This is a genomic window from Rhizobium sp. WSM409 (genome assembly GCF_057653825.1).
Window position 1 is genome coordinate 282,409 of record NZ_JBYGKP010000002.1, and the last position, 57,522, is coordinate 339,930.

The following is a 57,522-nucleotide window of genomic DNA, read 5'->3' on the forward strand; positions in this document are numbered from 1 at the left end:
GACCGGCGTCAAGTTTGTAGCGATGATCGAAATCGGCCGAACGCCGAGGCACGACAGCGCCGCACGTCTTTTCTCACCGATTGGATATCATTCCCCTATCTATGACCGTGAGGTGCAAGGCATTGAGTATGGGGCCGAGCGCGGACAAGCGGATGAGATCCCATGCGGGGCTGTCGGCCTCAATGCTGGCCGTAGCGCGATCTCATAGACGGCAACGCACTGCTTGTTGGTGATCCGGGACATGTAGAGAATGCCGTCGACATTGGTGCGATCGTAGATTTCCTGACTGAGCCGGCGTCCGCTGGCCTGTGCCCTGGCTCGAACGGCATCTGTCGAGACCCCGAGCAGGTTTGCGCCTTCGTAGCGCAGGTCGAGCAGGAAAAGCGGCTTGGGGTTTCGAATAACGGCGATCGAATAGCGGTCGAACTCTTCCCGCAGTATCAATCGCTCGGCCTTGCCTTGAAACCGGTCACGAACGATCGTCTCCGCGATCGCCGTCGCGGGATCCTGAGCGAGATAGAGCAACCGGAACTTATCCCTCGGGCTCGAAAACCGCGTCTTGCCGAAGCCCATACCGAGAGGCGTCGCGGCGTGAGCGCGCGAGATGATTCTGACATAGTCGGTGACGTCGGCGCGAACGGCGAGGCGCTGCAGGACGGCCTTGTCGAGCGTCATTGCGCGGCGAAATAGGTCTGGGCCGCATCGACGACCTCATCCGCATGATCCTGTTTCAAGAGGTTTACGGGCCGGCGCCCGCCCAGCATGGGATTCGGCTGGCTGAGCCACAGCCATGCCACCCGCTGATTGGAAACGAGAGCGGCAATCGTTCCTATGCCCTTCGCCGGACGCCCGTCGATGAATTGTTCGATCGGATAGACGTGCTTCCTCGTTCCTTTCAGCAGCGCGATAACCTCGCCGGCATGCTGCCAGCGATTGAGGGTGGAGCGCGCAATTCCGAATTCGCGCTGGAGTTCGTTTGCGCCGGCAACCGGCCCCGCCCAATCCTCGAGCTTGCGGGCAACCGCAAGCTCGCCCAGCAGTCGCTCGCCTTCCTCCGCCGTGGCGATCTTCCCAAGCCCTTCGCCCCTGGAGGGTTCCACGGCCTTCGGAATTTCAAGCGCGATCTTGCCGCCATCAGGTGCATCGCTGAAGGTCTCCACCAGACCACGAATGCGGCGGGCAAGTTCGCCCTGTCGCTTGCTGAGTTCGCGTCGTACGCTAATGGGAAGATCGACAATGGCCGCCGCCGCCGCTCCCGCAATTCTGGCGGACAGGGCAACCGAGCCGGACTCGAATGTAGCGTCGGCTTTCAGCACATCGGCGACTTTGGCGGCAACACGATCGGCGACCTGCGCCTGACGAGCACGATCCAGCTGCACATGGGAACCAGCCATTAAACTATCTCCGTTCTTACAGGAGCTGATATAGTCTCAAATGACCCATTTGTCCAGATTGTCCCACCAAGTGGGTTTTGCTCTATGGTGAGACCCGCAACGCCTCCCGGCATCGAAGCGGCGAGGCGGGATCTCCCGGGAAAGGAACATCAGCCATTCTGCAGCTTCCAGGTCCTGACTTCGAACGGCATGATGTCGGCAGGTCCCTTCCGCTCCATCGGCTCTTCGAGAATGTTCAGCGGCTGCGATGCCTTCCATCCGGAAGGCAGGTCGAGGGCGAGGCTGCCGCGCCGGCCGGCCGGTTCGTAAAGGCGTAGGATAAGCCCATCGCCCTCTTCCGCCGGCTTCAGGCCTGAGAAAGCGACGGGGATGCCGGTGATCGCAAGCGGCGCGAAAGTGCCGGCGGAGAGGCCGCTCGCTTCAGCCGCGACGAGCGGTTGGTTGAGATCGATCGCCTCGTCGAGGACGCCGCCTTCATGCCAGGCGCCCTCATGCGGCATCAGCGCATAGGTGAAGCTCTGCTCGCCTTCGTCGGCCAGCGGATCCGGATAGATCGGCCCGCGCACGAGGCTCATGCCGATCACGTTGCCGCGGGCGCTATGGCCGTATTTGGCATTGTTGAGCAGCGCGACCCCGAAGTCCGGCTCGCTGATATCGGCGAAGCGATGCGCGACGGCCTCGAACATCGCCTGCTCCCAGGACGTATTCGTGTGCGTTGCCCTCTCGACGATGCCGAAGGCGCATTCGAAGGTCGCCTTGCGGGCCTGCGCAGCGACCGGGTTCAGGGTTCGCAGCAGGGTGCGGCGGTCATGCCAGTCGATCGTCGTTTCGATGTCGAGCCGCCTGGCGTTGGCCGTCAGCACATAGGTCTGCGTGACGCTCGAATTCCGGTAGCGGTAAACGACGCGGATCGCCGCGCGGTGCGGCCCTTCTTCCACGAGGGTGATACTGTCAGGCGCATCGAGGCGGACGGCCTTTTCGGCATAATCCGCATCGATGTCCCAGGCGTCCCAGTTGCGCGGCTTGTCGGCCGGATAGACCCAGAGCTGGTTTGCCGAGCCGTCGACCGCTTCCCGGCCCGTGGCCTTGTGAAGGAGGCTCGAAACCGCCCCGTCCTTGCCGATGCCAACGACGAGGTAGTCGTTTTCGAGACGGTCGGGGCCTGCCTTCAGCCCACCCGCCGGTTTGAGCGAGCCCTTGTCAAAGACCGCGACGGACAAGGGCGCGACGAGATCGGCGGCCGCGACGACCGTGCCGTCGGAGAGTGTCGCGCTGAACGGCCTCGGCGAAAGCGACGGATTGACGACGACGAGGGCATCGCCGATCCCGCCCATCGGCAGCTTGGCCGACAGCGCTTGCAAGGCATTTGCCTGTTCGGTTCCAGCACGTTCGATGACGCCGCCCAGTTCCTGCTCGGCATCCTGATAAACTTCACGGATGCTCGAGCCCGGCAGAATGTCGTGAAATTCGTTCTTCAGCACCACGCGCCAATCCGCTTCGAGGCTTTTCGGCCTGTCTGCTCCGAGCATATGCGCCAGCGAAGCGATGGTTTCGGCGGTGATCAGCGCCCGTTCGGCCTGGCGATGCTTGCGCTTGACGCCGCTTTGCGATGTCAGCGTGGCGCGGTGCAGTTCGAGATAGATTTCGCCATCCCATACCGGAAGGTTCTTTTCGCCTGCGGTGCGGTGCGCCTGTTCGTAATAGCTTTTGACGGTGCCCCAGCGTGCCTGCGGGATAGCCGGGAAATCGCGTAGCTGCACCTCGCGCTCGACCATCTCGGGCGTGACGCCGCCGCCGCCGTCGCCATAACCGACGGCCAGAAGCGAGGTATCGTGCTGTGTCTTGCCGCGGAAATTCTTCCATGTCGGCACGTAGCAATCGGCTTGCACGAAGCCGTTATAACCCTGCATGGGATTGTCGAACGTATGGGTCAGCACCTGGCTGCCGTCGAGACCCTTCCACCAGAAGAGATCGGATGGAATATGGTTGGTCTCGCTCCAATTGACCTTGATCGTGAAGAAGCTGTCGATGCCGCCCTGCCTCAAGATTTGCGGCAGCGCGCCTGAAAAGCCGAAGCAATCGGGCAGCCAGCAGACCGTATGGCGCGTGCCGAAGGTCTTTTCGAAATAACGCTGGCCATAGAGAACCTGACGGGCGAGGCTTTCGCCGGTCGGCATGTTCGTGTCGGGCTCGACCCACATGCCGCCGACGGTTTCCCACTTTCCTTCCGCGACCTTCTGCTTGATGCGATCGAGGAGCTCCGGGTCTTCCTCTTCCATCTGCGCGTAATAATGGGCGGTCGATTGATTGAAGCGGAAATCGTCGGAGCGCTCCATCAGCGACAGCGCCGTATTGAAGGTGCGCCGCATTTTCCGCCGCGTCTCGCGATAAGGCCAAAGCCAGGCGAGATCGATATGCGCATGGCCCGTCAGCAACAGTTCTCCGTTCGGCGGGAAACGCTTCTGCAACTCCTTCAACCGCGCCGTCAGAGCCTCGAAGGCCGTGGCTGCCGAGCCGCTCTGCTCGTCCGTGAGGCCTGCCGGATTAACCTCAAGCTCCGGCAGCTCCCAGATCTTCTGCTGCATGACGGCGCCGGATGTGCGGGATATATAGGCCGCCGTATCCGACGGCCAGTCGAGGCTGCGCAACGCATGCTCGGCGGCATCCATCAGATGCGGCACGACTTCATGCTCGCCGAGCACCTCGATTGCCTCGGCAACCTGCTTCAGCAGAAGATGCATGCGATGAGCGGGACCATCGAGCCAGATAAATCGGGCCGTGTTGAGCCGTGGAGCGCGATTGGGCTCGCCGAATGGAAACCGGGCGACGGTTTCGGTTGCGATCGAAAAGCGGCGGCCCTTTACCGGGAATTCCTGATGATAAGGATCGAGACCGAATGTTTCGGTCTCGCCGTCGGGGTAGCTCAGCGTAATCAGGCTCTCGCCACCAAGATCGAGTTGCAGGCGAATATCCTCGAGAGGCCACGCCTCCGGCGCTTCAGCGATCACGGCAAAATGCACCACCCCCTGGCGGTGCGGCCAATCCTGGTGATGTTCGATCGGCTCGCCCTCGAAAGTCCAGCCGTCGATCGCAGCACTTTGTCGATCCCGCCAATGAGCCAATTCGGCAATGCGAACTTTAAGACGATCGAGGCGCTGGGCAATGGTCAGAGGCATGGCTTATCCTGTTGAAAATCGACGGCTGACAATCTTATCGTCATGCTTTTGGGGTCGTGGTCATGGTTATGGGGGAGATGAAGATGGCGCGACCGACATCGCGATTGCCCGGCCCCTCCTCCAAGCAGGCTTGCAGAGTCTTAGATTAAGTAACTTTGATTTGGCGTCAAGCCCGGAAGAAGCAAACCGCACCCGGTTTACGGTTGTCACCGTCACGCCATGTCTTTGCAAAAGCTTGCTTGCTCGACCAGACGCTCTCGTGCATGAGGTCAGATTACAGGGAGGACACCGAAAGTCGCTCCACCAAATTGCAGGACATAACTCGACTGCTCGGGCAAGCTTCGCTTCCCGCCACCACGCTATTCAACAATTCCGCCCCTTGCAGACCGAGATCATAGTATGGCAAAGCGGCAGTGGTCAGCTCCGGCCTCAGCGCCAGGGAAACCGTCCGGAAATCGTCAAAGCCGACAATACTGACGTCCTCGGGAATCCGAAGACCCAATGCCATGGCCGCGATGTAGATTTGGATCGCCATTTCGTCGTTGCCGCTCATGATTGCGGTCGGTCGATTCCTTTGTTGAAGCATCTCGGTGGCGGCAGCAAAAACGTAATTCTTCTCTGCTCCTACCGGTCCTTCCATGCCTAGACGGATACTTAGGTCACTCTCCGAAAGGCCAAAGTCTCCGGTGGTCTTGCGGAAAGCATCGAGGCGCAGTTCCGCCCCCAATAAAATGGGATTGAGCCGGATATAGCCGATCTTTCGATGACCCCGCTCAAGCAGATAGCGGGTAAGATCTCGCGCACCCTGATAGTCATCGGGTTCGATCGACGGCAACAGCTCGCTCGTTTTTGGTCGGCAGTTGATCATGACTGTGGGGATGCCGACGTCGCCGATTTCGGGGTCAACGATGCGGTGGTACATCGTTACGTAGAGAACACCGTCAATGCGGTGCGATTGGAACATTTTCCAAATTTTAGTTTCCTGTTCGGACGCACCGCCGGTGTTTGCCATCAGAATGGTCTTGCCGTTGGCATTGGCCCAATCCTGGATCCCGCGAACGATATCCACGGAATAAGGCGTCGTCGACACGTAGTCAGCGATGATACCAAATGTGTTGGAGCGACTTGAGCGTATTTGGCGCGCGGCCATATTGGGCACATATCCGAGGTCTCGAATTGCCCTTTCGACCCTCTCCCTAGTTTCCTCGGTCACATATGGTTCGCCGTTAATGACGCGAGACACAGTTTTGTTGGAAACTCCCGCCACTTTCGCGACGCTGATTATGCTGACCATGTACGCCAATCTCCTTGCCGGATTCGTTTTAAACCAGACGCATGACAACGTCGACATATTTTTATGACAACGTCGTCATTCTGTATTGACAACGTCGTCATACGAAGACTACTTTCGCAGCAAGAAGGAGGGCTCAGTGCAAGTGCAGCGGGCCACATGGGAGGAATCGATGAAGAATTTGCTTGGTGCCAGCGCACTTGCGCTTGTTTTCATAACCGCCACTGCCAATGCCGAAACCATCAACATTCTGGTGGAGGGCGGCGGCGAAATGTTGCAGAAGGCGGTCGCCGAGAAGTTTACTGCCGAAACAGGCATCAAAGTGAACTTCACGACCGTTCCCTATCAGGGTGTCTTTGACAAGTTCTCAGCCGAAATCGCCTCAGGCTCTTCCGCGTTCGATGTCGTGACGATCGACGTCGTGTGGAATGCGAAGTTTGCAAGCCACGTCGAGGATCTCTCGGCTCTTTTCACCGATGCGGTTCGCGCGGATCTGCCGCCTGTCTTGCTTGCCGACGCGAAGGTTGGTGACAAACTGATCGGCATGCCTGCCTGGGCCAATGCCGAGATCGTGTTCTATCGCAAGGACCTGTTTGATAAGGCTGAGGAAAAGGAGGCTTTTCAGGCCAAGTATGGCTATCCTCTCGCGCCGCCCAAAACCTGGCAGCAGTGGCGCGACATTGCGAAATTCTTCACGCGTGACACTGACGGCGATGGAAAGACCGACTTCTGGGGCACCGACACCATCGGCACGTTTTCAGAGGAATGGATGGCGCATGTGCTGCAAGCGGGTTCGCCAGGGGTGATCCTCGATAAGGACGGGCAGGTCATCATCGACAACGAGGCGCACAAAAAGGCACTGGAATTCTACATCGCGCCACACTGCATTGATCATTCCGTTCCTGAAAACGTGAACGAAATCGGCTGGGGCGAGGCGCAGAACCTGTTCTACCAGGGCAAAACAGCCATGATGAAGTTCTGGGCGCACGCCTACAAGATGACGCCTCAGGATTCAAAGGTCAGTGGCAAGGTCGGCGTGGTGCCGATGCTGGCCGGTGACGCCGGGATCGCAGCTGTTCCCGGCCCTTGGTACAACGTCGTTCCCTCGACATCCGAGCACAAGGATGCAGCGAAAAAATTCATCTCGTTTGCTATCGCCAACAATGCCCTGGGTATCGAAGCTCCCCTCGGTCTTGCCGCGACGAATTCCGCCTATCGCAGCTATTCAGGCAAGGCCGGCTACGAGCATTTCCCCCCACTTCTCGAGACGCTGAGCGCGCCTGCCACCCAGGGCCGGCCGATCAATGAAAAATATCAGGAAATCGTCGATGAAGCTGTGCTGCCGGCTATCCAGCAGGCGCTGACCTGCAAGGCGGATGTCGGCGAGGTCCTGACGGAAGCCAAGGAAACGATCGAGGACATTCTCAACTAGCCTCGTACATTCCTCCACATCGTGGGGCAAAATGTGCCCCACCCTTAGCTTTCGGAGACGGACATGTCGGGCGAAGACCGATTTGTACTTTGCATGCTCGCGCCTGCTGTCGCCATCCTCGGCGTGCTGGTCGCTTACCCGGTGGGGCTCCTGGTCTTCGATTCCTTTTTCAAGGTCGATACGATCACGCCTCATATCCGCGAATGGGTCGGGTTGCAGAACTATGTTGATGCCTTGACGTCGAAACGTGTCATGGAAAGCGCTCTGCGGACCGTTCAGTATTCGCTTTTCGCGCTGTTTTTCGAGTTCACGTTCGGCTTCTGTGCGGCGCTGATTTTTTCGGCGCTTGCCGGTCAATCGCGGTGGCATCGCACGATCTTCGCTCTGCCGCTGATGGTTCCGCCCATCGTCGCGGGTCTACTTTGGCGATTTCTGCTTGTCGGCAATATCGGCATCCTGAACTACGGGCTCGTCCGTTTGGGTCTGATTAGCGATCCAGAGGCGATCGCATGGTTGTCCAGCGAAGATATCGTCATCTATTCTGTTTCCTTTGCCGACATCTGGCTGACGACTTCCTTTGTCGCCCTTGTGTCCTATGCCGGGCTGACGAACATCCCGAAAGACCTGCTGGAGGCAGCGCGGATCGACCGGGCGAATGCGCTCAAGCGCTTCTGGCATGTCACCCTTCCCCTCATGCGGCCGGTGATCGCCGTCGTCGTGATCGTGCGGGGCGTGGATGCTGCAAAGACATTCGACCTGATCTGGATACAGACGCAGGGTGGTCCCAGTCACGCTTCTGAAGTGTTCTCGATGAACATCTACCAGCGCATGGTTCGGTTCGGCGATCTTGGCGAGGCTTCCGCGTCCGGAACATTGTTCCTCATCGTCATGATGCTCTTGGCGGCAGTCGCTTATTGGAAAATATGGAGGCCGGTCCATGCGTAGAGATCCCCGCCTCAATCTCAGCGGAATCCTGATCAACGCGGCAGCGCTCGTGTTGGTGTTATCCTACGCGCTGCCTTACATCTATCTCCTTATGACCTCCATCAAGCCCGCGGCTGATGTCCAACAGATCCCGCCAAGCTTCTTTCCGGCCGTTGTCTCGTTCGAGAATTTCCGCGAAGTGCTGCGATCCTCCACTTTGCCGAGAGCCTTCGTCAATTCCCTCACGGTCGCGGTGCTGACGACGGCTCTCTCGCTTTCGGTGGCCGTGCCTGCCGCTTACGTCGCCACGCAGTACCGGCGCCGGATTACCACCATTTTCCTGCTTTTCGCCCTGGTGACGCGCATGGTGCCGTCGGTGGCGCTCGGAGTGCCGCTGTTCCAACTTTTGAAGTCGCTGGGTCTGCTCGATACCATTCCAGGCCTGGTGCTCGCCCACACGTCGGCCGCGGTACCACTGGCACTGCTGCTCATGTCCGCGTTCTTCGAGGGCATACCGAAGGAGCTCGAAGAAGCAGCGCGCATGGATGGCTGCACACGATTCCAGGCGTTTCGAAAGATCGTGCTTCCGGTCATGACAGGGGGGATAGCGGTCACATCGCTCTTTACCTTCATCACAAGCTGGAACGAGTTCCTCTACGCGCTGCTGTTGACATCGGAGGCGACTAAAACGGCGCCGATCGTCATCGCCGAGTACAATTCGGTCTATGGGCTTGCCTGGGGGGCGATGACAGCTGCGGCCGTCCTCTACTCGCTGCCGGTCATCATCGTGACGCTCGCACTGCAAAAACAAATCGTCGGCGGCCTGACTTTCGGCGCTGTAAAGGGATGAGGGAGGCAAAGGCATGGCCGGCATAGAACTACGCAATATCAACAAGGTCTATGGAAACAGGTTTCACGCTCTGCACGATCTGAGCTTCGACATCAGGGATGGCGAGTTCATGGTTTTCGTCGGCCCGTCCGGATGTGGGAAATCGACGGCGCTCAGGATGATTGCCGGCCTGGAGAGCATTACGAGCGGTGAACTCAAAATCGGTGACAGGTTGGTCAACGATGTCGATCCCAAGGATCGCGACATCGCCATGGTCTTTCAGTCCTATGCGCTCTACCCGCACAAGACCGTGCGGGAGAACATTGCCTTCCCCTTGCTGATGGCAGGCCTGCCGAAGACCGAGATTGCCAGCCGCGTAGACGAAGCAGCCCGCATCCTCGAACTCACGACTTTGCTCGACCGCAGGCCGGCACTCCTTTCAGGAGGCCAGCGTCAGCGTGTCGCCATGGGACGGGCGATCGTCCGCAAACCAGCGGCCTTCCTGATGGATGAACCGTTGTCGAACCTCGATGCCAAGCTGCGCGTGCAGATGCGCGCCGAGATCGCCAGTCTCCAGAGAAAACTGAATGTCACGACGATTTACGTGACCCACGACCAGGTCGAGGCGATGACGATGGGTGACCGCGTCGCTGTCATGAAAGGCGGTGTGCTGCAGCAAGTCGACACACCGCAAAACCTGTACAATCGTCCTGACAATGTCTTCGTCGCCGCCTTTATCGGATCGCCTTCGATGAATTTGTACGAGGCCGTTCTGAATGGAAGGACGCTGACCCTTGGGAGCAACAGCCTGGAAATGCCCGACCGGGTTTTCGAAGACCGCCCTTCGCTCAACGGTGCGTCCAACCGGCAGGTCATTGTCGGTATCCGGCCCGAGCATATGAACGACGCCGCAATCCGGCCCTCTTCGGCTGAGATCTCGGCTCCGGTTACCCTTGTCGAGGCGCTAGGTTCTGAATCCATGGTGCATCTGAATATCGACGCCACCCGTGTGGATGCCGGCGACCCGGACGCCGTCGCCGACATCGGCAACGAAAAGGCTGCTGTAGCCCGTTTTTCTCCGAAGAGCACAGTCCGCTCAGGTGACATCGCGCGCATCGCTGTCGATGCCGACGAACTCCATTTCTTTGAACCGGACAGCCGCACCAGCATCTGGTGATGGTGCGCAGGATCCTGCTCCAAACTCGAACAAGAGAGCCGGTTGAACGCATTTCCCCAGGCGGCTTTCGCACGACAAGCCAATCAAGAACAGCGGTCCACTCTCGCTGTGGCGTAGGAAATGGCCGAGGAGACATGAACCATGGCAAGTGACAACTTTTACGACGTAACACAATATCCCGTAGGCAACCCCTATGAGGATATCGGATCGGTTATCAATAGCATCATTGCGGATATTAAAAGCAGGCAAGCGGTTCCCGACCAGAATGACGGCGGAAAGCCTGGAGCGGTGATCTATATTCCGCCAGGCGATTATCGTCTTGTCACCCAGGTCATGATAGACCTCAGCTATCTGAAGATTGTCGGCTCGGGACATGGCTTTACGTCTTCGAGCATCCGTTTCAACACACCTGCAGACGAACTGGCACAGTGGCGCGAAGTGTGGCCGGGCGGAAGTCGCATATGTGTGGACATGTCTCCGGACGCCGCCGACAGCGAGGCGGCCGGAGCCGCGTTCTACGTCAAGCGTACCGGCAATCCTCGCATAAGCTCTGTGGAGTTTGCCGATTTTTGCATTGATGGCCTGCACTTCATGGACGACGGTTCGGGGCAGAATGATGCGGAAAATACCTACAGGAATGGCAAAACGGGAATCTATGTGGGCAGCGCCAATGACTCATTCCGAATAACGGGGATGGGCCTTATCTATCTGGAACATGGAGTGACTGTTCATGACGCGGATGCGCTGGCGATAGACAATAATTTCATTGCAGAGTGCGGCAACTGTATCGAATTGAAAGGTATGGGGCAGGCCTCGAGGATAGCGAATAATTTTGTCGGAGCCGGATATAGGGGACATTCCGTCTACGCTGAAAATTACGGCGGCATCCTGGTCTCTTCAAACAACGTCTTCCCCCGAGGCGCGAGCAGCGTCTATTTTTCCGGCGTGGTGCGTTCCTCGATCACAGGAAACAGGTTCCATTCCTTCTATCCCGGAATGCTGGTTTTTGCTGCGAATTGCTGCGAAAACCTGGTGTCCTCAAATCACTTCCTGCGGGATCGCGAGCCGTGGGCGCCCATGCAGAAGTACGATAACGGCCTGGATGACCTGTTCGGACTTTTGCGCATTGAGGGCAGCAATAATTCGGTCATCGCCAACCACATTTCAGAAACGATCGATACTCAATATATCAAGCCTCTCGCCGCAAGGCCTGTGATCATCAATGTCGTTTCCGGCAGCGGCAACTACATCGCCAATAATCACATCGTGGCCACAACCGAAATGTCGCAAATCAACGACGCACCAAACAGCGCGTGTTTTTCAACGCAAGTGGGCGCGTTGCTTTCAACTGACAATTTGAAGGCACTCGAGGTAACGGCAGTCCTGGTGCAACGGGGTTCGGTGCGGAATACAGTTCTGGATTCAGGCCGTGTCGAACAGGTCGAGATGGACAGAACAGTGAATGCTTTCAGGGGCACTCCAGTTCCCGGGCAATCGTCGGCAGAGTTTCACTAGACCGAACATAGCTAGACCGTCGGTCGAAAATCCAGTGACTATTCGGAGTTGTGTTCATGGCGAACCAAATGGACCGGAAAGATGGCCCGTTGATGAAGCAAAACCTGTTCCTACCCTCGGGGTACCGCTTGGAATTTTGGGCCGCGGGCGACGGCTTTTTTCGTATCGAAATTGACGGGAAAACGGTTTGGCAGGTTCGGTCATTTGCCATCGATCCGGAATTTTTCAAATATCACCACAGGGAAGCTTGCGAGGTCACCATTGTCACCAATGCGCCGGACGCTGTTCTGTGGGCCTATGGATATCAGCCTCAAACCGTGAACGAGACCGGTATAACGGTGTTTGAATTCTCGCAAAAAGGGATACTTCAGCGCACCGGCGCGGAAATTGAAGATTGGCTTCGGTCCGATCCGGATCGTCCTGCGTTTCATTTCTCGCCAATCCGGCATTGGATGAACGACCCCGTAGGCCTCTGCAAGATCGACGAGCTGTGGCACCTTTTTTATCAATTCCATCCGAGCGGCAGTGATTGGGGACCGATGCACTGGGGACATGCGACCAGCCGCGATCTGGTCAATTGGCTTCACATGCCGGTATTTCTGCATCCCGAACAGAACCTGTGGCGCCTCGGCGCCACAGGGGGCGCATTCTCGGGCAATGCTTTTCGGGATCGAGATGGAAGTTTGATGTTCTTTTACACCGAGCGCCTGCCTGCCTATGACCTTTTCAAGGGCTATCGGGAAATTCAGAAAATAGCGCGCCCGGATCGGCTGATGATCAAGGCGGAAGGCATTGTGACGGTGTTGGAAGAGCGTCCCGATGGGGTCGAGCACGATTTCCGCGATCCAAAGGTTTGGTGGGATGACGCAGCCAGCGCCTATCGCATGATACTCGGCGCATCGATCGAAGGCGATCCCGCGGTGTTGTTGTTCGGCTCGGGCGATGGCCTCGATTGGCAATATCTCAGGCCGCTCTACCGTGCGCCGGCTAATTTCCGCCAGGAAGGCGCGCGTGCGGTGGAATGCCCGGATTTCTTTCGGCTGGAGGAAAAGTGGGTTCTGGTGATGGGTTTTGTTGGCCATGTCGAGCCACGAACACGACGCCACAATCTCCTTTATGCCCTGATCGGCGAGTTTATCGACGACTGCTTCATACCCGACATGCCGGAACTGCAATTGCTGGATTTCGGCACCGATTATTATGCGATGCAGAGTTTCGAAGCGGGAGGGCGCCAGATCGCCTTTGCCTGGCTTTTCAATTGGGAATATCGCAAGCCCGAGGGCTCAGCCTATTCCGGAGAGATGTCCCTACCACGTGTTCTAAGTTTGAGTGAAGACAGGAAGAGGCTGCGCATGCTGCCGACGATCGAAGTCGACGATCACTTTGCCGCTGACCCTATCGTCGAGGAACAAAGCGGCAAATTCTCGCTATCAATGGCTCCCGTTGAAATTCGCCTTTCCGGAGCCCTGGAAGGCAGCAAGATCGTTGCGACGCAGGGCGGCGAACTTGCCTTCGAGGTGGGCGTCGCTGGCGGTATTCTCTCGATCCGGCTCGCCCAGGACGACGGCTCGATCCAATACGTGGCGGAGCTTGCCGACGGAAAGGACCTTCGTCTGTTTCATGATTGCGGAATCGTCGAGATTTTCGCCGATGGCGGAACTGTTTGTGGAAGCCGTCGTGGCTACGCGAATATCAACCCCGATTCCCTGGAAATCTCATCGTCCGCTTCAACGCGGGTGCTGGAAAGGGATGCGAAACGCTGCTGTGCTGCCGCAAGATGAGCTATTGAATGAAACGCTTGGGCCTTCACGGAATAACGAGATCTTGATCGACAACAACAGTTATCGAAACCCCGGTCGGCCCTATTTGACCGAGAATTGCACTGATATGGCAGATTTCAGGCAGCGCTGGGGAGGGTGGGATGCTTCAAGTCCGCAAAAAATTGCTGATAACCGCGACAGCCGTCATCGTGGTTGCCCTATCGTCGTCATCCTGCACGACGAGGTCAAATGCCTCGATGCAGACCGGCTCGGTTGGATATACCGGCGCCGACTATTCGCTCAGACCTGCCTGCCGCGATGGGTTTGGCAACGATCATCCTTGCAGCTATTAACGACCGACAGAGTGAAGCTCCGATTGCCGTGTAGTTTCCGGTCTGTCGCTGCATAAGGCGGCTGCCAAGCCCGGCTTTCCCATAGCCCGCGGATGAAGTACACAACCGAGGTGGTGCTCTAGGAAAGACAGTCATGCGGTATCTTCGGTCAGGGCCGCGTCGGCTTCAAACCCCGGACATGGGCGCCCCGCGCACCAAAATGGTCGGTTTGCGGTCTGGTGAAATCGCCGACCGGAATATTCGCGTCATTCTGGAGGCGATCCGCCGTCATGGCCCGCTGACCCGGATGGAGCTTGGGCGTCATAGCGGGCTGACCGGCCCCGGCATCACCAATATTCTCCGCCGATTGGCCGAGGAAAAGCTTATCACCTCCAACCGCCGCAATGGCCTTGGCGGAGGGGCCACCGCCACCGAGTTTGCCTTGCGTCCGGAAGGTGCTTTTTCGATCGGCGTCAAGCTTCGCCAAAGGCGTGGCGAGGCCGTGCTCATCGATCTGAGTGGTCAGGTCCATGACCGGGTCCATATCGAGCTGGACCCAGCTGACAAAGTCGGCCTGGTGCATGCGGCCGTCAGGAATATGGTCGATCGCCACGCCGCATTGCCGATCATCGGGCTTGGCATCGCCGCCAACGACTGGACGGAGGATCAAAGCGATCAGATCGCCGCGATGTCGACGATCGCGCGTCCCTATGTCGAGAACGAGTGCACGGCGAGCCTTCTCGCCGAACGCACGATCGGGAGCTCCGGCAGGGAAGGCGGACTTGCGATGATCATCATCGACGACGACGTTCAGGCCGGCTTTCTCATTCGCGGTATTCCCTATTCCGGCGTGCATGGCCGGGCCGGCAGCATCGGCGAAATGTTGACAGGCCCGGACAATGTTCAATTGAACACCGTCGTCGGTTTCGAATCCCTGCGATCACGGATCGGCGGTCAGGCATTCACCCGCCTGCTGAAGGGCGAGGAAATCTCCTCGCCACTACTGTCGCAATGGATACGGGAAGCCGCTGGCCATCTGCTCGACCCGATCATCGCCATGGCCGGTTTTCTCGCCCCGAGCGTCGTCATGATCGGCAGCGATCTGCCGCAGGGCGTGATCGAAGCGCTGATCCATCAGCTTTCCATCGAGCGGCGCGACACCTCGACGAGGCCGTTGCTGACGCCCTGGATTTCGCCGATGAAACCCGCGAGCTTCAGCGGCGGCGGCGTCGCGCTCGGTGCCGCCCTCCTGCCCTTCCTCAACACTTTGCTGCTGCCGCCTGCCTCGGCTTGACGCATGTTGCCTCAGGCGAGCGCTTCATCGGCGTGGCTGAGATCGGAGGCCAGCGCCTTGTCCAGGATTTTCTGGATATTGGCGGCCCGCCGGAACGAAGGTTCCTGGGTCCTGCCCGCCCGTACGGCCTGGACGAAACGTTGGTAGTTCGTCTCGACCGGATCGAAGGGGACGTCACGCCAGGTCGCCGTGTGCACGTCTTCTCCAAGACAGGCGCGTAGCGTCGATTTTCCGGTATCGTAGATCATCTCGATCGAGCCGGTTTCGCCATAGACCCTGAGGCGCAACTGATCCATCTGTCCGGCCGCCGTGCGCGTCGCCTGGATCGTCCCGATCGCCCCGCCGGTGAAATCGACATTCATCGTAAAACTGTCATTCGCATCGAGATCATATTCGCCGATCTTGTGTCCTGGCGCCTTGTCGAAGGTCTTCAGCCGCGCGAAGACATGAGCAACGTCAAGCCCTGAACCGTATGATGCGAAATCGACGATGTGAATTCCGATATCACCGAGCGCGCCGTTGGATCCATGCTTCTTGCTCAGCCGCCACAGCCATTTGCTTTCGCTCTTCCAGTCGCCCCAATGCCGACCGACCAGCCAGCTTTGCAGATGCGACGCCTCGACATGGCGCACTTGCCCGATTTCGCCGGCGAGCACCATCTGCCGGCCCTTCTGAAGGGCGGGCGAATTGCGATAGGTGAAATTGACCATGCCGACCTTGCCCGATCGCTCGATGGCCTCGGTCATCTCCATGGCCTTGATCGCATCGGTGGCGAGCGGTTTCTCACAGAAGACGTGCTTGCCGGCTGCGATCGCCTGTAGCGTCGTCGGGTGGTGAATGCGGTCCGGCGTGACATTTGCGACAGCGTCGAACTCGCCCCAGGCGAGAGCTTCCTCAAGGGTCGTGAAATGGTTGGCGATGCCATGTTCGGTGCAAAAGGCCGCGAGCCTTTCCGGGACGACATCGACGCCGCCCACGACGCTGACACCTTCAATCGCCTTGAAGTTGGCGGCATGCTGGTTGGCCATGCCGCCGGTACCGAGAATGAGTAGACGCATCTTATCCTCCATGGAATTAACTTCCCGCGGCAGTTCAGCCGGGCAAAACCGCACTCGCGCCATCGCAGCCATCCGCGATTGCCTCGTGCTCTTCTTCAGGAAAATTGCGGTGGATGCGCCGCGCGTGCGGCGGGACGCTCCATCACTTTCACGGCGCATATCCTTTTCCGGAAATCGATCTCGATTTTCCGGAACGGTGCGCTAGCTGCTGTTGATTGTCGCCAGCATCTCAACCTCCCAGGTCTGGCCTTACAAGCTGTGGCTTGACATCAAATCAAAGTAACTTAATCTAATTAATGCAGCACGGAAATGAGGAGAGGTCAACTGACCGCCAGGCTGTATCCGTTCAAAATGGGGAGGAGACCCATCATGAAGAGCGCCACCGTCAGCGCATTTGCGCTGAGCACCATGTTATTTTCAGCATCTACGTCATTTGCCCAGGAACTTGCCACGAAGGACAGGATCGGCCTTGCCGATGCGCCCAAATCCCTCGTCGTCCGTTTGACGAACGACAGCCCCAACAATTCGGATCCGGCGATCGCCGAGGGCTATCAGAAGCTCTTCGTCGATTTCATCAAGAAGCATCCGGACTGGAAATTGCAGATGCAATTCATGTCCTCGGACATCGGCACCGAACAGGCCAAGATGCTGGAGCAGGCCAAGGCCGGCAACGCGCCTGACTGCGCCGCTGTCGACTCCTTCGTCCTCTCGCAGTTCATGGTCAATAAAGTTCTTGCGGACTTCACGCCGTATTTTTCGAAGGAGGAAGTGGATGACCTGTTCCCCTTCATCCGCAGCGGCATCACCGATAAGGACCAGACGGTCCGCGCTTGGTGGTGGGATACCGATCTTCGTGTGCTCTACCGCAACAAGTCGATCGTTGCGGACGCGCCGCAGACATGGGACGACCTGAAAAAGGCCGCGCTCGCCTCCACCAAGGAAGGCATGGAAGGTGTCCTCTTCAATGGCGGGCGCTGGGAAGGCACGACGTTCGACTGGCTCGCGAATTATTGGGCGCTGGGCGGCAAGCTTGTCGACGATTCAGGCAAGCCGGTATTCGGCGAAGGCGAGAACAAGGAGAAATTCCTGAAGGCCCTGAATTATTTCAAGGATCTCGTCGATTCGGGTGCCGCGCCCAAGCGCGTCAGCACGATCGCGAATTATGACGATTTGAATGCTGCGGCCGCCGCGGCGACGACGGCTCTCTTCATCGGCGGCAACTGGCAATATGCGCAGTTGAAGGCCACGCTCGACGAGGACGAGTTCAACAACTGGACATTCTCGCCGATCCCCGGCCCCAGCGCCGATCAGCGTTCGACCGGCACCGGCGGTTGGACGATCGCCTCCTTCAGTAAGGACAAGGATAAGGTCGAGATGTGCGCCAACCTCGCCCGCGAGGTTTATATGGGGCCGGCAAACGCGCTGCAGCAGCAGTTGCCGACCAGGAAGTCGCTGTTCGACAAATATGAGGTCTTCTCTACCGAAGCCAACAAGACCTTCGCCAAGGCTCTGGTCGACGGACAGGCACGCCCGGGTGTGCCGATCTATCCCGAAATCTCCAACCAGATCCAGATCATGATGGGCGACGTGCTCTCGGGGACCAAAAAGCCGGAAGACGCGTTGAATGCCGCCTACAACGCGGCGCTGGAGGCTTACAAGCGACTCTAGTGCTTCTGAGCGTGACGGCGCCTGCCCCCGGGCGCCGTCACATTGCGAAACCCCGGACAGAGAGGCCCAATGAGCCCCATCGCCATCGAGGTTGACAGCCCGCCTCAAAGCAGATCGTTCATGCGCCGTTTCGCCGGTGCGCCCCTGCCCTGGATCATGCCCGTGATCATCGTCATCGGCATCTTCTATCTTTATCCCGTCATCGATGTATTCAGGCTTTCATTCACCAATGCGACGCTGATCGGCGACAATCAGGATTATACGCTGGGGTCGATCACCAATGCGTTGAGCTCGCCGCAGCTGCCCGACATTTTATGGGCGACCCTGATCTTCGTCGGCGGCAGCGTCATCGGCCAGCAGATTTTAGGTCTTGCGGTCGCCGTCGTGGTCATCCGCGGTGAAAAACGCGGCCTGTTCGGCACCACCATTTTGAGGACGACGGCGCTTGTTGCCTGGGTTGTTCCCGGAATTGCCGGCGGCATCATCTGGCAGATGCTCTTTTCCGAAGCGCCTTATGGCGCGCTGAACAGCATTCTCAGGTTGATGCACATGCCTGTTGTCGCCTGGCTCTCGGACCCCGCAATCGCACCGTGGTCCACCCTCATCTCCAACATATGGCGCGGCACAGCATTTTCGATGGTCGTCATGTATGCGGCGCTGAAGTCGATCGATCCCTCGCTCTATGAAGCGGCGGAGGTCGACGGCGCAACGGCATCGCAGCAGTTTTTCTTCGTCACGCTTCCGCAACTGCGCGCGGCAATCCTCGTCAACATGATCCTCATTACGATCCAGACGGTGAATACCTTCGATGCGATCATCACGCTGACAGGCGGCGGTCCGGGGCGCGCGACCGAGGTCATCTCACTCTACGTCTTCAATATCGTCTTTAGAAACTACGACCTGTCCGGCGGCAGCGTGCTCTCCGTGCTCATGCTGATCATCAGCCTCGGGCTCGCCTTTATCTATGCGTCGTTCCTGCCGAAGGAGGAAGAGCAATGAACGGACGGACCGGAACGCGGCTCGGCGATGCCATGAGTTATCTGTTCATGCTGGTAATGTTCGTGTTCTTCGCTGGCCCCCTCACCTATCTCCTGTCGATGGCGATGCGTGACAAGCGCGAGATCTATCGCGGCGCGGCGCGATATATTCCAAACAATCCCACCATCGACAATTTCATCACCGTTTTGAACAACAGCTACTTTCCGATCTATCTCTGGAACGGCCTCAAGCTTGCCGCCCTTAGCGGACTGGGCGTCCTGATCGTCGCACTGCCCGCGGCTTACGCTTTTTCCCGCTTTCATTTCCGGGGCAAGGGCCTGTCGATGATGGGGCTGCTGCTTTTCCAGATGATCTCGCCGCTTGTCATCATGGTGCCGCTCTACCGCTACATGAACCGCCTCGGCCTGCTGGATACGCATTTTGCCGTCGTCATGGTCTATATCGCGCTTGGCGTTCCGCTGGCGACCTGGCTTCTGAAAAGTTCGGTCGACGGCATCCCGCGCAGCCTCGACGAAGCGGCGATGATCGATGGCTGCAATCGATTTTCGGTCTTCTGGCGCATCATTCTGCCACTGTCGGCGCCGGGCATCGCCTCTGTCTTCATCATCACTGTGATTGCCGGTTGGTCGCAATTTCTGGTGCCTTTTCTGTTGCTCACGAAAAATGATCTGATGCCGATCGGCGTCGGGATCTTTAACTTCCGCGGCATGCAAACCGACTCGTCCATCCAACTGCTTGCCGCCGCCTGCCTGATCGCGGTCGTTCCGGCGATCGTCGCCTTCCTGTCGCTCCAGCGGCTGATCCTCGGTGCGATGACCAGCGGCGCGGTCAAGGGATGACGAGCGGTTCAGGCTATGCGCAAGGAAGGATTTCGGGCATGAACCAGACACTCGGCGCCAGGCTGTCCCCGGATCTGACCGGCGCCAATGTCGAAGATGCAGGTGAGCACAACAGGGCTATCGTTCTGCGCTGTATTCATCGCCAGGCGCCGATTTCGCGCGCCGAAATCGCCAGGCGGACGGGTTTTACCAAACCGGCGATCGCCCGGATCGTCGATCGTCTCCTCGATGAGGGCCTGATCATGGAGGCCCGCCGGCGGCATGGGCTGAGAGGTCAGCCGGCGATTGAACTCGAAATCAATCCGGATGCCTGCTTTGCCATCGGCATCAACATCGATCGCGACCATCTGACGATCCTGGCCGTCGATGCCGTCGGCAACGTCCGCGCCCGCGTGCATCACGAGAAACGCTTCATTCTGCCGGCGGAATTCCTGCAGCTCACGGCCGATGCGATTTCGCATTTCCAGCGCAGCCGGCTCATCGACGACGCGCGCCTCGCCGGCATCGGTCTGGCGATGCCGGATTGGCTTGGCGAGATTTCGCTTCTCGGCAAGCCCAAGGCCTATCAGGAATGGACAGCATTCGACGTGCGCGCCGCGCTTGAGAACCTGACGCAGCATCCCGTCTTCATCGAAAACGAAGCGAATGCCGCAGCCCTTGCCGAACTCGATTATGGACTGGGTGCTGAAAGCAGCAGCTTCTTCTACATCGCCATCAATCCATGCCCGGGTGGCGGGCTCGTGCTCGACGGCAACGGTCATCGTGGCGCCATGGGCCTCAGCGGCGAAATTGGCTGGCTGCCGATTGCCGATGGCGGGGACGGGAAGGCCCATAAGGTCCAGCTTCTCGGCGAGATATTCTCGCTGTTCTTCCTCTATGATTTCCTTGCGAAACACGGCGTCGAGGTGAGTGTTCCCCACGATCTCCTGACGCTGGATGCGCACGGCAAGCGCCTCGTGTCGCAGTGGCTGAAGGAAATGAGCGCGCATCTGGCTGTCGCCGTCAAGCATATCGGCATGGTCGTCGACCCCGACGCCGTCCTGGTCGGCGGCCGATTGCCGATCCGCATCGTCGACGAATTGCTGCGCTATGTGCACGAGCATCTCGATGCCGAGGACACCAACCTGCCCTCGCTTCATCGCGCCTCGCTCGGAGAGGATGCCTCGGCCATGGGGGCGGCGGTCATGCCGATGGCAGCAGCCCTCATGCTCGCATCGGCGGACGCTGCGCAACGCACACGTTCGCCACTCAAGAACATGGATCGCCTGAACAGTTGAAACGGCCGGCAAGGCCTACGGATTATAGTGAAGATTTTGGTGAAGATGGGAGGATTTTGGTGAAGATCGGCTTTTACACTTCGACATTCAACGATCGCCCCTTCGAGGAAGTGGTGGATTTCGCCGCATCGGCCGGTTTCGACGCCATCGAAATCGATGTCGGCGGCCATATCAAGACGCCGGATCGCGTGGAGGCCGCCGTCGCGCTCGCACGCAGCCGCAACCTCTTCGTGTCGTCGATCACCTATTTCGGCAATCAGCTCGATGCTGACCGCGTAAAACGCGAGGCACTTCGCGAAAGGACTGCCGAATTTGCCGGCGCGATCGGTGAAGCGGGCGTCCCGATCTTCGTGATCTTCCCGGGCCGGGACGACACGGCAAGCGACGAAGCCAATTATGATGACTTCGCCGATTTCGCCAACGGGCTGATCGCCAAGACACAGTCCTATGGCCTCACCTTCGCAATCGAGAACTGGCCGGGTCCGAAGGATAATTTCATCGGAACGACACCCAAAGGATGGCAGGAGCTTTTTCAGCGGATCAGGGACCCGCGCTTCGGCCTGGAATTCGATCCCTCGCACCTCATTCGCATTGGCGTCGATCCCTATCAGGCGATGGAGGCCGTGAAAGATCGCATCGCCATTCTTCATGCCAAGGACACGGCAATCGATAAGGAGAGCCTGCAGGCTGTCGGCTATCACGGCAAGGGCTGGTGGCAATACAAGCTGCCAGGGCTCGGCCTCATCGATTGGCCGAGGTTCCTGCGCCAGGCCCGCGGGGGTGGTTTCGACGGCACGTTGTCGATCGAACACGAGGATGCCGCCTATGGCTGGCCGGGCAGGGACTTAGCCGCCCGCAAAGACGGCGAGCGCCTCGGTCTTGATTATTTGAGAAATGTCCTGAGCGGACTTTGACAGCGATTTCGGGAGGACGGCAATGGCCCATGTTTCGGTCAACAATGCGCGCAAGGATTACGGCGCGTTCAAAGCCATAAAAGGCGTCTCGGTCGATATCGGCGACGGCGAGTTCGTCGTTCTGGTCGGTCCCTCCGGCTGTGGCAAATCCACGCTTCTGAGAATGATCGCGGGCCTCGAGGGTATCACCTCGGGGCAGATCCAGATCGGCAAGCATATCGTCAACGAGCTTGCCCCCAAGGATCGGGACATCGCGATGGTGTTCCAGAATTATGCGCTCTATCCGCACATGACCGTTGCCAAGAACATGGGGTTTTCGTTGCGGCTGAAACGAATGCCGCGCACGGAGATCGATCAGCGGGTCGGCAACGCCGCGAAGATCCTCGGTCTCGAAAGTCTATTGGAGAGATACCCCAAGCAACTGTCGGGCGGCCAGAGACAGCGTGTGGCGATGGGGCGGGCAATCGTGCGCGACCCGGCCGTCTTCCTCTTCGATGAACCCCTGTCGAACCTCGACGCCAAGCTCAGGGTGCAGATGCGCTCGGAGATCAAGGAATTGCATCAACGGCTGCAGACGACCACCATCTATGTCACCCACGACCAGATCGAAGCCATGACCATGGCCGACAAGATCGTCGTCATGAAGGACGGGCTGATCGAGCAGTCGGGTTCTCCGTTGGAATTGTACGATCGTCCGAACAACCTTTTCGTCGCCGGCTTCATCGGCTCCCCGGCGATGAATTTCATCAGCGGCAACATGACGGAAGATGGGTTTCGAACCGCCGACGGCCTACTCCTGCCGAGTGAGCGCCGTCCGGCAGATGCCGCGATCTACGGCATTCGCCCCGAACATATCCGGTTGGACCCAGGCGGCATCGAGGTAACGACGGTGGTCGTCGAGCCCACGGGTTCGGAAACGCTCGTCATCGTCCGGCTGGGGACGCAGACGCTGACCTGTGTCTTCAGGGAACGGATCAGGGCCGCCCCCGGCGAGGTGCTGAGGATTGCACCAATCCATGATGCGGTTCACCTGTTTGCCGGAAACGAGCAGCGGATCACATCAGGCGAAGCCCCGTTGAACTGACCCGGCCGATTGCCCCTCCCCTTCGGCCGGCGCCAGCCGGGGGCGCGTTTTCCGCGCCCCCGACCCCAAATGGAAACGCTATAGAACACTGCTATGAGAAAGCCGTCAGCCGGCTCTAGCTGACGGCGTTCCTTTTGCCGAGGAGGGCTGCGCGGATCTGTTCGCTTTTGCTCAACAGCGGAGCGGGAACCGGTGCTGTCTGCTCGGGCGCGTCGGCTTTGCCGGTAGCCTGCTTGAGGCTCAGGAAGCGGTTTTGCGCGACCAGCCGGTCTTCGGGCGACAGTGGTTCGACGGGTTCACCGTCAAGGTCATGGCGCATGGAATCCGGCTGGGCGCTGGCGAAATAGTAGCGCCGGCCGTGGACGTAGGCCGCGGTCGCCCGCCTGAGCGTCGTGACGCCGGCATCGGGCTTCAGGAGCGGGCGGAGTTCGTTGAAAAGGCCGACGGCAAAAGGCAGGACCGGATCTCCCGCCTTGGCAGGAAGGACGCCAACCGGCCGGATCAACAGCGTGTTGATCGCGTTTGCCTTCTCCACGTCGAGCTCGGTTGCCGCAATCGGTCCGCGGCTGATCTTCCAGGGCTTGTCCATGCGTCCTCCATGTTACGTCCATAGCGACCGACTGTGATGGTATCTTGACGGACAGGGGCGAGCAACGGAAGTCGCACATCGTCGGTTCCACTGCAAGCAGGTGAGACGCGGAACAGGAGCCTGGTGGCAAAAAGCCGCTCCCCCGGGGCCGATATGGTCCGGTGTCATCGGTTGGCGTTTCATCTAATCGTTTTTATCACGGAATATGCATTGACCTGCCGCATCGATTACACTTCTTATCCGCGCCCAAGATGGAGTGACCGGCCCAGGGAGGATATATGCGGGTTTTCTCGAGCATTGACGAGCTGCGCCACACGCTCGATGCGCTGAAGCGGCAGGGGCGGACCGTCGGCCTTGTTCCGACGATGGGCTTTCTCCATGCCGGTCATATGGAGCTGGTCTCGCGCGCTCGCGCCGAGAACGACATCGTCGTCGTCTCGATTTTCGTCAATCCGCTGCAGTTCGGCCCGGCGGAAGATCTCAGCAAATATCCACGCGATCTGGAACGCGACGCCGCCATGCTGAGGCAAGCCGGCGTCAATTTCCTTTTTTCACCTGGCGTCGAGGACATGTATCCCCGCCCGATGCTTGCTGTCGTCGACGTTCCCGATCTCGGGCGCGAACTCGAAGGAGCGCTGCGGCCGGGGCATTTTGCCGGCGTCGCCACAGTCGTCTGCAAGCTTTTCAACATTGTGCAGCCGCAGACCGCCTATTTCGGAGAGAAGGATTACCAGCAGGTCGTCATCATCAAGCGCATGGTGGACGATCTGGCCTTGCCGGTGCGCGTGATATCGGTGCCGACGGTCAGGGATAGCGACGGCCTCGCATGGTCGTCGCGCAACGTCTATCTCAGCGAGGCGGAGCGGCGTGCCGCGGTGATCGTCCCTCAGACCCTTGACGAGGCCGAGCGCCTGGTCGCCGACGGCTTGACCGATCCGGTGGAACTCGAGGCAAAGCTCACGGCGTTTCTTAGCCGCGAGCCTCTGGCAAGGCCCGAGGTCGTCGCCGTCAGGGATGCCTCGACGCTACAGCCGGTCGCGTCGATCGCAGAGCGTGTCGTCGTGGCGCTTTTCGTTCGGGTCGGCTCGACACGGCTTCTCGACAACAGGGTCGTCAGTGACAACCGAGTTGTTGGCGACAACCGAGTGATCGGGAGCAACAGGGTTGTCGGCGGGCGGAGCTTGCCGGGAAAGGGAGTGACCCGATGAGCGCGGCCGGAATTCAGAAGCGCCTTACACCAGTGCGCATCTCAGCTATGAAGGGCGGCAAGCCGATCGTCTGCCTGACCGCCTATACGACGCCCATGGCGCGGCTGCTCGATGAGCATTGCGACCTGCTGCTGGTCGGGGATTCGCTCGGCATGGTGCTCTACGGCATGGAAAGCACCATCGGCGTCACGCTCAATATGATGATCGCACACGGCAAGGCGGTGATGCGCGGCGTCGGCAAGGCCTGCGTCGTCGTCGACATGCCGTTCGGCAGTTATCAGGAATCGAAGGAGATCGCCTTCCGCAACGCAGTGCGCATCCTGCGGGAAACCGGCTGCGATGCGGTCAAGCTGGAAGGGGGCGAGGAGATGGCCGAGACCATCGCCTTTCTGACCAAGCGGGGGATCCCGGTCATGGGCCATATAGGCCTGATGCCGCAGCAGGTTCAGACTGCAGGCGGTTATCGGTCCGTCGGCCATTCCGAACACGAGACGTCGAAGATCCGCCGTGACGCCCACGCCATCGGCGGCTCGGGCGCCTTTGCCGTCGTCATCGAGGGCACGGTGGAGCCGCTCGCCCGCGAGGTGACGGCCGCCATGCACGTCCCGACCATCGGTATCGGCGCTTCTTCCGCCTGCGACGGTCAGGTTCTGGTTTCCGACGACATTCTGGGTCTCTTCAACGATTTCACCCCGCGCTTCGTCAAGCGCTACGACGAACTCGGCAAGAGGATTTCGGCCGCCGCCGCCGCTTATGCCGAAGAGGTCCGGTCGCGACAGTTTCCGGCAGCGGAGCATACGTTCAAACGGCGATCCTGAGACGAGGCGATGTGAGCTCCATCACCGCGCGATATACTGTTCGCGCATGCTGTCGGCCGACCGGCGCACCGCCTCGGAAACCTGCTGGAGCTGATTGGCCATCGGTGTCGAATTGCGCCAGATCATGCCGATCGTTCGCGACGGCTGCGGAGACTGAAAACGGGAGATCGAGACGTGCGCCGAGCGCGTTTCGAGGGGAACGGCCATCTCGGGAATCAAGGTGATGCCGATACCGGCGCTGACCATCTGAACCAGGGTGGATAAAGAGCTGCCTTCCATGACCTCCCGGGGGCGGGCCGGCCCTATCTTGCAGAACGACAAGGCCTGATCGCGAAAGCAATGGCCTTCCTCAAGCAGCAGCAACCGCATTTCGCGCAGCGCCTCGCGTTCGGGCACCGGCTTGCCCTCGTCTTCGGGCCGCCGGACCAGCACGAATTCTTCCTGGAAGAGCTCGAGCTCGGTCAGCGAGGGCTCGGATACCGGCAAGGCAACGATTGCCGTGTCCAGCTGGCCTTGCGCCAGCTCGTGAACCAGCTTCGACGTCTGCGTCTCGCGCACCTCGATCTGGATGCCGGCAAAGCTCCTGTTCAGATCGTTGATGATCGCTGGCAGCAGATAGGGCGCAATCGTCGGGATGATGCCGATGCGCAGCCGCGTCAGGAAAGGATCGCGCGCGGCACGCGCCAGATCCGCCAGTTCGTCGACGCCACGCAGGATATCGCGGATCCTGAGTGCGACGCTTTGGCCGAAGGCGGTCAGCTTCACCTCACGCGCGTTGCGCTCAAAAAGCTCACCGCCCAACTCTTGCTCAAGTTCTTTGATCTGCATTGACAATGCCGGCTGGGAGATCGCACAGGCGTCGGCGGCACGTCGGAAGCGGCCATCTCTAGCCAGTGCTTCAAAATAACGTAGCTGTTTCAGGGTAAGGTTCTTCATAAGTTCAACTTATCGCAACGATCAGTAAATCCAACTTAAATTTATTACATGCTTCCGATATGAAGACTGCAAGGGGAGAGTGGGGCGCCAGCTCGGCTCATCTTTTTTACGCGCAGAGAGATCAAGCAATGAAGGAGACGATCATGGACAACCCCACTGACAGCGCAGGCAAATGTCCTGTGCCACACGGCAATACGCCTCGCAGCAGCCGATCCAACCGCGACTGGTGGCCAGACCAGTTGAACGTGCAGATTCTTCACCACAATTCCGGCCGCGCCGACCCGCTCGGCCAAGCCTTCGACTATGCGGAGGAGTTCAAGAAGCTCGATCTCGACGGCCTGAAGAAGGATCTTCACGCGTTGATGACGGATTCGCAGGATTGGTGGCCGGCCGATTTCGGTCACTATGGCGGCCTGTTCATCCGCATGGCCTGGCACAGCGCCGGCACATACCGCATCACCGATGGCCGCGGCGGCGCCGGGGCTGGCCAGCAGCGTTTTGCGCCACTCAACAGCTGGCCGGACAACGTGAACCTCGACAAGGCTCGCCGCCTGCTGTGGCCTATCAAGCAGAAATACGGCAACCGCATCTCCTGGGCTGACCTGTTGATCCTCACCGGCAACGTCGCGCTCGAATCCATGGGTTTCAAGACCTTCGGTTTCGCCGGCGGCCGCGCCGACGTCTGGGAGCCGGAAGAACTTTACTGGGGTCCTGAGGGAACCTGGCTGGGTGACGAACGCTACAGTGGCGAACGCGAACTGGCAGAGCCGCTTGGCGCCGTGCAGATGGGCCTTATCTATGTCAACCCGGAAGGCCCGAACGGCACCCCGGATCCGCTGGCATCCGCCCGCGACATCCGCGAAACCTTCGCCCGTATGGCGATGAACGACGAAGAAACCGTGGCGCTGATCGCCGGCGGGCATACCTTCGGCAAGACCCATGGCGCTGGCGATCCGTCGTTTGTCGGTGTCGACCCGGAAGGCGGCGAGCTCGAAGCTCAGGGTCTGGGCTGGACCAGCAAGTTTAACACCGGCGTCGGTCGCGATGCCATCGGCAGCGGCCTCGAAGTGACCTGGACCCAGACGCCGACCCAGTGGAGCAACTACTTCTTCGAAAACCTGTTCGCTTTCGAATGGGAGCTGACCAAGAGCCCGGGCGGCGCGCATCAGTGGCAGGCCAAGAACGCTGAAGCCTCCATTCCGGATGCCTACGACGCCTCGAAGAGGCACCTGCCGACCATGCTGACCAGCGACCTCGCGCTGCGTTTCGATCCTGTTTACGAGAAGATTTCGCGCCGCTTCCTCGAAAATCCCGACCAGTTCGCCGACGCTTTCGCCCGCGCCTGGTTCAAGCTGACCCACCGCGACATGGGACCGAAGGTGCGCTACCTCGGCCCGGAAGTTCCGGCCGAAGACCTGATCTGGCAGGATGTGATCCCGGCCGTCGACCACCCGCTTGTCGACGACAAGGACATTGCCGACCTGAAGGAAAAGGTTCTCGCCACCGGCCTCACGGTGCAGGAACTCGTCTCGACCGCCTGGGCGTCGGCCTCGACCTTCCGCGGCTCCGACAAGCGTGGCGGCGCCAACGGCGCGCGCATCCGCCTTGCCCCGCAGAAAGACTGGGACGCCAACCAGCCAGCCCAGCTCGCCAAAGTCATCGGCGTTCTCGAAGGCATCCAGAGGGACTTCAACGCAGTTCAGACCGGGGCCAAGAAGATCTCGCTCGCCGACCTGATCGTTCTCGCCGGTGCAGCCGGCGTCGAAAAGGCGGCGGCAGCGGGCGGCAACGCTGTCAGCGTGCCCTTCACGCCGGGCCGCACGGATGCCTCCGACGCACAGACGGACGCGCAATCCTTCGCAGCGCTCGAGCCGCGAATCGACGGCTTCCGCAACTACGTGAATGGCAAGCGCCATCAGTTCATGAAGCCGGAAGAAGCGCTCGTCGACCGCGCCCAGTTGCTGACGCTGACCGGACCTGAAATGACCGTTCTCGTCGGCGGCCTGCGTGTGCTGAAGGCCGGCGCGCCCGCGCAAGGCGTCTTCACTTCGCGTCCCGAGACGTTGACGAACGACTTCTTCGTCAACCTGCTCGACATGGGCACGCAGTGGGTTCCCCTCGCCGGCAAGGAAGGCGTCTATGAAGGCCGCGACCGCAAGACTGGCGCCGCCAAGTGGACCGGCACCCGCGTCGACCTGATCTTCGGCTCGCACTCGCAGCTTCGCGCCTTTGCCGAAGTCTACGGCCAGGCCGATACCAAGGAGAAGTTCGTGAGGGACTTCGTCGCGGCCTGGACCAAAGTCATGAACGCCGATCGTTTCGATCTCGTCTGATCGACGGCATTTCGCCCGGGCAAGTTTCGGCTGCGCCCGGGCATTTTTTCATCGGAGACCGGACCTACCGCCCGACCGTCCAGTTCTCGGCACGCCTGATGCTCGATTGGGCGGCGACTACCCCTCCTCCGTCATCCCTGTGCCCTCAGTGCTTTGCCCGAGTGATGTCACAGGGATCCAGCGCGTCCAAGTCATTGGGCGCGGGAGACTTCTTGCTTTGATAAGGTTCATTCACCGCGCAGACGCGCGGTGGCTGGATTCCCGTGAAGTCCCTCGGGGCAAGCCCAGGGCTTGACCCGAGGAAGGGAATGAGGAGTGTGCCCCGATCGCGACACCGTCTCTGGGCTTTTAGCGAGGCAGAATGCCGAAAGGCGAAAGTGACAGCAGATCGGGATCAGTCGTCGCCGTTGCCGTCGCTACCTGGGCATGGCTTATGCTGTAGCCGTAGGTGAGGACGCGGTCACCGTCGATCATGAAGAATTGCGCCTGATCCAGGCCGGGCCGCAGGTTAGCCGTCACGGTGACGGTCTCGTACATTCTTGCCAGATGCAAAGGCTCTTCGGGAACGACACGAACCAGTTGGTTGGGCGGAGGGGACGGCATGTGACTGCAGGCTCCGGACCAAGGCACCAGCATGAATTCGTAAACAAGATCGCCATCCTGGTCGATCGGCAGAACGAAGCCCGTCAATTCGATCGGATGCTCCTCTTCATGCCAGGCGAGTGTTTCGCCCTGTGGGCTGCTCACCGCCTTGCCCGACAGCGGAACTGTCTCCTTGGGCTGATCGGCCGGCCGTAAAGCGTTCCAGAAAATAGGCTGAGCTGCAGCGACGGCGTCACAAATTGGACACGCGACACCAATTGCCAGCGCCGCGAACGTCAAGAGGAAAGGTTTGTGCTTCATCATTGCATCTCCACGGGACCGGCCGCTTGACCACCTTGCCGCTGTCGTATGGATGCTACTCCCGATCCCGCTCGGCCGTCAAAGCTTCCGGCGCGGACTACTCAGGGCTTGCGCAGAACAGGGAGAGGGTGTGCCGTGCATGCCCTCTCTTTCGTCATATTCGAGCCCGTCCTGCTGCTGTTCGGCAAGAAAGTGACCGCAGCGCCAAGCAATCGCCCCCAGGGAAGGGTAACCGTCAGCCACCGCGCGATGGATGGCGGCCGTATCCGTATCGAGGTCAGCGATACCGGTCCCGGATTCCGGCCAAACGCGTCGCCCGGCTTTTCACCCCGTTCGATCGGCTGGGAGCGGAACGGATCAGCCAGGATCGAACCGGTCTCGGGCTCGGGCTGTCGAAACATCTGATCGACGCCATGGGCGGAACGCTCGGCTTCAGCAACGGGGAAGGCGGCGCCACTTTCCACGTCGATCTTGCGCGCGCCTGCAGTGGTGGAGGCAAGACCGGTTGCGATGGAAGCCCGCCGTAGGCATCGCCTTTGATTTGGCCGCGCGGCTTGATATCAGTTCGGCATCGCTTCAACGAAATATCGGGTCCATGACAGATTCCACCGATATCGTGCGCCGATCGACGATCCTGATCGTCGACGACGAGCCCCCCAATGTCTCGCTGCTGGAGCGCATTCTCAAACGCGAAGGTTTTACGGCGCTGATCAGCACCACCGAGCCGCGCGAGGCCTTGCGGCTCTTTCGCGAACATCCTGTCGATCTCGTTCTTCTCGATCTGATGATGCCCGTTCTGGACGCCGCAACGAGAAAGACGGGGAACCGAGCGTGCAGCGCCGATAATCGGGCCAGCTCGGAAGCCGGCACCACCCAACTCAGAACATCGTATTCTTGTTTGCCGCCTCATTCGGAACGGCCTGGATCACGTCCCAGTGCTCGACGATCTTGCCGTCCTTGACGCGGAAAATATCGACGATCGCCTGGCCAGGATCGTCTGCGCCGTTGGTCGCGCGCACATGCAACCAGACCAGATCGCCATCGGCGGCGCTGCGGACGATCTCGGCCCGCGACTGGGCATTGTCCTTGAAGAAGCCGCTGAAGAAGGAAATCAAAGGCTTCTTTCCGTCGGGAACATGAGGATTGTGCTGCCGGTAGTCGTCGGCGACGACGGCGGCAGCCGCGATATCGTGCTTGTTGAAGAACCGGTCGTAGAACTCCACCACCAGCTTCCGGTTGGCTTCCTCGACCTTCAAATCCCGCGAGGCCGATTCAGCAAAAGCGCCGGCCGGCGCGGCGACGCCTGCCAAAATGACGAGTGCAAAAAGCGATTTCCCGAATGTCATGCATCAAGCTCCTTGGTATGGTCGCGATCTAGTCTAGAAAGCAGACTATGAGAGCTGGTTTATGAAACCTCGACATGCCGAGCAAGAAGGCAGATTTTGGTGGCGAGGTCAGCCGACGATGACCGAGGTAAGCATGCTCAAGGAAACGGACGAGCCGAAACAACAGCCCGTGGCAGGATGCCCGATCAGAGGTGTGCTCGATCGTATCGGCGATCAATGGAGCCTGCTGACCCTCGAGGCACTGGAAGACGGAAAGAAACGCTTCAACGAGTTGCTGCGCGAAATCGGAGACATCTCGAAGCAGATGCTCTCCAAGACGTTGAGGCATCTGGAGCAGGACGGCTTCGTGCGGCGCACCGTCTATCCGCAGGTCCCGCCTCGCGTGGAATATGAGCTGACGGAACTCGGGCAATCCTTCCTCATCCCCATGAAAACCCTGATCGGATGGGCCGAGCAGAACCACCCGGCAATCACTAGCGCGCGGCAACGACACGATAACGCCTAATGACCGCGTTCGTCAGGCGAGCAGAACCTTGCCGCCCGTTCGGAAGGGAAGAGCGGACTGCAGGGCTTGCCGGACACTTTCCAAAGGAAACACCTCCCGGATCTCGGTCTCGATGACCTTCGAAACGATGTGCGCCGCGACCTTGGAATAGGCGTGCTGCACGTCGTCCATAGCTTCGGAATGAACCCATTCCCGGAGGTGAACATAGGAAAAGGAAATATCGGGATGGGTCGCCCAGAATGAGTTCGGGATGCTCTGCCCAGAGAGCAGACCGTAGTGCAAGAAGCGTCCGCCCGCCCGCAGCGCATCGGCGAGGATTGTGGCGCGCGCTCCTCCGACGCAATCGAGCACCGCGTCTAGCCCGTGTCGGCCGGCAAGCCCGGCAACCAGATCGTTTTCCTCTCTATCGATGATGATAGCCTCGACCCGGCCGCGCAGGCGCTCAAGCGATCCCTCGCTACGGACGATGGCGACCGGCTCCACGCCTGCGGCGTTGGCGAGACCGATCAATATCGCTCCGATCGAAGAGGCGGCGGCATTGATAGCGATGCGCATGCCCGGCCTCAGCCCGATCTTGGCATGCAGCATCAACCAGGCCGTCATCGGATTGACGTAGCTCGTCGCAGCTTCGAAGTCGGTGAGCTCGTCAGGAACACGCAGGCACCAGCCGGGATCGGTATCCTTGAATTCCTGCCAGCCGCCGGCGCTACGCACCGGCAGCACGCGTGTTCCCGGCGAAAGCCCATGAACCTCTTCACCGCATTGTTCGACCACGCCGAACGCTTCGAAGCCGGGAACGAAAGGCAATGTCGTGCGTCCGCTATAGGCTCCCGAGATGGTGATGATATCGGACGGATTGATCGCCCGCGCCAGCAGGCGCACCCTCACCTGGTCGCGCGCCAGCGGCGGCAGCGCAGCCTGCTCGAGCTCGACGACATCCTGAGCCGGGCCGAATTTTCGCACGACCGCCTGATATTGCATTGCATCCCCCACACACTGCGGTTAGATCAGCCCGTCGAATTTCGGTGATCGAATGAGCGTTGACGACAGGCCTTTAGCATCGTTCCGGGTCTCGATGCGAGACATCGACATCTATGGTCATGTCCACAACTCCCGTTATCTCGATTATTGCGAGGATGCGGTCGTCGAGTTTCTGCGGCAACGGCAAATTCTCAGCCATTTTCGTCACACCTCCTCGGGCGTTGCCTATCACGTGAAGAAGGCGGAGATCACCTTTCACAGCCCGATTGATCTCGACGATGTCGTCGAGGCAAAGGTGGACGTGGAGAAGATCGGGCGCACGAGCCTGTCCTTTGCCATAGAACTCTTTCGCCAGCGCGATGGCGCCCATTGCGCATCGGCGCAATTCGTCTGGGTCTGCGTCGGCCTTTCCGACAGCCGCCCGACGCCGATTCCCGATGCGACCAGAGCCGCTCTGTCTCCCGGCTGATTGCCGATCGTTCAAACCCGCGGGTGTCCATGCCGATCCATGCGCAGCTTCTTCGACATGCAACGGAGACACCGGACAAGCCGGCGCTGGTGATCGACGGGCATTCGCTCAGCTATGGCGAGCTCTATATGCGCGCCAAGGCAATTTATCGGTTTCTCCAGGATCTCCCTCGCTCGAACCGCCGCATGCTCGATCTGCCCGGTGTGGAGAAGCTTGCCGCTCTCAGCCTTGGCAACCATATCGGCTTTGCCGGATATTTTGCGGCGGCCACCGCTTTCCCGAATGCCTGCGCGGTCATCGACCCGATGATGCCGGCGGAAAGGATCGGACGCATTATCGAGCGGCTGGCGCCTGACGTTCTGTTTGTCGACGACGATGTCGGGCCGAGTGCTGAAATTGCCCGAAGACTCGGCATTCCTGTGGTGGCTGCCGGAGCGCAGGCTTTCGAGTTCGCCGCGGCGGAAGGTGAAGCCGAGCTGCCGGCCGATACTGACAAGATCTTTCTGATCGGCTTCACGTCAGGGACCACCGCTGAGCCGAAGGCCTATTATCGCTCACGCGAGCAGTGGCGCCGGAGCCTCGATCGGGGACGCGTCGTTTTCGAGCTCGAAGATGCGCCGTCGACAATGTGCCCGGGAGCCTTGGCTCATGGCCTGGCGCTTTATGCGCTGGTCGAAGCTCTTGATGCCGGGGCAACCTTCCATTCAGTCCGGAAATGGGACCCTGTCGCGGTCGCACGCACCCTCTCCTTCTGGCACGTCGAACGGCTGGTCGCCGTGCCGACACATATAGCCGGCATTGCAAGGGCATGGACGGGCAAACCCGCTCTGACCTCCTTGCGCGACGTCCTGACCGCCGGCGCAAAGCTTGACAGGAACGGGGTCGAGTCCATGCGCCGACTGTTTCCGAAGGCCCGTATCCGGGAATATTACGGGGCATCCGAGATTGGATTCATGACCGTCTCGACCCTTGTCGGGAGCGAGATCGATTTTCCGATCGACCGGGTCGGACAAGCCTATCCCGGCGTGGGAATTTCCATTCGCGACCCCGATGAAAACGACGTTGGGACCGATGTGGCGGGAACCATATTCGTTGACAGCGACCTGATCGCGGATGGATATCTTTGGGGCGACGACGGTCAGGCTTTCCGGGTCACAGAAGCCGGAGCGACGGTCGGAGATCTCGGCGAACTCGATGCCGATGGCATGCTGCGGGTGATCGGCAGGGCCGGCGGCATGATGATATCAGGCGGCAACAACGTTTATCCCGCCGAAGTCGAGAGCGCGCTCAAAGCCTGCCCCGGCGTAGAGGATGCCGTTGTCTTCGGGCTGCCGGACGCCTATTTCGGCCAGCGGATCGTCGCCGTCGTCTCGGGAGAGACGATAGACCCGAAAATCCTGGCCGATCATTGCGCGCAGATACTCGGGAAGTACAAGATCCCCAAGCAATTCTACCATATAAGGTCCTGGCCGATGACGAGCAGCGGGAAGATCTCGAGGGGGCAAGTGGAGCGGGCCGTGGTTTCTGGAGACAATCTTGTCCTACGCCTTTCAGCCTGACGAGGATTGGCAGCCAGTCGTGGTTGCCGCCTACCGGTCGCCGATCGGTAGGGCTTTCGGATCGCTTGCGACTGTCGCGGCGGAAGACTTGCTTGCGCCGATCATGCATCGGATCCTTTTGGAAACGGGAATTGCACCCGACACGATAGACGACGTTCTGGTGGGCAATGCCGCCGGCGGCGGTGGAAACATCGCGCGGCTGGCAGCGCTCACAGCAGGTCTGCCCATGTCGGTTCCGGGTGTTGCGATCGACCGGCAATGCGGCTCGGGCCTGGAAGCGATCATCATGGCGGCCCGCTTGATCCAGGCGAAAGCCGGCGCGTGTTTTCTCGCTGGCGGCGTCGAGAGCGTCAGCACCGCGCCATGGCGCGTCGAAAGACCAAAGGCGAACGGGATGCCGCCGCGATTTTACGGGCGCGCCCGGTTTTCGCCTGAAACGATCGGCGATCCGGAAATGGGAATTGCCGCCGAGAACGTCGCGCGTCAGTTCGGCATATCGCGCCAGAGACAGGATGAATTCGCCCTGCGCAGCCATAGGCTCGCCGTAGCGGCGGCCGAGGCAGGCATCTTTCGCCCCGAGATCGTCGAGATTTCCACCGGCCACGGGCCGATCGAACGGGACGAATGCCCACGCGCCTCCACCTCTCTTGAGGCGCTCGCAAACCTCCGGCCGGTCTTCCTGGCCGATGGATCGGTCACAGCAGGCAATGCCTGCCCGCTGAACGACGGCGCCTGCCTGGTGCTGGTCATGAGCCGCGGGATGGCAAGGAGCATGGGCGTCGAAAAGGGCCTCGCCTTCATCGACAGCGCTGCTGCCGGTGTGGATCCGAATCTGCTCGGCATCGGGCCGGTCGCTTCGACCAGGAAGCTATTGAAGCGTCAGCCCGGGCTTTCGCTCTCCGACATCGATGCCATCGAATTCAACGAGGCCTTCGCGGCCCAGGTTCTGGCATCGCTGGATCAGCTCGATATTCCGGCCGACACGATCAACAGGAACGGCGGAGCAATTGCCTTGGGCCATCCGTTCGGGGCCTCCGGCGCAATCCTTGTTACCAGGCTGTACAGCCAGCTGATCCGCAACACCGGGGAAGTCGGGGCGCCCGGCGCCACTGCCTTGGCCATGATCGGCATCGGCGGAGGTATCGGGCTGACCGCCATGTTCGAGGCTACTCAGCTTTCCTGACCCGGCGAAGGCGCAGACCGTCAGGCGGCGGCGCGTTTGTGATCGGCCGGATGCTGAAGCCGAAAGGCGATCGCCAGCCTGTTCCAGGCGTTGATCATCGCAACACCGATCGAAAGGGCCACGAACTCGTCATCCGAGAAGTTGGCGTGCGCCTCTTCATAAACATCATCCGGCGCATGGCTTTTCGCGATCTGAGTGAGAGCCTCAGCCCAGGCAAGCGCGGCCCGCTCCCGAGTGGTGAAGAGCTGCGACTCCGGCCACGCGTTCAAAAGCAGCAGCCGATCATCCGTTTCCCCGAGCTTCAGCGCGTCGTGGCGGTGCATGTGCAGGCAGTGAGCGCATCCATTCATCTGGGAAACGCGGACTTTGACGAGTTCGAGCAATTTCGGATCGAAGCTTTTCGCAATCCAGCCTTCAACGGCCACGAGGCCGTCGATGCCGCTGCTTCTATGGGCCATGAAGTTCAAACGCTTGATCATTCTTATCTCCATTGTGAGAGGATTGATGACGCAAGCCTCGGCTTGCAGGCCAGTGAATACGCCTTGCTTTCCGGGTCGGCCATCTGCCCCAAGGGTAGGTCAGGCCGATGCCTGTCGACGTGATGTTCCTCCATTTTGGCCGGATTCCTCGACCGCAGAGCCAGCTTCCCTACTGCGTTCGCATAGGGTGACAGCGACTGAGGAAGAATAGTTTGGGGCCGCGATCCGGCGCATTCTCCTGCCCATCGGTTTCAACCGGCCGCACCGGCGACGGTCCCGATGAAGTCGCTTCGCTCATCGAGGGCGCGGGGGCATGCCGAGCAGTTGCCTGCTCACCTTCAGGTCACCAGAGGACATTTCTCGTAAAGGACAAGGAGACTAACCATGAAAATCGTCGTTATCGGCGGCACTGGCCTCATCGGCTCAAAGACCGTGGAAAGATTGCGCAACAAGGGGCACGAGTTGTTGGCGGCTTCGCCGAACTCGGGTGTGGACACGATCACCGGCAAAGGCGTGGCGGAAGCACTCGCCGGGGCACAGGTGGTGCTCGATCTCGCAAACTCGCCCTCGTTCGAGGACAAGGCCGTCCTGGAATTCTTCAAGACGTCGGGCCGCAATCTGCTCAAGGCAGGGGCTGCCGCCGGCGTGAAGCATCATATCGCATTGTCGATTGTCGGCATGGAGCGGCTGCAGGGCAGCGGCTACATGCGCGCCAAGATGGCCCAGGAAGAGCTGATCAAGAGCTCCAGCATACCCTATACCATCGTGCACTCCACCCAGTTCCATGAATTCATGGCTGGCATCGCCCAGTCGGGTACCGTCGGCCAGACCGTGCATCTGTCGCCTGCCTATGTGCAGCCGATCGCCTCGGACGACGTCGCCGACGTCATGGCCGAGGTGGCGCTCGGCACGCCTGTGAACGGTACGATCGAGATCGGCGGGCCGGAGAAAGTCCGACTCACCGAAATCGTCACGCGTCTCTTCAAGGCGACGAACGATCCGCGGCAAGTGGTGGCGGATCCGCACGCCCGCTACTTCGGCGTGGAACTCGAGGATAATTCGCTCGTGACCGGGGCCAAGGCGCGGCTTGGCCAGATCCGCTTCGACGATTGGCTGAGCCGGCAGCCGCCCCAGAAAAAGAGCGCCTGATACCGGGCGCCCGACCCATTCCCATCAACGCAGGAGACCAGACATGCTCAGAAAAATGATCTCGGCGGCGGCGCTCGCCATTGTCCTTGCCGCCGGCACTCAGGCTCACGCCGCAGGCGGCGACGCGAAGGTAAGCGTCGTTTTCGACCAGAAGCTTCCGAATGTTCCCGGCAAGAGCATGCGGGGGGTGCTCGTCGAATATGCGCCGGGCGGTTCCTCGCCCGGCCATACGCACCCGGCATCGGCCTTCATCTATGCCACCGTTCTCGAAGGTGCGATCACCAGCAAGGTGAATGACGGCCCAGAGAAGGTTTACAAGGCCGGCGAAAGCTTTCCCGAATTTCCCGGCGATCATCACAGCGTCAGCAAAAACGCCAGCAAGACAAAGCCGGCGCGCCTGCTTGCGGTGTTCGTGCTGGATACCGACGAGACGGAACTGACGATCGACGACAAGTGACCCCATGCCCGATGCCCGGCGTCGCCGGGCATCGATTTCCCCGGCGTGTCTCAGGCCGCCTGCAGCGCCAGTTCCAGGTCGGCGATCAGATCGTCCGGATGCTCGATACCGATCGAAAGGCGGATCGTCGATTCCAGAACGCCGATGCGCTGGCGGACATCGGCGGGCACGCCGGAATGCGTCATGGCAGCCGGATGGCTCGCAAGCGATTCCGTGCCGCCGAGGCTGACCGCGAGCTTGAAGATCTGCAGCGCATTCAGGAATTTGAACGAGGCGGGCTGACCGCCGCGGATATCGAAAGAGAAGGTGGAACCCGCGCCGGTGCATTGCGCGATGAAGGTCCGGCCGGCCGGCGAGTCCGGATCGTGGTAAGGCAGGTAGTGAACCTTCTCGACCTTCGGGTGATCGCGCAGATAATCGGCCACGGTACGCGCGTTGCTGTTTGCCCGCTCCATGCGCAGCTGCAGCGTTTCCAGCGAACGACCGAGCATCCAGCAGGAATGCGGATCGAGCTGCGTGCCGATCGCGCCGCGAAGGGCCTTGATCTGCTTGATCACCGCCTTGCGACCAAGAACGGCGCCGGCGATCAGATCGGAATGACCACCGACATATTTCGTCAGCGAATAGAGCGAGATATCGGCGCCGTGCTCGATCGGCCGCTGAAAGACCGGTCCGAGCAGGGTGTTGTCGCAGACGATGATCGGCATATGGCCCTGTCTTGCACCAACCAGGTCGGCCACGCGCCGGATCATCGCGACATCGACCAGGCCGTTGGTCGGATTGGCAGGCGTTTCGATCAGAATGACGGAGACGCGGCCCTTGGCCATCGCCTCCTCCGCCGCCTTCTGCACCGATCCTTCGCTGACGCCGTCGGCAAATCCAACGGCGGCGGCGCCGAGGTTCAGAAAAGTCTTCGCCAGTAAAGTTTCCGTTCCCCCGTAGAGCGGCTGCGAATGCAGGATCGCATCCCCCGGCCGGACGAAGGCGAGCAGAGTGGTGGCGATCGCCGCCATGCCCGATGAAAACAGCACGCCGCTTTCCGTTCGTTCGTAGACGGCGAGCCTGTCCTCGACGATCTCGCTGTTTGGATGGTTGAAGCGCGAGTAGACGAGGCCCGCCCCCTTCCCCTCTGGCGGCTCGCGGCGGCCCGACACGTAATCGAAGAAGTCGCGGCCATCCTCGGCCGTCTTGAACACGAAGGTGGATGTGAGGAACACCGGCGGCTTTACCGCCCCTTCCGAGAGTTCCGGATCGTAGCCGTAGTTCAGCATCTGTGTTTCGGGATGCAGGGCATGATTGCCGATATGGGTTTTGGAAGGATGCGGCGCGGTCATCATCGTCTCCTGTGTCGGGACTGCAGAAATGTCAGAATACATCAAAACCATACGAGAGGAGCAATCATCGCGGTCAACTCCTGGTCTCGCCGAGAGTATCAGCGACATAGGCGCCGCGTGCTCCCATCGGCAGCGGCGCTCCCGTCGTCGTGTCCTTCGCAGTCTGATGCTCCAGTTCGGCGTTCAGTTCTCCTCCGACGATTAGAATGACCACGGAAAGCCAGATCCAGATGAGAAAGCCGATCAGCGCGCCGAGCGTGCCGTATGTCGCATTGTAGTTGGCGAAATGATCCAGATAGAAGGAAAAGCCGAGGGACATGGCGGCCCAGGCGATCGTGGTCAGAACCGCGCCCCACGTCATCCAGCGGAGCTTGGCAGGCTCGCGGCTGGGACCGAAACGGTAGACCGATGTAACGGCCGCCGCGACGACCAGCAGAAGCAGCGGCCATCGCATGAGAAGGGCCATGTGCTCCTTGAATTGATCGAGCCAGAGATAGGAGAGGATAACAGGCATGACGCCGACAAGCACCACCATGACAACCGTCAAAAGCATCGCGCACAAGGTGAAGCAGAGGCCTATCAGGTTCAACCGGATAAGACCCCGCTTCTCCTCTTCCTCATAGGCGACGTTCATCGCGTCAAAGATCGCCAGCGTGCCGCTATGCGTGCTCCAAAGAGCGATGCCGAGACCGACGAAGAAGGTCACGCCGAGCGTAGCATCACGCCGGCCGACGAGCTCTTTGATTTGGTTGGCAATAAGATCGAACGCGCCTGATGGCATGAGGCCGGCCAATTCGCGAAGATGTTCGGATATGGTGGTCGGATCTGCAACCAGCCCGTAGAGTGATACCAAAGCCGCCATGGCTGGGAAGAGCGCCAGCAGCAGATAGAAAGTCACGCCCGCGGCAATCAGCGTGACCCGGTCGGCGAGGACCTCGTGGAAGACGCGCCAGAACACGTCGCGAAGGCCGCTGAAGGGGATAGCCTCGGGCGTGCTGGCGCTACGGCCACGATCGTCACCTGCGCGGTTGGTATGCTCAGGCGGGGCGACCGCCCTGCGCTCGGGTGCCTGCATCAAGACAAGTGCACCAATCGCTGCGGCCATCAATGCCGCCGCGATGGAGAATCTCTTGGGGTGAAACACATCAGGCATGAGGATGATCTCCGGTCTGGTGCGGAGATAACGCCGGGTGCCGCTAAAGGATGCAAGCCGTTGCTTTCTTGCGGACATTTAGGCCGGCGCCGAGGTCAGTCCGTTTCACACGCGGGTCAGGCAGCTGGGAGTTGGAAGCGGTTGAAAGCTCGTCAAACTCCACCACGGCCGAGCTCGGTATCGCCGAAAGCCACAAATCCGAAGTAGTTTCAAAAAGTATAAGTCGTTGATATTGCTGAGGCTGCTCCCTGATATGGAAGCGATGCTGGACTTTAGTTTCGTTACCGCATGGTAGGGAGTCGCTTCAACGCGTTTACCGATAGGCCGGCTTGGCGGCCGCGAGGCGGCAAATTGGTGCGCAGCTCGTACAAGGAGTGCGACTTGGACCTCAATTGCACCTATTGCTATCTGATGCCGGCGCCTGTCAGCGACCGGACCGTGCAGCCGATGCGTTGTGCAGCAAGCCCGATAAAACAATAGCGCTGGTGACAATCGCCTGCAATAGCCGTTTGCGTTATCAACGGACAAATACTGGGTCCGCCCTGCAAACCGTTGCCTTCTCTGGGCGCGCCTCATAATGCGTCGCGAGACCGAGGTACTGCCCGCCTGCGGACGCGATCTCGATGGTGGTTGCTTGATGGCGTCTCAGCAACCGGCAGAACGCGCGTCGCAGTCGACCAAGTTGGCACGCGAAAGCAACTGCCCGTCAAGGGGGCGGAGGCATCATGCGCGCTGCTCCAGACGTCGGCCAGCCGCACCCTGGCGCTATGTGCCACCGGCGGCCCCTCCCCCCGCCGCCACTGAAGGCGCTTCCTCCGGCAGTTGATCGCTGGGCATCTCCAGCGTCCCACTCAAATGCGCAGGATCGGCTCCTGACATATCGGTCAGAACTAACGCAGGTCTTCCGCATTGCTGAGAGCGAGGGGCTGCACGTCATCAGATAACGGGCATCGACGACGGGCGCCGCGGTTGTCTATTCCAGGACGGAACGGCCCGGACGCTAGCGTTCCTACATTTACTCGCTTTACGGCGCTAACAGTCCGACTGCAGTCGCCGCTGTGTCGCCCGCGCCGACGGACGGCCGGTCGACAAGCAATTACCCGTTCGCAATGGGCTGATCGCTCGAAGGCTTCGGCCTGGGCTTCGGATCCCGCATGATCGGAGGCCCCTCCCCTACCGTATAATACTCTCTGCTCGATTGCATGAAGAGCCGACCGCGGATCACAGCGAGCCTTCGATGGGCAGCCGACCCCGCGGCCCAAGCGAATCCGTGAACGATAGCTGTCGGTTGGGTGTTGCCTATCGTGCCGTTGTCCGCGGACAACAGGATGATCAGCATGGTAGCCGTCAAGTCGTTTGCACATGGACCAATCTCCGTAGTAACTGAATTTGAGCGGTCGAAAATATCTCTGATGCCGCCCTGCTGGTGGATGCGCTTGTGGCATTATGGCTGCCCCGATGGCTCTGTCGGGCATTGGAGCAACGGGCTCATACGCCTTACCGGGCAGGCGTGGGCATATTCGGCTCCAAGAGTTCTGAAGAGCTTCGTGGGTGTGCCGACAGGTCCGCAATACCAAGAGGCCGCTCGCTGTCTAAGGAGGAGCAGAGCCCCGCCCATGAAACGAGACCGCGGATTGCTGGCGCAGCAGCTGCGCTCACCGGAAGGGATCCGCAGCAAGGATGGCAGGCGGCCGTGGCGGCGTCATCCTTGCTGCTATTGTGTCTTATTGACGCGACAGTAATTGAGCTCGCCCGTCGCTCGGTGAAGTTTTTGGCAAAGGCTGGGCTTCGGTCGCAATCCCTGGGTGGATCGTGTTGGCGCGGCGGCGGCCAGCCCCGTCCTTCGGGGCCTCTGCGGTGCGCCTCAGCAACCGTGTTGTTGGGGCTGGTTCGATGGGGTTCGTCTTCCTTCTAAGAATGGTGTTGATCATGATGATGAGCTTTCGCATGGCGACCTTGGGCGGTTTGCCCGCGTCGCGCAGCCTGTTGTGGAACGTCTTGATGGCCGGGTTGCAACGGTTGGCCGAGTGCGTTGCCATATAGAGGGCGCATCGGACAGTGGCGCGGCCGCCAGCGAAATAGCGTTGTCCAGGTGCCGCTGTCGTGAGCCATCGTTGCAACGCCGACGAGGGCGGCGAGCTGCTTGTCGTCGATTGCGCCGAGTATGGGCAGTTCGGCGATGAGCACAGCGGCACTGACCTCGCCAATGGCCGGCACGGACAACAGCAGATTACGGCGTTCGGCCATGTCGGCCTCGGCCTCGATGCCCAGCGGTGGCGGCATGGACTCGGGCGAGCTCGGCCTTGTGGGCGGCGAAGGTCTCGCCATCAGCACTGCGACGGCCTCAGGCGGATGTTCCAGGCGGCTCTTCTGGGCGACCGCCATGTCGATGAGCTGGCGGCGGCGGGTGACACGCGCAGCAAGTCGCAGTCGTCGAAGTGGGGGATCTGTGCCGGCCGCATCGCTCTGGCGAAGTGGAGGATGACGCGGGCGAATTCCTGGACAGTTTTGGCCAAGCGACGGCTGGCCCTGGCGAAGTCGCGCACCAGGCGGGGATTGATGACGGCGACGGCAATGCGGGCGGCCGGCTTGATCGATATCTCGCGCAGTTCGGCTGACGGTCAGCTGGAGATAAGCGCCACGCTCTTGATCGGTGAAAGGCGCCGGGCACGGCAAGCCCAGGGCTTTTTGTGAGGGGTTTTCCCTCGCATGTCCGCCTGCCGGCGTACGCGCGGTACGATCCCCGCTGCCCTCATCAACTACTACTTCGTGCGGGAGTTTCTCTTTGCTGAAAGCGGGAGAGCTCCCTTCGCCCGGGTTGCTGCTCAGCAAGTTGTCCGCGGACAACCCCTCGCCTGGCCCTATCGCCTGCGAGGGAAGGTTATAATGCCTAACCGATTCGTCTGCGATATCCGCGTGGCCGCCAGGCTTGAATTTGCCGCATTGCGGCACTACCTCGTGATGGACTGAAGCGCTTAACCCCTCCGAGCCGCTTCGGTCCGACGGACAGCACTCCTCCTCCCAGGCTGTCGGTCACTATCGAAGCCCGGCGCACCTCTCCCGCGCCGGGCTTTTGTCGTTCTGGCAATCCGCCGCCGGACAGACAGCGCATCCTCACTTTCCATGGGTGTCGATCTGGTCCTGGTGAGACGTGCCGCGATCAGGGAGGCGGGGGGTTATCCGCTTCACCGATTTGCGTCGGGCCCGCAGTATTGCCTCCAACAAGGGAGCCACGAGGGGCTGTCTCCTGAGATCGTGGGTAAGCAAGTCATACGTCACAACCCGACCGGCTCAATCGCCGCCACTTGCTGATCTTCACCGTCAGTCTGAGCGTCGCCATCCAAGAGAAGGCGCCGGATGCCTCGGCTAGGTTGCGCCAGCGTATTAGCGTCAATCACGTCGGCTGTCTACGCGCCGTATTCGGCGCGCGCTGGCCACTGCATTTCAGCATGCCGCGGCCATCAATTTCGTCTGGATCTCGGCCGGCATGGGCAGCCGCTCGGGTCCTGGCGCGCTTGATCCGATCTCACAGATGGCAGGCGGCAAATTTCGACAATAGGCTTTTCGTGCGGGGCAGGGGAAGGATACCGGCGGCGAGGCTGCACTAAGCTCGAGATAACCAGATCCGAGCTCGGCGCCCTGGGCGTGTTGCCGCCCAAGCCCTTTGCTCCGGATGTTTGGCGTTGCGACCTCGTCGGTCAGAAGTGCGGCCAGCGGATCGCGCCGCCGCGGCGCGCTACGTCGCTCTGGTTCCCTGCGGAGATGGGGCGGGCGGTCTTGCGGACTTGGCCGTGATGGTACAGACGTCGTCATAGCAGAGCGCCCATTGGTCGCCGATATGCCAGCAACGCCCTATCCGCGGCTCCGTCTTCCAGAGCAGGCTTTTGACGAACTCGATGCCGCCGCGCTCGAAGGCGGCGGTCAGCGCGTCGATCTCGTTATCGTCGGTTGTCAATCCACCGTTGGCGCAGACGAAATAAGCTGTGCCGATCCAACGCGCCGCAAATCCACAATCGCCGCGCTCGATACGAAGAGCAGCGCCATGGGACGCATGACGGCCGCTTTTCGGCGGTCGGTCCTGGCGCGGTACGCCAAGTGGCAACACCAGGCGCCCTCCGGGCCGCAGCCTTTCGATCCAGGGTTCCGCGGGCCGCGCGACGGCGAGATTCACATAGATCGCATCCACCGCGTGCTGTGGCCATTGACTGCCGTCGGCGTTAACGACGCTAACATTGGCCCGATCAGCAAGCGCTGCTTGTGCGTGGGCAGCCAGATCAGGATCCATCTCGACGGCATGGACATGACCGGAAGTGCCGACCAACTCTGCCAGAATGGCGCTGTAATAGCCGGTGCCGGCACCGACATTGACGATGCGATCGCCGCCGATCTGCACGTCCAGTTCCGCCAAGAGTCGGGCATGCAGTGACGGGCTTCCATTGTTGACGCCCTTTTCGGACTGCAGGGCGAACAGTACGTCCTGATAGGCCAGAACCAAGTCGGAGGAGGGGAGGGGGCGATATCCGCCGCCCAGATTGGCGATCTGCCATGGAGGCGCACCGAGGAAGTTCTCGCGCGGGACGGTGGCAAAGGCAGCTTCGATCCGCGGGTTCGTCGTTGCGGCAGTTGCCACTACCTGATGGGCGTAAGCGCGGCGGATCACCGCCAGTTCGTCGGCCGTGAACAGCGCAGTCGGCATCGGCAAATCTCCGGGTATGGCTTTGATCTGCTCCTCTTTTACGTCCTTTCGGCTCCAAATCCATCTCTATCCCGACTGCTTGACCAATAGGGACGAGAACTCATGACGGAAGTTAAATGGCAATTCTGTTCCATTAGTAAAAATTAAGTTTTTACTTCATATCGTTAACATTCCGGTAGCCGCAAAATTTAACTGTATCGCCGTACATTAAAGTGTGGCCTCAGCGCAGTCGAACACGTTTCAGGCGTCGGGTATCGTGTGGTGTCTGGCGCCTACTCTGAAACGCTTCTTGATCCTATCGACCGACGTCCCGTCCTGAAGCGGAACCTGGACCAACCGGTCATATGTCTCGAAGCCCATTTTTGCGTAATAGCCAAGGCCGCTGAAATTGTCGGCGCGAATGGTGGCATTGATGAATTCGAGCCCGAATTCTTCCGCTGCGGCTCGGGTTGCGGGGAAGAGAGCGCTGCCAACGCCGGGGGTTCTTGGGTTCAAGCGGGCAAAGGTTGCGATGTCGGCGAAGCCTTTCGGCGGATCGCCGTATAAGCTCAGCGACTGAAAGCCGACAAGCGACTGATCGCGCTCGGCAACATGGCAGGTCAGAGGAAACTCGCCGTCGATGAACCAGTCCGCGAACTCGGCAGCCGAAAGCGGCGTCTCGAGTGCGGTTGTTCCGCCGGCAAGAATGATTTCGTTCAAGAGACTGCTCAGCTCCTCCGCGTCGGCGGAGACGGCTCTTCGAATGTGCATGCCTTGGCTACCTCGTTTTGGAGGTACAGCCTATCGGCGAGATCAGAGATTACAAGTCGCCAATTCGCTGCGAAGGCGAGGAGTGATCAAGAACTCCGCATGCCGTCACATTCCGGTTCCGCGTTCGACGGACTTGCTCCAGGCCTTTCGTCTTCAGGCGTTCAGGCGCTGCTGCGTCTGCCGGTCGAAGAAGTGAACCTTGGCCGTTTCGAAAGAAAGCTTCACCGGCTGTTCCGGCACCAGCTCGACACGTTCACGAACGACCCATGTCAGCTCCCTGCCTTCGAGCTCCACCGCGACATGGGTTTCCGATCCCGTGGGTTCGACCACCTTGACCACGGCATCCACACCGTTTTCGCCACCGAAGGTGATGTCTTCGGGGCGAATGCCCAGCGTCAGCGGTCTGTTGGCGGAATTGGCTGGAGCCCGCGAAAGCGTTACGCGCGACCCACCCGGCAGCGACAATACCGGGTTGCCTGCGCCCTCAAGGGTTCCCTCGAGAAAGTTCATCGCGGGGGAGCCGAGGAAGCCGGCGACAAAGATATTGCGTGGTCGGTCATAGAGCTCGAGCGGGCTACCGATCTGTTCGACGCGACCGCCGTGGAGCACGACGATCTTGTCAGCCATGGTCATGGCTTCGATCTGGTCGTGGGTGACGTAAACGATCGTGGTCTTCAGGCGTTGGTGCAGAGCCTTGATCTCCGCCCTCATCTTCACCCGCAGTTTCGCATCCAGATTGGAAAGCGGCTCGTCGAAGAGAAAGACTTTCGGATCTCGAACAATGGCGCGGCCCATGGCGACGCGCTGCCGCTGTCCGCCCGACAGCTGCGCCGGCTTTCGATCGAGAAGCGGCTGCAATCCGAGAATTGCTGCAGCCTCACCGACCTTCTGTTCGATTTCCGGCCGCTTGACCCCGGCGAGCTCGAGCGCAAATCCCATGTTCTGGGAGACCGTCATCTGCGGGTACAATGCATAGTTCTGGAAGACCATCGCGATATCGCGATCCTTCGGCTGCAGATTGTTCACGACCCGACCATCGATGCTGATCTGGCCGGCGGTGATATCCTCGAGCCCGGCAATCATGCGCAGCAATGTCGACTTGCCGCAGCCGGAGGGGCCGACGAGAATGGTAAATTCACCGTCGGCGATCTCGACGTCGACACCATGAATGATGTCGACCGTGCCGAAGGATTTCTTGACGTTTCTGATGCTCAAGCCAGACATGGATCTATCCTTCAACGTTTCCTGCGCACACGCAGCGCCTGGAATGGCTTGCGCGGAATTTTCACGCCGAAGGCCGCGTCCGGCTTGCCGCCGCGCACGACCGAGCCATGGCGCGTCGGATGCGGAACGGGAGCCGCCACCTTTTCGACCGGCGTGATCGTCATCTCCCAGGTGTCGATGAGATCGACATCGTAGTCATCGCTATCGACCGGCAGGCCCGTCGACCAGATCACCGGCTGATGCTCGCCGAAATAGATCAAACGGAAATCGCCGTCGCCGTCGCGGGCGCCCGAGACGCGGGACCAGGGCCACTCACCGATGATGCCGAGCGGCTCGAGGCCGTGTTTGACATCGGCTTCCAGGAGGTCGCGGAGGAAGGCGATGCGCTTCCACGCTTCGCCGCGCAGTTCCCCGCCCTTGGCCCACCAGATCAGGTCCTCGGGATGAGAATAGGTTTCCCCATGACCGGCATAGCCGCCACGCGCCATGGTGATCCAGAAGCGATGCACGAGTTCCTGCGCATTGAGGTTGCCCCATGACTGCAGGATGTCGCCCTCATATTCCGGCTCGTCGTTGACGACAGGCTTGCCGTAGGCATCGCGCCATTCCTGGGTCCGCTTGACGTCAGGGTTTTGAATGCAGGTGTGCGTGACCCATGGCTTGCGATGATCGAAATTCGCCGTCACGTCGCCGTTATGGATGGAGCGCAGGTGCTGGTAGGGGTCGTTTTCCTCCAGGATGTGGAAGTAGCGATCCCACTGCTCCATCGGCTTCGTATCGATGAGGAAATCATATTCATTGGCAAGCGACCACCAGACATTCCGGTAGGCAGCGAGACGAGCGGCCAGATACTCGACATAGCGAAAATCCTGCTTCGCCGACATGTCGGCATAGCCCCACCGGTCGTAGGGGTGGAAAATGATGATATCGGCTTCGATCCCCAGCTGGCAGAGCGCTGCGACCTGCTTCTCGAAGTGCCGGAACGAGGCGGGGTTCGGACGATCGAAGTCTTCCTTTCCGTCCGCTCCGCGTTCGAAGCAGGCGTGCAGCGGCTCGTTGACGTTGTAGGGATAATCCTTCGGAAACACGCCCATCCGCATCTTGTTGAAGCGGGCCTTCTTGAGGGTTTCGAGGGTCTGCTTCTGCATGTCGAGCGGCTGGTGCGTCCAGGCGTAGCAGGTCGTCCCGAAGGACAGGAACGGGGTGCCGTCGGCATAGGCGAAGTGGAATTTGTTGCGCACGCGAACCGGGCCGTGATTGCCGGCCGAAGGCTCGGTCGCAGTCAATGCGCCGGTCTTGCCGTCGAGTGCAGCAGTCCTGGAACGGGTCAGAAACGACCATTCGCCTTCGATGTCCGGCATGAAGCGGATGCGGTAAGTTCCGTTGCCGTCATAGAAGCCCGGCACGCGGACTGCGCGGCTCTTATGGGTGAACACGGCATCGAATGCCACGTCGAGATAGGGATTGCCACTGGAGGGTCCATCAAAGGAGGCCTCGAACACGCCCCATTTTTCGACCGTTGCATCAGACATAGAATATTCTCCTCGTGGAATGCTTTTCGTGGCCCTAGCCTTTGACGGCGCCGGAGGTCAGGCCAGAGACGAAGTAACGCTGGAAGATGAGATAGACGATCGTCGCCGGCAGGACGGTCATCACAATGGCGGCATTGAGCTGGCCGTAATTGCTCGAGAACTGCCCCTGAAACGACATCAGGCCGAGCGGTAAGGTCCACATGTGCTGGTCCTGGAGCAGCACCAGCGCCATGGCGAATTCGTTCCAGGTGGAGACGAAGTCGAGGATGAGCAGTGCGGCGAGCACGGGCAGGCACACCGGCAGAAAGATCCGTCTGAAGATGATGAAGTGGCTTGCACCGTCGATCAGTGCTGCTTCCGACAGCTCCTTGGGAATGCTCTTGAAGAAACCGTGCAGGATGAAAACCTGATAGGGAACGCCGAAGGCGATGTAGGGAAGGATGACGCCGGGGTAGGTGTCGATCAGGCCGAGTGAATTCACCAGGGTAAAGAGCGGCGCAAGCATCACCTGGAAGGGGATCATCGTGCCGAACACGACAAGCAGCAGCAGGGCCTTGGTGATCTTCAGCTTGATCTTGGCAAGGGCATAGGCTGCCATCGCCGAAAGGAACAGCCCGAGCGGCACCTTGATGACCGTTATGATGACGCTGTTGAAGAAGGAGTTTGCGAAGTTGCCGCGGCTCCATGCAGCGCTGTAGTTTTCGAAAGCCAGCTCGGTTGGCGGCACGAAGGCGCCCGTGCCGGTCACCGCCGCCGGCGTCTTCAAGGAGGTGAAGACGATGAAGACGAATGGCGCGACCCAGACGAGCGCCACGATAACAAGCGTGATCCAGAGACCGATCAGAATGGGATCCCGCTTCATCGATGATGGTTCGACCTGCAAATGCACTGCGGTCTGGTCGGTCGGTACTGCTGTCACGACTCAACCTCCTCGTGCTTCTGGGTCCATTTCAGATAGGGAATGACGACGGCCATGGTGATCAGCAGCAGCACGACCGAAATCGCCGCACCTCGTCCGAAATCGAAGATCTGCATCGCCTGCGTGAACGCCCAGAGCGCCAGCATCTGGGTAGACTGCGCCGGTCCGCCACCCGTCAGGCCGTAGACGATGTCGAAAGCCTTCAGGGAGGAGATGACGGAAAGAACGAGAACGATCGTGATCGTCGGGCGCAAGGCCGGCAATGTCACATGCTTGAACACCTTCCAGCGGCCGGCGCCATCGATGCGCGCTGCCTCGACAAGCGTCTGAGAGACATTCTGCAGGCCCGCCAGAAACAGGACCATCGAGAAGCCGACCGTCTGCCAGAGATAGGCGACGAAGACCGAATAAAGGGCGATATCCCTGTTGCCCAGCCAGTCATTGATCCAGCCCTGCATGCCCCACGAGGTGAGCAACTGGCTGAAAAGGCCGAAGAACGGATCGTACATCCACTTCCACATGGTCGCGACGGCAATCGGCGCGATGATAACAGGCAGATAGAAGATGGCCCTGAGGCCATTTCGGCCGAATATCTTCTGATTGAGGCTCAGCGCCAGCAGCAGTCCGATCATCGGCGGGAAGATCAGGCTCATCAAGGTCCAGATCACGGTATTGCGGAACGCAACCCAGAAGACCGGATCCTTCGTGAAAATCGCCGAGTAGTTTGCAAGCCCTACAAATTGCCGCTGCGGGTCCAGCCCGTTCCATTTCTGGAAGCTCAGGATGACGACATTGAGCATCGGATAGAGGGCAAAGACGGCATAGATCGCCAGGGCTGGCACGAGCAGGATGAGCGCTTGGACGCGCGGATCATGTGTCGATTGTCGAAGTGACATGCTTTCCTCCTGGCAGTGAAGCGGCTGCCAGCTGATGAAAGAATGTGCCGGTCGATCGACAACTGGTCGATCGACTGGCACCTCGGGAGGAATCAGGTTCGGCTTGCGATAAAGCTCTGCAACTGCTTGGCCGCATCGGCCGGCTCGGTGTTGCCGGAAGCAACATCGTTGATGACCCGGAAGTACTCCGTCGTGACGTCGAGCGGGAACGCCTGGTCGCCGTTCATGTAGACCTTGCCGTATTTCTGGAAGATCCCCAGCCATTCCGCCTCGAGCGGCTTCTGGTTGGCATATTGGACGTTCTTGTTGACGGAGGTTGAACTCAGCTGGCCGAGCAGGTCCTGCTGGACCTTCGTCGAGAGGAAGTAGTCGAGGAACTTCGCCGCTACATCAGGGCTCTTGCTCTTGGTGCTGATGTAGTTGTACTCGGCGAAACCGTAGAGACGATCGGTGTTGGTCGGGAAGGGGAAAATCCCGTAGTCGTCGAGATTGGCGCCGGAGCCGTTAAGCTGGCTGACCAGCCAGTCGCCTTCGAGCATCATCGCTGCACGACCCGCGGTGAAGAGGCTGTAGGACTGTTTGTTGTCGATGCCCATGAACGGCTGCAGCGTATAGTCCTTCGTCCACTTCGCAAACTCCGCGAATGAATCCGTCGCGCAGGGTTCCTTGGTCCAGTCCAGCGTCATCGCCTTCAGCGCATCGTGCTTTTCAGCACCGCACTTCGTTTCAAGGATGACGTCCATGAGACGCATGACGTGCCAGTTGACCGTGCCGCCGAAGGTGAAGGCGGGAATGCCGGCAGCCTTCAGCTTATCGGCCGCGGCAAGGAATTCCTCGTAGGTCTTCGGCTCTTCCTTGATGCCGGCCTGTTCGAAAAGCTTCTTGTTGTAATAGACGGCCTCACCCTTGAAGGTGAAGGGGACGCCGTGCTTGCCGCCGGGATAGAGGTCGGCAAAAGCCGCTGCCGAGGGCAGCAATTCGTCGCTCCACTTATACTCGGCATAGTATTTGTCGAGGGGCAGGGACAGACCGGCCTTCACATACTCGCCGCCGAGGCCGAGGCCCGCCCAGCTGAAATAAATATCAGGTCCCTTGTCGGAGCCAGCAGCGACACGCAAGGCGGTCTTGTGCTCGTCGACGGCGCGCTGAACGATCTCGACATGCGTCCCGGGGTTTGCCGCTTCGAAGTCCGTCGCCACCTTCTTCAGAGCCGTGTTGGCAGCATTGTTGTCGAAGTTGAGGGTCCAAAGCGTGATGTCTTCCGCAAGAACCGGCGTGGCCGATAGCGACGCCACGGCGATCGCAACGATGCTCGCAGTCTTCAATTTCGCAGAAAGGGTCAGCATTACCGTCCTCCTCTTGTAAAGCCGGGCCCCTTGTTGCAGATAGTCATTGACATGTCAACTGGTATGATGAGCATCACCACCGTGATGCTGAGCAAATTTGGCCATCGCGGCGATAACGATGACGGCGGACGCGGCGCCGGGATCGATGTGCCCGATCACACGGTCCCCCAATCGTGAAGCCCGTCCCTTGGTCGCCGTCATGTTGCCGGTCGCTTCGCAGCCTGCGCGCGCTGCCCGCTCTGCCGCCTCGAAGCATTGGGGCAGGGGCTTTCCCGACTGCCAGGCATCGAGTGCTGCGTCGGCCGCAGGCCTCCAGGCGTCAACCATCGTCTTTTCACCGGGTTCGGCCTTTCCGCGTTCCTGGATTCCCTGCGCCATTGCGGCGAAGACACGCAGAAAGTCGTCGTCGCTCAATGTCTGCTTGTCTTTGGCGGCTGCTCCGGCGCGCATGAAGGCCGTGGCGTAGAGCGGGCCGGACGAAGCGCCGACCGCATTCAGGAATGCCTTAGCCGCGACGTTGAATGCGGTTGTTGGGGCGATCCCGGCGTCGAGCTCGCCGACCGCTTTCGCCGCGGCCTGGCAGCCTGCATCCATGGCAAGGCCGTGATCCCCATCGCCGATGGCGCCGTCCAACGCGCAGAGATGGTCGCTCTCTGCCGCAATATCCTCGGCAATCCCGGCAAACATGCGCTGCAGGTCTTCGGTCGTAAACGTCATCGATTACCTCACAAACATCGCGCAATCACAGGGGTGGTCGATCAATCGCCGAAGCTCGTCGTCGAGATGCATGACCGTGATCGACGCGCCGGCCATTTCGAGAGAGGTGCAGTAGTTTCCGACGAGCGACGTATGGATGACGAGCCCGGCATCGTCGAGCCGGGACTTCACGCGCCGCATCATGATGTAGAGTTCCATCATCGGCGTCGAACCCAGCGAATTGACGAGCACGGCGACACGATCGCCCCGGTCTGCTTTCATTTCGCGAAGAATGCTGTCCATGAGTTCGTCGCTCACCGCGTCGGCCGGCCTCAGCGGCTCACGCGCCACGCCAGGCTCTCCATGAATGCCCATTCCGATCTCCATCTCCCCTTCGCCGATCAGGAAGTTCGGCCGGAGGGTCTGGGGCAGCGAACAGGGGGAAAGCGCGACGCCCATCGTATAGGTTCGCGCATTGGCATGGCGGGCGGCGCGCTCGACATCGTCAAACGAGTAGAGAAGGTCGCAGGCTGCGCCGGCGGCCTTGAAGATGAATACGTTGCCCGCCACGCCCCGCCGCCTGTCCTTTTGATCGGCAGGCGCGGACGCCACGTCATCCGTGGTAAGCACGGTGCGGACCTCGATCTCGTCAAGCGCCAGCATCTCGGCTGCCATGTCGAAGTTCATCACGTCGCCGGCATAATTGCCATACATGAATAGGACGCCGGCGCCGCCATCGACCGCCTTGGCGCAGGCGATGATCGGATCTGGCGGCGGCGAGGCGAAGACGTTGCCGATCGCGGCCGCGTCCGCCAGCCCCTTGCCGACAAACCCCAGAAATGTCGGTTCGTGCCCGGATCCGCCGCCGATGACCAAGCCGACCTTGCCCTTGCGTGGCCCGTTTCTGGCAATGATCGCCCGGGGCATGTCCCCCACTGCGTAGAGGTGGCGCGGATGCGCCGCCAACACCCCTTGCAGCATTTCATCGACGGCATCTGCGCCGGCATTGATAAGCTTCTTCGTCTTCACGCTGTCCTCCCAGTGCGAGCTCCGCCTGCATAAATGCGGCTGCAGCGCCGGAGGTCAATCCGCCAGTTGCAGGACGACGGTCGCAAACGGCGCGAGCAGCAACTCTTTGCCCGAATCTGCCGGCCGGCATGCGCCGCAATCGACCTTTCGTTCTTCGCCCGTCAGATTGACGACGTGAAGCCTGGCGCCTGCAGCATCGCGTGCAACGAAAGACAGCACCTCGGAGGGCGAGGAGGAGACGCATGCCTGCCAGGATGCGCCAGCCAATCGAGACAATGTCCGCACTGTGTTGAACAGCGGGCGCCGCCCGCCTTGCTCGGTCGGTTCGGCTGGACCGGCGATCAGACCGAACGGGCCTGACAAGGCCGAGAGCGTCAGGCATTCCAGACCGGCATCCAGTACCCGTATCGCGTAGCCGAGCGCGAAGGCCTCCGCGAAGCGTCCATTGTGACGCGGGTCGCGGTTGGCCATGGGAACGCGTGCGCCCGACGGATTATCCATCGTGCGGCTGCCATAGGGGTTCTGTCGCATCGGGATCGTCGACGGGCCGATCCGGTAGGGTCTGTCACCGTAGATCGCACGCACCGACCGTGTGATGAAGGGCAGCGCTTCCAATGTCTGCATGACGCTAAGATCGTCGGCGGCATGCACGATCGGATTGGTGCAGTGGCTGACGAAGTCGAGCTGTCCATCCGGGACGCGCTTCCGGTTGAGCTCGGTGAAATAGCTCAGCATACCCCCGCCGATGCGAATGCCGGGAAAGGCGGCGCGAGCGGCGGTATAGACTTCATCCAAAGGCGGGCATTCCGGCCATGTGCTGCCGGGCGGCGTCGACTGCCGGTCAACCGAAGGCGAGATCATGATCGCATCGGGCCTGAATTCCGCCAGCCGCATCTGGCGGGCGATTTCGGCCACCTCGCTTGACGGCGACGATGTGCAGGGAAGGGCGATCTCCAGCGTCGAGCGGCCGCGATGGACCGCGGCGATGGCGGCAAACCGCCTGAGCGCGTCGACGCCGTGTCCGGCACCGGGGTCGAAATGGAAGAGCAGTTCCTGGGGAGCGATTTCCGACAGCACGGACTTTGCCGACAGTGTCGCATCGGCTTCCTCGGGCGTAACGATCACGCCGATATCAGGCATGGCGCCGGTTCGCGCCCCGAGTTCGAGTTTTATGGCGCCGCCTGACGCCGCAGCTGGAGGATGCCGTGTCGAACCGCCGATATCCCTGAGAACAAGCGACGTCTTTTGCCGAACGGGCTGATTGGCGGCAATCTGGTATGGCCAGGGCAGGGCGAGCGGCCTGACATATGTCTTATAGGATGCGTCCGACCAGTTCCTTTGGTCTTCCATTTCAAAGGTGTCGCCCTCCATCCGGCATTCCGCCTGAACGTCAGGCATGATCGCATGAGTGATGGCGCGCATGTCCTTGAAAGGCTGCCAGGGCTCGATGACATCGGGAAACCGGGTTACCACGATCCGGCCGTCGACATGTTCGACCGTCGCCGGTGAACCCGCTACGCCGACGATCGGATGCAGGATGCAGAAGCCGCAGCGATTGGTCTCGAAGCCGGTCTCTGTGATGGCTTCGGCCTCGAAGTCGAGCCGGTCCGCGCTTCCGGTGATGCGAACGTCAATGACAAGCCTCGTGTCATCAGGTCCCTCGCAGCGGGCTCGATAGGCGACCGTGAAACGATTGTCACTCTGCTCGATGCGGAGATCAACAATTACAGGGCTGTGGGTGCCCCAGTCCGGGTCGCGAACGAGGTAGGAGATCGCTCGCAGCACCTCGGTCCCATCGTAGCGGATGGTGCGGAGGTTGCCATTGGCGAGATCGGCTTCCAGTTTTCCTGCTCTCAGCCGAACCGGCGGCGTTTCAACGAGGCGGGTGCCGTAGAGCTGGAACGCATCGACTTTCATCGCAGCATCGCTCCGACATCGATCGTCTGTCCCCTGGCCGCACTGTCATAGGCGGCCTCGACGAGCGCAAAAGTTTTCAGATTGTCGGCCCCTGACGTCGAATGTTCCGCGCCGCGCTCCAGCTGATCGACCCAATGCTGCTGGATCGCGTGGACGCTCTCCTGGATGTTGTGCCAGGGCCGCGAGGCCCATGACAACAACTTCGGCGATACGTCAGTGGTGGTGGTGCCCCTGGCGTTGGTGATTTCGAGGCCGTAACCCTGGGTCAGGCGGATCGTGCCTTCAGAACCGTCGAGCTCGATCAAGGTCTCGGGGAACGGCTCCCTGGAAAGCCTGGTGGCGTAGCTGACGTCGACGACCGACGTGGCGCCGTTTTCGTGATCGAGCAGAATGGTCGCGACATCCTCGCCCTTGATTCTCGGATTGACCCGCTTGGTGCGGGCCGTGAGCGAGCGAACGTCGCCAAGGATATAGCGGGCGATGTCGAGGGTATGGATGCCGAGGTCTTCGATGATGAACCGTTCGCCCTCGGCTAGATAGGGTTGGCCGGAGAAGACGTCGTAAGCCGAACGGAAGGAGAAACGGCCCCAGAAGGGCGTGCCGATGGCATTCGAATCGAGGGCTTTTCGTACAGCCTGGATCGGCGTCTGCCAGCGAAAGTTCTCGTGCACCATCAGCGGTATGCCGGCATTGCGGCACGCCTCGACCATCGAACTCGCATCCGACAAGGTCTTGGCGAACGGCTTCTGGCAGATGGCCGGCACCTTGTTCCGAGCCGCCATTTCGACGAGAAAACGATGGCTTTCGACGGTCGTGGCAATGTCGACGAAATCAAAACCGCCATCGGCAAACAACGCTTCGGAATCGCCATAGCGGCGATCGATGCCGAACTGATCGCCGACGATCTTCAGCCGTTCCGGGTCGCGGTCGCAGATCGCGACGATGCCGGCACCTCGAACGTCGTTCCAGGCATGCAGCTGGTTGACCGCAAAGAAACCGCAACCGATCAAAGCCCCTTTCAATTCCGTCATCTCAACCTGCCTTTGCCATCTGCATGAGGGTGACGCGCTGCTGCAGGCGGCGCTGCGCCTGATCGACCACGACGGCGATGATGATGACCAGGCCCTTGATGACCATCTGCCAGAAGGAGGAGACGCCCATCATCACCAATCCGTCGGAGAGGATGCCGATGACGAAGGCGCCGATGATCGTGCCGCCGATCGTGCCGCGACCGCCCGACATCGAGGTGCCGCCGAGCACGGCTGCCGCAATCGCATTGAGTTCGAAGCTTTCGCCGGTTGCCGGATGGGCTGCCATCAGTTCCGACGAGATGACGACGCCGACGATTGCCGCGCACAGTCCGGAGAACATGTAGACGAAGATCTTGACGACATCGACTCGGATACCCGACATGCGCGCGGCCCGCTCATTGCCGCCGACGGCGAAGATATGGCGGCCGATCGGCGTCGAGCGGGCGACATAGGCGGCCAGCAGGGCAAGCACGATCAGAATCCAGATCGATACCGGCAGACCGAGAATGCGTCCGGCGCCGAAGAAATCGAAGCCGGTGGTGGCATATTCAGGCCGGCCGACAAGGTTCGGAAACGTCTGGCCGTCCGACGACAGCAAAGCGAGACCGCGGGCGATATAGAGCGTGCCGAGCGTGGCGATGAAGGGCGCAACGTTGAGCTTGGTGATCAGCAGGCCGTTGATCAACCCGATGAGCAGGCCGATCGACAAGGTGATCAGCACGATCTCGAAGAGGTTGAAAAAGATGGTGTAGCCGATCGGCAATTCGATGCCGTAAAGGATCAGGCCGCCGGCGACCATGCCGCAAAGCCCGACGATCGATCCGACCGAGAGATCGATGCCGCCGGTGATGATGACGAAGGTCATGCCCATCGCCAGGAAGGCGTTCAGCGCCACATGCTTCGACATCAGGATCATGTTCGCCGTCGAGGTGAAGTTCGGGGCGAAGATCGCAAAGAAGATGATGACGGCGAATAACGCGATGAACGTCCTGAGCTTCATCAGCGTCAGAAGCGCCGAGCCGTTGGCGCCCTTCGGCGCAAGAGTGGTTGATGTTGCCGCCATCATGACGCGAGTTTCCCTTGATGTCCGTGTCCCTTGGCCGAAGCCGCGATAATGGCTT

General features: G+C 60.3%; 52 protein-coding genes and 1 pseudogene (2 of these 53 cut by a window edge). 26 read left to right on the top strand and 27 right to left on the bottom strand.

The features are described 5' to 3' along the window. Positions 1-20 carry the end of a LysR family transcriptional regulator gene (locus AC25BC_RS24875; RefSeq protein ID WP_128438791.1) on the top strand. The gene continues 898 nt to the left of window position 1, outside the view, so the window shows 20 of its 918 coding nt (coding positions 899-918); its start codon lies beyond the left edge, outside the window; it ends in the stop codon at positions 18-20. 79 nt (positions 21-99) lie between these two features. Here AC25BC_RS24875 and AC25BC_RS24880 read toward each other — a convergent pair whose 3' ends face one another. The 4 genes from AC25BC_RS24880 to AC25BC_RS24895 all read right to left on the bottom strand — a co-directional run bounded on the left by AC25BC_RS24880 (position 100) and on the right by AC25BC_RS24895 (position 5,864). Then, positions 100-675, bottom strand: a complete 576-nt coding sequence (locus AC25BC_RS24880) for an RES family NAD+ phosphorylase (RefSeq protein WP_245459808.1) — start codon at positions 673-675, stop codon at positions 100-102. Further along, positions 672-1,394 (bottom strand): antitoxin Xre/MbcA/ParS-like domain-containing protein, encoded by a 723-nt coding sequence (locus AC25BC_RS24885; RefSeq protein WP_128438790.1) that lies wholly within the window; start codon positions 1,392-1,394, stop codon positions 672-674. Before AC25BC_RS24885 ends, AC25BC_RS24880 begins: the two co-directional genes overlap by 4 nt. A gap of 149 nt (positions 1,395-1,543) precedes the next feature. Beyond that, positions 1,544-4,570, bottom strand: a complete 3,027-nt coding sequence (locus tag AC25BC_RS24890; protein WP_128438789.1) for an alpha-mannosidase — start codon at positions 4,568-4,570, stop codon at positions 1,544-1,546. Between the two features lie 274 nt (positions 4,571-4,844). After that, on the bottom strand, positions 4,845-5,864 hold the full coding sequence (locus AC25BC_RS24895; RefSeq protein ID WP_128438788.1) for a LacI family DNA-binding transcriptional regulator: 1,020 nt from the start codon (positions 5,862-5,864) through the stop codon (positions 4,845-4,847). Between the two features lie 169 nt (positions 5,865-6,033). Between AC25BC_RS24895 and AC25BC_RS24900 the strand changes: the two genes are divergently transcribed. The 8 genes from AC25BC_RS24900 to AC25BC_RS24935 all read left to right on the top strand — a co-directional run bounded on the left by AC25BC_RS24900 (position 6,034) and on the right by AC25BC_RS24935 (position 15,124). Then, the gene (locus tag AC25BC_RS24900) at positions 6,034-7,293 is read left to right on the top strand and encodes an ABC transporter substrate-binding protein (protein WP_128438787.1); all 1,260 of its coding nucleotides are present in this window, start codon (positions 6,034-6,036) and stop codon (positions 7,291-7,293) included. Positions 7,294-7,356: 63 nt separating this feature from the next. Next, entirely contained in the window at positions 7,357-8,238 is an 882-nt protein-coding gene (locus AC25BC_RS24905) for a carbohydrate ABC transporter permease (RefSeq protein WP_128438786.1), read from the top strand. Then, entirely contained in the window at positions 8,231-9,067 is an 837-nt protein-coding gene (locus AC25BC_RS24910) for a carbohydrate ABC transporter permease (RefSeq protein ID WP_128438785.1), read from the top strand. Before AC25BC_RS24905 ends, AC25BC_RS24910 begins: the two co-directional genes overlap by 8 nt. A 13-nt stretch (positions 9,068-9,080) precedes the next feature. After that, positions 9,081-10,223, top strand: a complete 1,143-nt coding sequence (locus AC25BC_RS24915) for an ABC transporter ATP-binding protein (protein WP_128438784.1) — start codon at positions 9,081-9,083, stop codon at positions 10,221-10,223. Positions 10,224-10,364: 141 nt separating this feature from the next. Further along, a complete protein-coding gene (locus AC25BC_RS24920; RefSeq protein WP_128438783.1) occupies positions 10,365-11,738 on the top strand; it encodes a NosD domain-containing protein in 1,374 nt (457 codons plus the stop codon). 92 nt (positions 11,739-11,830) lie between these two features. Then, positions 11,831-13,519 (top strand): glycoside hydrolase family 32 protein, encoded by a 1,689-nt coding sequence (locus AC25BC_RS24925; RefSeq protein WP_128438859.1) that lies wholly within the window; start codon positions 11,831-11,833, stop codon positions 13,517-13,519. A 140-nt stretch (positions 13,520-13,659) separates the two neighbouring features. After that, positions 13,660-13,851, top strand: a complete 192-nt coding sequence (locus AC25BC_RS24930) for a hypothetical protein (RefSeq protein ID WP_128438782.1) — start codon at positions 13,660-13,662, stop codon at positions 13,849-13,851. A gap of 133 nt (positions 13,852-13,984) precedes the next feature. Next, the gene (locus AC25BC_RS24935) at positions 13,985-15,124 is read left to right on the top strand and encodes an ROK family transcriptional regulator (RefSeq protein ID WP_128438781.1); all 1,140 of its coding nucleotides are present in this window, start codon (positions 13,985-13,987) and stop codon (positions 15,122-15,124) included. Positions 15,125-15,135: 11 nt separating this feature from the next. On the opposite strand, the gene AC25BC_RS24940 is transcribed toward AC25BC_RS24935, so the two are convergent. Beyond that, positions 15,136-16,182 (bottom strand): Gfo/Idh/MocA family protein, encoded by a 1,047-nt coding sequence (locus AC25BC_RS24940; RefSeq protein ID WP_128438780.1) that lies wholly within the window; start codon positions 16,180-16,182, stop codon positions 15,136-15,138. Between the two features lie 369 nt (positions 16,183-16,551). Between AC25BC_RS24940 and AC25BC_RS24945 the strand changes: the two genes are divergently transcribed. From AC25BC_RS24945 to AC25BC_RS24970, 6 genes are all read left to right on the top strand, one after another. Then, complete coding sequence (locus AC25BC_RS24945) at positions 16,552-17,850, top strand: type 2 periplasmic-binding domain-containing protein (RefSeq protein ID WP_003562329.1); 1,299 nt, start codon at positions 16,552-16,554, stop codon at positions 17,848-17,850. 69 nt (positions 17,851-17,919) lie between these two features. Then, complete coding sequence (locus AC25BC_RS24950; protein WP_017996078.1) at positions 17,920-18,849, top strand: carbohydrate ABC transporter permease; 930 nt, start codon at positions 17,920-17,922, stop codon at positions 18,847-18,849. Then, positions 18,846-19,688, top strand: a complete 843-nt coding sequence (locus AC25BC_RS24955) for a carbohydrate ABC transporter permease (RefSeq protein WP_128438779.1) — start codon at positions 18,846-18,848, stop codon at positions 19,686-19,688. Before AC25BC_RS24950 ends, AC25BC_RS24955 begins: the two co-directional genes overlap by 4 nt. Before the next feature lie 38 nt (positions 19,689-19,726). Continuing rightward, positions 19,727-20,965, top strand: a complete 1,239-nt coding sequence (locus AC25BC_RS24960) for an ROK family transcriptional regulator (protein ID WP_003562326.1) — start codon at positions 19,727-19,729, stop codon at positions 20,963-20,965. Positions 20,966-21,024: 59 nt separating this feature from the next. Continuing rightward, complete coding sequence (locus tag AC25BC_RS24965; RefSeq protein WP_012755200.1) at positions 21,025-21,879, top strand: sugar phosphate isomerase/epimerase family protein; 855 nt, start codon at positions 21,025-21,027, stop codon at positions 21,877-21,879. Between the two features lie 22 nt (positions 21,880-21,901). Next, complete coding sequence (locus AC25BC_RS24970; protein ID WP_012755201.1) at positions 21,902-22,963, top strand: ABC transporter ATP-binding protein; 1,062 nt, start codon at positions 21,902-21,904, stop codon at positions 22,961-22,963. Positions 22,964-23,078: 115 nt separating this feature from the next. On the opposite strand, the gene AC25BC_RS24975 is transcribed toward AC25BC_RS24970, so the two are convergent. Further along, complete coding sequence (locus AC25BC_RS24975; protein ID WP_012755202.1) at positions 23,079-23,552, bottom strand: ProQ/FINO family protein; 474 nt, start codon at positions 23,550-23,552, stop codon at positions 23,079-23,081. Positions 23,553-23,830: 278 nt separating this feature from the next. Between AC25BC_RS24975 and panC the strand changes: the two genes are divergently transcribed. Both panC and panB read left to right on the top strand, forming a co-directional pair. Further along, the gene (panC, locus tag AC25BC_RS24980; protein WP_128438778.1) at positions 23,831-24,760 is read left to right on the top strand and encodes a pantoate--beta-alanine ligase; all 930 of its coding nucleotides are present in this window, start codon (positions 23,831-23,833) and stop codon (positions 24,758-24,760) included. Next, complete coding sequence (gene panB / locus AC25BC_RS24985) at positions 24,757-25,578, top strand: 3-methyl-2-oxobutanoate hydroxymethyltransferase (RefSeq protein ID WP_128438777.1); 822 nt, start codon at positions 24,757-24,759, stop codon at positions 25,576-25,578. Before panC ends, panB begins: the two co-directional genes overlap by 4 nt. 21 nt (positions 25,579-25,599) lie before the next feature. Here panB and AC25BC_RS24990 read toward each other — a convergent pair whose 3' ends face one another. Continuing rightward, positions 25,600-26,514: a hydrogen peroxide-inducible genes activator gene (locus AC25BC_RS24990; protein ID WP_128438776.1), complete on the bottom strand. Its 915-nt coding sequence runs from the start codon at positions 26,512-26,514 to the stop codon at positions 25,600-25,602. Between the two features lie 143 nt (positions 26,515-26,657). Here AC25BC_RS24990 and katG point away from each other — a divergent pair, with 143 nt between their 5' ends. Continuing rightward, positions 26,658-28,847: a catalase/peroxidase HPI gene (gene katG / locus AC25BC_RS24995; RefSeq protein WP_128438775.1), complete on the top strand. Its 2,190-nt coding sequence runs from the start codon at positions 26,658-26,660 to the stop codon at positions 28,845-28,847. Positions 28,848-29,195: 348 nt separating this feature from the next. On the opposite strand, the gene AC25BC_RS25000 is transcribed toward katG, so the two are convergent. Further along, positions 29,196-29,753 carry a DUF3299 domain-containing protein gene (locus tag AC25BC_RS25000; protein WP_128438773.1) on the bottom strand — a complete coding sequence of 186 codons (558 nt, stop codon included), beginning with the start codon at positions 29,751-29,753 and terminating at the stop codon, positions 29,196-29,198. A gap of 125 nt (positions 29,754-29,878) precedes the next feature. Between AC25BC_RS25000 and AC25BC_RS25005 the strand changes: the two genes are divergently transcribed. Next, the gene (locus tag AC25BC_RS25005) at positions 29,879-30,277 is read left to right on the top strand and encodes an ATP-binding protein (protein WP_244432274.1); all 399 of its coding nucleotides are present in this window, start codon (positions 29,879-29,881) and stop codon (positions 30,275-30,277) included. 68 nt (positions 30,278-30,345) lie between these two features. Beyond that, positions 30,346-30,711: a response regulator gene (locus AC25BC_RS25010; RefSeq protein WP_244432268.1), complete on the top strand. Its 366-nt coding sequence runs from the start codon at positions 30,346-30,348 to the stop codon at positions 30,709-30,711. Here AC25BC_RS25010 and AC25BC_RS25015 read toward each other — a convergent pair. Next, on the bottom strand, positions 30,629-31,096 hold the full coding sequence (locus tag AC25BC_RS25015; RefSeq protein ID WP_012755208.1) for a nuclear transport factor 2 family protein: 468 nt from the start codon (positions 31,094-31,096) through the stop codon (positions 30,629-30,631). The genes AC25BC_RS25010 and AC25BC_RS25015 overlap by 83 nt on opposite strands. A gap of 133 nt (positions 31,097-31,229) precedes the next feature. On the opposite strand from AC25BC_RS25015, the gene AC25BC_RS25020 reads away from it, so the two are divergent. Next, on the top strand, positions 31,230-31,601 hold the full coding sequence (locus tag AC25BC_RS25020) for a winged helix-turn-helix transcriptional regulator (RefSeq protein WP_041935756.1): 372 nt from the start codon (positions 31,230-31,232) through the stop codon (positions 31,599-31,601). A 12-nt stretch (positions 31,602-31,613) separates the two neighbouring features. Here AC25BC_RS25020 and AC25BC_RS25025 read toward each other — a convergent pair whose 3' ends face one another. Then, entirely contained in the window at positions 31,614-32,582 is a 969-nt protein-coding gene (locus AC25BC_RS25025) for a zinc-dependent alcohol dehydrogenase family protein (RefSeq protein WP_128438772.1), read from the bottom strand. Positions 32,583-32,634: 52 nt separating this feature from the next. Between AC25BC_RS25025 and AC25BC_RS25030 the strand changes: the two genes are divergently transcribed. From AC25BC_RS25030 to AC25BC_RS25040, 3 genes are read left to right on the top strand one after another with little or no spacing between them, the layout of a single operon-like run. Beyond that, positions 32,635-33,051, top strand: coding sequence for an acyl-CoA thioesterase (locus AC25BC_RS25030; protein ID WP_003562313.1), 417 nt, complete (start codon positions 32,635-32,637; stop codon positions 33,049-33,051). A gap of 29 nt (positions 33,052-33,080) precedes the next feature. Then, on the top strand, positions 33,081-34,610 hold the full coding sequence (locus tag AC25BC_RS25035; protein WP_128438771.1) for a class I adenylate-forming enzyme family protein: 1,530 nt from the start codon (positions 33,081-33,083) through the stop codon (positions 34,608-34,610). Continuing rightward, positions 34,588-35,793, top strand: a complete 1,206-nt coding sequence (locus tag AC25BC_RS25040; protein WP_128438770.1) for a thiolase family protein — start codon at positions 34,588-34,590, stop codon at positions 35,791-35,793. The genes AC25BC_RS25035 and AC25BC_RS25040 overlap by 23 nt, the downstream gene beginning before the upstream one ends. Before the next feature lie 20 nt (positions 35,794-35,813). Here AC25BC_RS25040 and AC25BC_RS25045 read toward each other — a convergent pair whose 3' ends face one another. Beyond that, positions 35,814-36,272, bottom strand: a complete 459-nt coding sequence (locus AC25BC_RS25045; protein ID WP_128438769.1) for a carboxymuconolactone decarboxylase family protein — start codon at positions 36,270-36,272, stop codon at positions 35,814-35,816. A 384-nt stretch (positions 36,273-36,656) separates the two neighbouring features. Between AC25BC_RS25045 and AC25BC_RS25050 the strand changes: the two genes are divergently transcribed. Beyond that, positions 36,657-37,421, top strand: a complete 765-nt coding sequence (locus tag AC25BC_RS25050; protein ID WP_128438768.1) for an SDR family oxidoreductase — start codon at positions 36,657-36,659, stop codon at positions 37,419-37,421. A 43-nt stretch (positions 37,422-37,464) separates the two neighbouring features. After that, entirely contained in the window at positions 37,465-37,878 is a 414-nt protein-coding gene (locus tag AC25BC_RS25055; RefSeq protein ID WP_003562308.1) for a cupin domain-containing protein, read from the top strand. Between the two features lie 50 nt (positions 37,879-37,928). On the opposite strand, the gene AC25BC_RS25060 is transcribed toward AC25BC_RS25055, so the two are convergent. The 16 genes and pseudogenes from AC25BC_RS25060 to AC25BC_RS25135 form a co-directional block, all read right to left on the bottom strand. Further along, complete coding sequence (locus tag AC25BC_RS25060; protein ID WP_128438858.1) at positions 37,929-39,212, bottom strand: cystathionine gamma-synthase family protein; 1,284 nt, start codon at positions 39,210-39,212, stop codon at positions 37,929-37,931. A 73-nt stretch (positions 39,213-39,285) separates the two neighbouring features. Further along, complete coding sequence (locus tag AC25BC_RS25065; protein WP_003562306.1) at positions 39,286-40,365, bottom strand: YihY/virulence factor BrkB family protein; 1,080 nt, start codon at positions 40,363-40,365, stop codon at positions 39,286-39,288. A gap of 1,864 nt (positions 40,366-42,229) precedes the next feature. After that, positions 42,230-42,950 (bottom strand): annotated as a pseudogene (locus AC25BC_RS25070) (transposase); the annotation flags it as partial. Positions 42,951-44,101: 1,151 nt separating this feature from the next. Beyond that, a complete protein-coding gene (locus AC25BC_RS25075) occupies positions 44,102-45,061 on the bottom strand; it encodes a protein-L-isoaspartate O-methyltransferase family protein (RefSeq protein WP_128438766.1) in 960 nt (319 codons plus the stop codon). A gap of 240 nt (positions 45,062-45,301) precedes the next feature. Next, the gene (locus AC25BC_RS25080; protein ID WP_003562303.1) at positions 45,302-45,811 is read right to left on the bottom strand and encodes a GNAT family N-acetyltransferase; all 510 of its coding nucleotides are present in this window, start codon (positions 45,809-45,811) and stop codon (positions 45,302-45,304) included. Between the two features lie 153 nt (positions 45,812-45,964). After that, entirely contained in the window at positions 45,965-47,035 is a 1,071-nt protein-coding gene (locus AC25BC_RS25085) for an ABC transporter ATP-binding protein (protein ID WP_017996057.1), read from the bottom strand. Between the two features lie 11 nt (positions 47,036-47,046). After that, positions 47,047-48,567: a DUF5060 domain-containing protein gene (locus tag AC25BC_RS25090; RefSeq protein WP_003562301.1), complete on the bottom strand. Its 1,521-nt coding sequence runs from the start codon at positions 48,565-48,567 to the stop codon at positions 47,047-47,049. Positions 48,568-48,601: 34 nt separating this feature from the next. Continuing rightward, a complete protein-coding gene (locus AC25BC_RS25095) occupies positions 48,602-49,486 on the bottom strand; it encodes a carbohydrate ABC transporter permease (protein WP_012755221.1) in 885 nt (294 codons plus the stop codon). Further along, positions 49,483-50,382 carry a carbohydrate ABC transporter permease gene (locus AC25BC_RS25100; RefSeq protein WP_003562299.1) on the bottom strand — a complete coding sequence of 300 codons (900 nt, stop codon included), beginning with the start codon at positions 50,380-50,382 and terminating at the stop codon, positions 49,483-49,485. Before AC25BC_RS25100 ends, AC25BC_RS25095 begins: the two co-directional genes overlap by 4 nt. 92 nt (positions 50,383-50,474) lie before the next feature. Further along, entirely contained in the window at positions 50,475-51,728 is a 1,254-nt protein-coding gene (locus AC25BC_RS25105; protein WP_003562298.1) for an ABC transporter substrate-binding protein, read from the bottom strand. Positions 51,729-51,782: 54 nt separating this feature from the next. Beyond that, positions 51,783-52,445 carry a dihydroxyacetone kinase subunit DhaL gene (gene dhaL, locus AC25BC_RS25110; protein ID WP_128438765.1) on the bottom strand — a complete coding sequence of 221 codons (663 nt, stop codon included), beginning with the start codon at positions 52,443-52,445 and terminating at the stop codon, positions 51,783-51,785. Positions 52,446-52,448: 3 nt separating this feature from the next. After that, positions 52,449-53,453, bottom strand: coding sequence for a dihydroxyacetone kinase subunit DhaK (locus AC25BC_RS25115; protein WP_128438764.1), 1,005 nt, complete (start codon positions 53,451-53,453; stop codon positions 52,449-52,451). A gap of 54 nt (positions 53,454-53,507) precedes the next feature. Beyond that, complete coding sequence (apnL, locus tag AC25BC_RS25120) at positions 53,508-55,370, bottom strand: D-apionate lactonase (protein ID WP_128438763.1); 1,863 nt, start codon at positions 55,368-55,370, stop codon at positions 53,508-53,510. Next, positions 55,367-56,401, bottom strand: coding sequence for a Gfo/Idh/MocA family protein (locus AC25BC_RS25125; RefSeq protein WP_128438762.1), 1,035 nt, complete (start codon positions 56,399-56,401; stop codon positions 55,367-55,369). The genes apnL and AC25BC_RS25125 overlap by 4 nt, the downstream gene beginning before the upstream one ends. A 1-nt stretch (position 56,402) precedes the next feature. Continuing rightward, entirely contained in the window at positions 56,403-57,467 is a 1,065-nt protein-coding gene (locus AC25BC_RS25130) for an ABC transporter permease (RefSeq protein WP_017957302.1), read from the bottom strand. Beyond that, positions 57,464-57,522, bottom strand: partial view of a sugar ABC transporter ATP-binding protein gene (locus AC25BC_RS25135; RefSeq protein ID WP_128438761.1) — the 3' end only. 1,492 nt of this gene lie beyond the right edge of the window; 59 of the gene's 1,551 nt are visible here — the last part of the coding sequence; the start codon falls outside the window, past its right edge; it ends in the stop codon at positions 57,464-57,466. Before AC25BC_RS25135 ends, AC25BC_RS25130 begins: the two co-directional genes overlap by 4 nt.

Coding starts and splice junctions, on each gene's coding strand:
- AC25BC_RS25085 (WP_017996057.1), bottom strand. CDS start 47,035: ATGTCTGGCTTGAGCATCAGAAACGTCAAGAAATCCTTCGGCACGGTC.
- katG (WP_128438775.1), top strand. CDS start 26,658: ATGGACAACCCCACTGACAGCGCAGGCAAATGTCCTGTGCCACACGGC.
- AC25BC_RS24970 (WP_012755201.1), top strand. CDS start 21,902: ATGGCCCATGTTTCGGTCAACAATGCGCGCAAGGATTACGGCGCGTTC.
- apnL (WP_128438763.1), bottom strand. CDS start 55,370: ATGAAAGTCGATGCGTTCCAGCTCTACGGCACCCGCCTCGTTGAAACG.
- AC25BC_RS24940 (WP_128438780.1), bottom strand. CDS start 16,182: ATGCGTCTACTCATTCTCGGTACCGGCGGCATGGCCAACCAGCATGCC.
- panC (WP_128438778.1), top strand. CDS start 23,831: ATGCGGGTTTTCTCGAGCATTGACGAGCTGCGCCACACGCTCGATGCG.
- AC25BC_RS24930 (WP_128438782.1), top strand. CDS start 13,660: ATGCTTCAAGTCCGCAAAAAATTGCTGATAACCGCGACAGCCGTCATC.
- AC25BC_RS24915 (WP_128438784.1), top strand. CDS start 9,081: ATGGCCGGCATAGAACTACGCAATATCAACAAGGTCTATGGAAACAGG.
- AC25BC_RS24955 (WP_128438779.1), top strand. CDS start 18,846: ATGAACGGACGGACCGGAACGCGGCTCGGCGATGCCATGAGTTATCTG.
- AC25BC_RS24890 (WP_128438789.1), bottom strand. CDS start 4,570: ATGCCTCTGACCATTGCCCAGCGCCTCGATCGTCTTAAAGTTCGCATT.
- AC25BC_RS24885 (WP_128438790.1), bottom strand. CDS start 1,394: ATGGCTGGTTCCCATGTGCAGCTGGATCGTGCTCGTCAGGCGCAGGTC.
- AC25BC_RS25030 (WP_003562313.1), top strand. CDS start 32,635: ATGAGCGTTGACGACAGGCCTTTAGCATCGTTCCGGGTCTCGATGCGA.
- AC25BC_RS24990 (WP_128438776.1), bottom strand. CDS start 26,514: ATGAAGAACCTTACCCTGAAACAGCTACGTTATTTTGAAGCACTGGCT.
- panB (WP_128438777.1), top strand. CDS start 24,757: ATGAGCGCGGCCGGAATTCAGAAGCGCCTTACACCAGTGCGCATCTCA.
- dhaL (WP_128438765.1), bottom strand. CDS start 52,445: ATGACGTTTACGACCGAAGACCTGCAGCGCATGTTTGCCGGGATTGCC.
- AC25BC_RS25025 (WP_128438772.1), bottom strand. CDS start 32,582: ATGCAATATCAGGCGGTCGTGCGAAAATTCGGCCCGGCTCAGGATGTC.
- AC25BC_RS24960 (WP_003562326.1), top strand. CDS start 19,727: ATGAACCAGACACTCGGCGCCAGGCTGTCCCCGGATCTGACCGGCGCC.
- AC25BC_RS24910 (WP_128438785.1), top strand. CDS start 8,231: ATGCGTAGAGATCCCCGCCTCAATCTCAGCGGAATCCTGATCAACGCG.
- AC25BC_RS25100 (WP_003562299.1), bottom strand. CDS start 50,382: ATGTCACTTCGACAATCGACACATGATCCGCGCGTCCAAGCGCTCATC.
- AC25BC_RS25035 (WP_128438771.1), top strand. CDS start 33,081: ATGCCGATCCATGCGCAGCTTCTTCGACATGCAACGGAGACACCGGAC.
- AC25BC_RS24925 (WP_128438859.1), top strand. CDS start 11,831: ATGAAGCAAAACCTGTTCCTACCCTCGGGGTACCGCTTGGAATTTTGG.
- AC25BC_RS25130 (WP_017957302.1), bottom strand. CDS start 57,467: ATGATGGCGGCAACATCAACCACTCTTGCGCCGAAGGGCGCCAACGGC.
- AC25BC_RS24945 (WP_003562329.1), top strand. CDS start 16,552: ATGAAGAGCGCCACCGTCAGCGCATTTGCGCTGAGCACCATGTTATTT.
- AC25BC_RS24950 (WP_017996078.1), top strand. CDS start 17,920: ATGAGCCCCATCGCCATCGAGGTTGACAGCCCGCCTCAAAGCAGATCG.
- AC25BC_RS24880 (WP_245459808.1), bottom strand. CDS start 675: ATGACGCTCGACAAGGCCGTCCTGCAGCGCCTCGCCGTTCGCGCCGAC.
- AC25BC_RS25010 (WP_244432268.1), top strand. CDS start 30,346: ATGACAGATTCCACCGATATCGTGCGCCGATCGACGATCCTGATCGTC.
- AC25BC_RS24920 (WP_128438783.1), top strand. CDS start 10,365: ATGGCAAGTGACAACTTTTACGACGTAACACAATATCCCGTAGGCAAC.
- AC25BC_RS24905 (WP_128438786.1), top strand. CDS start 7,357: ATGTCGGGCGAAGACCGATTTGTACTTTGCATGCTCGCGCCTGCTGTC.
- AC25BC_RS25015 (WP_012755208.1), bottom strand. CDS start 31,096: ATGACATTCGGGAAATCGCTTTTTGCACTCGTCATTTTGGCAGGCGTC.
- AC25BC_RS25065 (WP_003562306.1), bottom strand. CDS start 40,365: ATGCCTGATGTGTTTCACCCCAAGAGATTCTCCATCGCGGCGGCATTG.
- AC25BC_RS24900 (WP_128438787.1), top strand. CDS start 6,034: ATGAAGAATTTGCTTGGTGCCAGCGCACTTGCGCTTGTTTTCATAACC.
- AC25BC_RS25075 (WP_128438766.1), bottom strand. CDS start 45,061: ATGCCGACTGCGCTGTTCACGGCCGACGAACTGGCGGTGATCCGCCGC.
- AC25BC_RS25080 (WP_003562303.1), bottom strand. CDS start 45,811: ATGCACATTCGAAGAGCCGTCTCCGCCGACGCGGAGGAGCTGAGCAGT.
- AC25BC_RS24975 (WP_012755202.1), bottom strand. CDS start 23,552: ATGGACAAGCCCTGGAAGATCAGCCGCGGACCGATTGCGGCAACCGAG.
- AC25BC_RS25045 (WP_128438769.1), bottom strand. CDS start 36,272: ATGATCAAGCGTTTGAACTTCATGGCCCATAGAAGCAGCGGCATCGAC.
- AC25BC_RS25020 (WP_041935756.1), top strand. CDS start 31,230: ATGCTCAAGGAAACGGACGAGCCGAAACAACAGCCCGTGGCAGGATGC.
- AC25BC_RS25060 (WP_128438858.1), bottom strand. CDS start 39,212: ATGACCGCGCCGCATCCTTCCAAAACCCATATCGGCAATCATGCCCTG.
- AC25BC_RS25050 (WP_128438768.1), top strand. CDS start 36,657: ATGAAAATCGTCGTTATCGGCGGCACTGGCCTCATCGGCTCAAAGACC.
- AC25BC_RS25125 (WP_128438762.1), bottom strand. CDS start 56,401: ATGACGGAATTGAAAGGGGCTTTGATCGGTTGCGGTTTCTTTGCGGTC.
- AC25BC_RS24895 (WP_128438788.1), bottom strand. CDS start 5,864: ATGGTCAGCATAATCAGCGTCGCGAAAGTGGCGGGAGTTTCCAACAAA.
- AC25BC_RS25000 (WP_128438773.1), bottom strand. CDS start 29,753: ATGATGAAGCACAAACCTTTCCTCTTGACGTTCGCGGCGCTGGCAATT.
- AC25BC_RS24935 (WP_128438781.1), top strand. CDS start 13,985: ATGCGGTATCTTCGGTCAGGGCCGCGTCGGCTTCAAACCCCGGACATG.
- AC25BC_RS25055 (WP_003562308.1), top strand. CDS start 37,465: ATGCTCAGAAAAATGATCTCGGCGGCGGCGCTCGCCATTGTCCTTGCC.
- AC25BC_RS25105 (WP_003562298.1), bottom strand. CDS start 51,728: ATGCTGACCCTTTCTGCGAAATTGAAGACTGCGAGCATCGTTGCGATC.
- AC25BC_RS25090 (WP_003562301.1), bottom strand. CDS start 48,567: ATGTCTGATGCAACGGTCGAAAAATGGGGCGTGTTCGAGGCCTCCTTT.